The organism is Terrisporobacter othiniensis (genome assembly GCF_000808015.1).
In the GTDB taxonomy this organism is placed as follows: domain Bacteria; phylum Bacillota; class Clostridia; order Peptostreptococcales; family Peptostreptococcaceae; genus Terrisporobacter; species Terrisporobacter muris.
On record NZ_JWHR01000121.1, the window covers coordinates 1 to 56,519 of the forward strand.

Annotated in this window: 76 protein-coding genes (1 of these 76 running past the window's edge); 13 read left to right on the plus strand and 63 right to left on the minus strand. The window is 28.0% G+C overall.

Annotated features, from left to right (window positions below):
• Positions 1 to 16: 16 nt before the first annotated feature.
• Positions 17 to 289, plus strand: a complete 273-nt coding sequence (locus tag QX51_RS15065; RefSeq protein WP_039680723.1) for a hypothetical protein — start codon at positions 17 to 19, stop codon at positions 287 to 289.
• Positions 290 to 440: 151 nt separating this feature from the next.
• On the opposite strand, the gene QX51_RS15070 is transcribed toward QX51_RS15065, so the two are convergent.
• On the minus strand, positions 441 to 2,048 hold the full coding sequence (locus QX51_RS15070; RefSeq protein WP_039680724.1) for a Na/Pi cotransporter family protein: 1,608 nt from the start codon (positions 2,046 to 2,048) through the stop codon (positions 441 to 443).
• 327 nt (positions 2,049 to 2,375) lie between these two features.
• On the opposite strand from QX51_RS15070, the gene QX51_RS15075 reads away from it, so the two are divergent.
• Entirely contained in the window at positions 2,376 to 2,567 is a 192-nt protein-coding gene (locus tag QX51_RS15075) for an arginyl-tRNA synthetase (protein ID WP_039680725.1), read from the plus strand.
• Positions 2,568 to 2,657: 90 nt separating this feature from the next.
• Complete coding sequence (locus tag QX51_RS15080; RefSeq protein WP_039680827.1) at positions 2,658 to 2,849, plus strand: DUF2992 family protein; 192 nt, start codon at positions 2,658 to 2,660, stop codon at positions 2,847 to 2,849.
• 102 nt (positions 2,850 to 2,951) lie between these two features.
• On the opposite strand, the gene QX51_RS15085 is transcribed toward QX51_RS15080, so the two are convergent.
• The 4 genes from QX51_RS15085 to QX51_RS15095 all read right to left on the minus strand — a co-directional run bounded on the left by QX51_RS15085 (position 2,952) and on the right by QX51_RS15095 (position 5,908).
• Entirely contained in the window at positions 2,952 to 3,863 is a 912-nt protein-coding gene (locus QX51_RS15085) for a GTP 3',8-cyclase MoaA (RefSeq protein ID WP_039680726.1), read from the minus strand.
• Between the two features lie 130 nt (positions 3,864 to 3,993).
• Positions 3,994 to 4,134, minus strand: a complete 141-nt coding sequence (locus tag QX51_RS20940) for a hypothetical protein (protein ID WP_200886408.1) — start codon at positions 4,132 to 4,134, stop codon at positions 3,994 to 3,996.
• Positions 4,135 to 4,154: 20 nt separating this feature from the next.
• Positions 4,155 to 4,472, minus strand: a complete 318-nt coding sequence (locus QX51_RS15090) for a YbjQ family protein (protein WP_039680727.1) — start codon at positions 4,470 to 4,472, stop codon at positions 4,155 to 4,157.
• A gap of 95 nt (positions 4,473 to 4,567) precedes the next feature.
• Positions 4,568 to 5,908, minus strand: a complete 1,341-nt coding sequence (locus tag QX51_RS15095; RefSeq protein ID WP_039680728.1) for a sodium-dependent transporter — start codon at positions 5,906 to 5,908, stop codon at positions 4,568 to 4,570.
• Positions 5,909 to 6,073: 165 nt separating this feature from the next.
• Between QX51_RS15095 and QX51_RS15100 the strand changes: the two genes are divergently transcribed.
• A complete protein-coding gene (locus QX51_RS15100) occupies positions 6,074 to 7,039 on the plus strand; it encodes a DMT family transporter (protein ID WP_039680729.1) in 966 nt (321 codons plus the stop codon).
• A 108-nt stretch (positions 7,040 to 7,147) separates the two neighbouring features.
• Here QX51_RS15100 and QX51_RS15105 read toward each other — a convergent pair whose 3' ends face one another.
• The 4 genes from QX51_RS15105 to QX51_RS20415 all read right to left on the minus strand — a co-directional run bounded on the left by QX51_RS15105 (position 7,148) and on the right by QX51_RS20415 (position 9,874).
• On the minus strand, positions 7,148 to 7,726 hold the full coding sequence (locus QX51_RS15105) for an HDIG domain-containing metalloprotein (RefSeq protein WP_039680730.1): 579 nt from the start codon (positions 7,724 to 7,726) through the stop codon (positions 7,148 to 7,150).
• A 138-nt stretch (positions 7,727 to 7,864) separates the two neighbouring features.
• Positions 7,865 to 8,794: a peptidylprolyl isomerase gene (locus QX51_RS15110; protein ID WP_039680731.1), complete on the minus strand. Its 930-nt coding sequence runs from the start codon at positions 8,792 to 8,794 to the stop codon at positions 7,865 to 7,867.
• A gap of 14 nt (positions 8,795 to 8,808) precedes the next feature.
• Positions 8,809 to 9,705 (minus strand): polysaccharide deacetylase family protein, encoded by an 897-nt coding sequence (locus QX51_RS15115; RefSeq protein WP_079764755.1) that lies wholly within the window; start codon positions 9,703 to 9,705, stop codon positions 8,809 to 8,811.
• Positions 9,680 to 9,874 carry a hypothetical protein gene (locus tag QX51_RS20415; protein ID WP_139045025.1) on the minus strand — a complete coding sequence of 65 codons (195 nt, stop codon included), beginning with the start codon at positions 9,872 to 9,874 and terminating at the stop codon, positions 9,680 to 9,682. Before QX51_RS20415 ends, QX51_RS15115 begins: the two co-directional genes overlap by 26 nt.
• An 81-nt stretch (positions 9,875 to 9,955) precedes the next feature.
• Here QX51_RS20415 and QX51_RS20725 point away from each other — a divergent pair, with 81 nt between their 5' ends.
• The gene (locus tag QX51_RS20725) at positions 9,956 to 10,111 is read left to right on the plus strand and encodes a hypothetical protein (protein WP_161791932.1); all 156 of its coding nucleotides are present in this window, start codon (positions 9,956 to 9,958) and stop codon (positions 10,109 to 10,111) included.
• 82 nt (positions 10,112 to 10,193) lie between these two features.
• On the opposite strand, the gene hisIE is transcribed toward QX51_RS20725, so the two are convergent.
• The 11 genes from hisIE to QX51_RS15170 form a co-directional block, all read right to left on the minus strand.
• On the minus strand, positions 10,194 to 10,856 hold the full coding sequence (hisIE, locus tag QX51_RS15120; RefSeq protein WP_079764756.1) for a bifunctional phosphoribosyl-AMP cyclohydrolase/phosphoribosyl-ATP diphosphatase HisIE: 663 nt from the start codon (positions 10,854 to 10,856) through the stop codon (positions 10,194 to 10,196).
• Between the two features lie 16 nt (positions 10,857 to 10,872).
• On the minus strand, positions 10,873 to 11,631 hold the full coding sequence (gene hisF, locus QX51_RS15125) for an imidazole glycerol phosphate synthase subunit HisF (protein WP_039680732.1): 759 nt from the start codon (positions 11,629 to 11,631) through the stop codon (positions 10,873 to 10,875).
• Positions 11,625 to 12,335, minus strand: coding sequence for a 1-(5-phosphoribosyl)-5-[(5-phosphoribosylamino)methylideneamino]imidazole-4-carboxamide isomerase (gene hisA, locus QX51_RS15130; RefSeq protein WP_039680733.1), 711 nt, complete (start codon positions 12,333 to 12,335; stop codon positions 11,625 to 11,627). Before hisA ends, hisF begins: the two co-directional genes overlap by 7 nt.
• Positions 12,332 to 12,940, minus strand: coding sequence for an imidazole glycerol phosphate synthase subunit HisH (gene hisH / locus QX51_RS15135; protein WP_039680734.1), 609 nt, complete (start codon positions 12,938 to 12,940; stop codon positions 12,332 to 12,334). Before hisH ends, hisA begins: the two co-directional genes overlap by 4 nt.
• Entirely contained in the window at positions 12,940 to 13,518 is a 579-nt protein-coding gene (gene hisB / locus QX51_RS15140; RefSeq protein WP_039680735.1) for an imidazoleglycerol-phosphate dehydratase HisB, read from the minus strand. Before hisB ends, hisH begins: the two co-directional genes overlap by 1 nt.
• A gap of 8 nt (positions 13,519 to 13,526) precedes the next feature.
• Positions 13,527 to 14,552 carry a histidinol-phosphate transaminase gene (gene hisC / locus QX51_RS15145; protein WP_039680736.1) on the minus strand — a complete coding sequence of 342 codons (1,026 nt, stop codon included), beginning with the start codon at positions 14,550 to 14,552 and terminating at the stop codon, positions 13,527 to 13,529.
• 14 nt (positions 14,553 to 14,566) lie between these two features.
• On the minus strand, positions 14,567 to 15,211 hold the full coding sequence (hisG, locus tag QX51_RS15150) for an ATP phosphoribosyltransferase (RefSeq protein ID WP_039680737.1): 645 nt from the start codon (positions 15,209 to 15,211) through the stop codon (positions 14,567 to 14,569).
• A 12-nt stretch (positions 15,212 to 15,223) separates the two neighbouring features.
• Positions 15,224 to 16,168 (minus strand): ATP phosphoribosyltransferase regulatory subunit, encoded by a 945-nt coding sequence (locus QX51_RS15155; RefSeq protein WP_039680738.1) that lies wholly within the window; start codon positions 16,166 to 16,168, stop codon positions 15,224 to 15,226.
• A gap of 391 nt (positions 16,169 to 16,559) precedes the next feature.
• On the minus strand, positions 16,560 to 17,210 hold the full coding sequence (locus QX51_RS15160) for an FMN-dependent NADH-azoreductase (protein WP_039680739.1): 651 nt from the start codon (positions 17,208 to 17,210) through the stop codon (positions 16,560 to 16,562).
• Positions 17,211 to 17,320: 110 nt separating this feature from the next.
• On the minus strand, positions 17,321 to 18,373 hold the full coding sequence (locus QX51_RS15165; protein WP_039680740.1) for a Fic family protein: 1,053 nt from the start codon (positions 18,371 to 18,373) through the stop codon (positions 17,321 to 17,323).
• A gap of 228 nt (positions 18,374 to 18,601) precedes the next feature.
• The gene (locus QX51_RS15170) at positions 18,602 to 18,901 is read right to left on the minus strand and encodes a hypothetical protein (protein WP_039680741.1); all 300 of its coding nucleotides are present in this window, start codon (positions 18,899 to 18,901) and stop codon (positions 18,602 to 18,604) included.
• Positions 18,902 to 18,907: 6 nt separating this feature from the next.
• Here QX51_RS15170 and QX51_RS15175 point away from each other — a divergent pair, with 6 nt between their 5' ends.
• Complete coding sequence (locus tag QX51_RS15175) at positions 18,908 to 19,345, plus strand: helix-turn-helix transcriptional regulator (RefSeq protein ID WP_039680742.1); 438 nt, start codon at positions 18,908 to 18,910, stop codon at positions 19,343 to 19,345.
• 76 nt (positions 19,346 to 19,421) lie between these two features.
• Here QX51_RS15175 and QX51_RS15180 read toward each other — a convergent pair whose 3' ends face one another.
• Entirely contained in the window at positions 19,422 to 19,769 is a 348-nt protein-coding gene (locus QX51_RS15180) for a hypothetical protein (protein ID WP_039680743.1), read from the minus strand.
• 139 nt (positions 19,770 to 19,908) lie between these two features.
• On the opposite strand from QX51_RS15180, the gene QX51_RS15185 reads away from it, so the two are divergent.
• Positions 19,909 to 20,757, plus strand: coding sequence for a hypothetical protein (locus tag QX51_RS15185; RefSeq protein ID WP_039680744.1), 849 nt, complete (start codon positions 19,909 to 19,911; stop codon positions 20,755 to 20,757).
• Positions 20,758 to 20,834: 77 nt separating this feature from the next.
• Here QX51_RS15185 and QX51_RS15190 read toward each other — a convergent pair whose 3' ends face one another.
• The 39 genes from QX51_RS15190 to QX51_RS15360 form a co-directional block, all read right to left on the minus strand.
• Positions 20,835 to 21,725, minus strand: a complete 891-nt coding sequence (locus QX51_RS15190; RefSeq protein WP_052233090.1) for a GH25 family lysozyme — start codon at positions 21,723 to 21,725, stop codon at positions 20,835 to 20,837.
• 83 nt (positions 21,726 to 21,808) lie between these two features.
• The gene (locus QX51_RS15195) at positions 21,809 to 22,069 is read right to left on the minus strand and encodes a phage holin family protein (RefSeq protein WP_039680745.1); all 261 of its coding nucleotides are present in this window, start codon (positions 22,067 to 22,069) and stop codon (positions 21,809 to 21,811) included.
• A 20-nt stretch (positions 22,070 to 22,089) separates the two neighbouring features.
• Positions 22,090 to 22,317: a hemolysin XhlA family protein gene (locus tag QX51_RS15200; protein ID WP_039680746.1), complete on the minus strand. Its 228-nt coding sequence runs from the start codon at positions 22,315 to 22,317 to the stop codon at positions 22,090 to 22,092.
• Between the two features lie 20 nt (positions 22,318 to 22,337).
• Positions 22,338 to 22,532, minus strand: a complete 195-nt coding sequence (locus QX51_RS15205) for a hypothetical protein (RefSeq protein ID WP_039680747.1) — start codon at positions 22,530 to 22,532, stop codon at positions 22,338 to 22,340.
• Positions 22,516 to 27,138, minus strand: a complete 4,623-nt coding sequence (locus QX51_RS15210; protein WP_039680748.1) for a hypothetical protein — start codon at positions 27,136 to 27,138, stop codon at positions 22,516 to 22,518. Before QX51_RS15210 ends, QX51_RS15205 begins: the two co-directional genes overlap by 17 nt.
• 36 nt (positions 27,139 to 27,174) lie before the next feature.
• A complete protein-coding gene (locus QX51_RS15215) occupies positions 27,175 to 27,561 on the minus strand; it encodes a DUF1617 family protein (protein WP_039680749.1) in 387 nt (128 codons plus the stop codon).
• A gap of 2 nt (positions 27,562 to 27,563) precedes the next feature.
• Positions 27,564 to 27,794 carry a hypothetical protein gene (locus QX51_RS15220; protein ID WP_200886407.1) on the minus strand — a complete coding sequence of 77 codons (231 nt, stop codon included), beginning with the start codon at positions 27,792 to 27,794 and terminating at the stop codon, positions 27,564 to 27,566.
• Between the two features lie 82 nt (positions 27,795 to 27,876).
• Positions 27,877 to 28,254, minus strand: a complete 378-nt coding sequence (locus QX51_RS15225) for a hypothetical protein (protein WP_039680751.1) — start codon at positions 28,252 to 28,254, stop codon at positions 27,877 to 27,879.
• Positions 28,255 to 28,352: 98 nt separating this feature from the next.
• Entirely contained in the window at positions 28,353 to 28,700 is a 348-nt protein-coding gene (locus QX51_RS15230) for a DUF6711 family protein (protein ID WP_039680752.1), read from the minus strand.
• A gap of 17 nt (positions 28,701 to 28,717) precedes the next feature.
• Positions 28,718 to 31,690 carry a hypothetical protein gene (locus tag QX51_RS15235; RefSeq protein WP_052233092.1) on the minus strand — a complete coding sequence of 991 codons (2,973 nt, stop codon included), beginning with the start codon at positions 31,688 to 31,690 and terminating at the stop codon, positions 28,718 to 28,720.
• Between the two features lie 70 nt (positions 31,691 to 31,760).
• On the minus strand, positions 31,761 to 32,402 hold the full coding sequence (locus tag QX51_RS19620) for a hypothetical protein (protein WP_052233093.1): 642 nt from the start codon (positions 32,400 to 32,402) through the stop codon (positions 31,761 to 31,763).
• A gap of 63 nt (positions 32,403 to 32,465) precedes the next feature.
• The gene (locus tag QX51_RS15245) at positions 32,466 to 32,843 is read right to left on the minus strand and encodes a Gp15 family bacteriophage protein (protein WP_242842761.1); all 378 of its coding nucleotides are present in this window, start codon (positions 32,841 to 32,843) and stop codon (positions 32,466 to 32,468) included.
• The gene (locus QX51_RS15250; RefSeq protein ID WP_039680754.1) at positions 32,791 to 33,165 is read right to left on the minus strand and encodes a hypothetical protein; all 375 of its coding nucleotides are present in this window, start codon (positions 33,163 to 33,165) and stop codon (positions 32,791 to 32,793) included. The genes QX51_RS15245 and QX51_RS15250 overlap by 53 nt, the downstream gene beginning before the upstream one ends.
• 44 nt (positions 33,166 to 33,209) lie before the next feature.
• Positions 33,210 to 33,665, minus strand: a complete 456-nt coding sequence (locus QX51_RS15255; RefSeq protein WP_039680755.1) for a phage tail tube protein — start codon at positions 33,663 to 33,665, stop codon at positions 33,210 to 33,212.
• Positions 33,666 to 33,673: 8 nt separating this feature from the next.
• Positions 33,674 to 34,063, minus strand: coding sequence for a minor capsid protein (locus QX51_RS15260; RefSeq protein WP_039680756.1), 390 nt, complete (start codon positions 34,061 to 34,063; stop codon positions 33,674 to 33,676).
• Positions 34,063 to 34,446, minus strand: coding sequence for a hypothetical protein (locus QX51_RS15265; protein ID WP_039680757.1), 384 nt, complete (start codon positions 34,444 to 34,446; stop codon positions 34,063 to 34,065). Before QX51_RS15265 ends, QX51_RS15260 begins: the two co-directional genes overlap by 1 nt.
• The gene (locus tag QX51_RS15270) at positions 34,443 to 34,766 is read right to left on the minus strand and encodes a hypothetical protein (protein WP_039680758.1); all 324 of its coding nucleotides are present in this window, start codon (positions 34,764 to 34,766) and stop codon (positions 34,443 to 34,445) included. The genes QX51_RS15265 and QX51_RS15270 overlap by 4 nt, the downstream gene beginning before the upstream one ends.
• Position 34,767: 1 nt before the next feature.
• Entirely contained in the window at positions 34,768 to 35,130 is a 363-nt protein-coding gene (locus QX51_RS15275; protein ID WP_039680759.1) for a head-tail connector protein, read from the minus strand.
• 67 nt (positions 35,131 to 35,197) lie between these two features.
• Positions 35,198 to 35,440 (minus strand): hypothetical protein, encoded by a 243-nt coding sequence (locus QX51_RS15280; RefSeq protein WP_039680760.1) that lies wholly within the window; start codon positions 35,438 to 35,440, stop codon positions 35,198 to 35,200.
• Between the two features lie 21 nt (positions 35,441 to 35,461).
• On the minus strand, positions 35,462 to 36,367 hold the full coding sequence (locus QX51_RS15285) for a hypothetical protein (protein WP_039680761.1): 906 nt from the start codon (positions 36,365 to 36,367) through the stop codon (positions 35,462 to 35,464).
• Positions 36,368 to 36,391: 24 nt separating this feature from the next.
• Entirely contained in the window at positions 36,392 to 36,955 is a 564-nt protein-coding gene (locus QX51_RS15290) for a hypothetical protein (RefSeq protein WP_039680762.1), read from the minus strand.
• 101 nt (positions 36,956 to 37,056) lie between these two features.
• Positions 37,057 to 37,278, minus strand: a complete 222-nt coding sequence (locus tag QX51_RS15295) for a hypothetical protein (RefSeq protein ID WP_152607243.1) — start codon at positions 37,276 to 37,278, stop codon at positions 37,057 to 37,059.
• Positions 37,262 to 38,941: a phage minor capsid protein gene (locus QX51_RS15300; RefSeq protein WP_242842762.1), complete on the minus strand. Its 1,680-nt coding sequence runs from the start codon at positions 38,939 to 38,941 to the stop codon at positions 37,262 to 37,264. Before QX51_RS15300 ends, QX51_RS15295 begins: the two co-directional genes overlap by 17 nt.
• A complete protein-coding gene (locus QX51_RS15305) occupies positions 38,934 to 40,430 on the minus strand; it encodes a phage portal protein (protein WP_242842763.1) in 1,497 nt (498 codons plus the stop codon). Before QX51_RS15305 ends, QX51_RS15300 begins: the two co-directional genes overlap by 8 nt.
• A gap of 22 nt (positions 40,431 to 40,452) precedes the next feature.
• On the minus strand, positions 40,453 to 41,805 hold the full coding sequence (locus QX51_RS15310) for a terminase large subunit domain-containing protein (protein WP_039680765.1): 1,353 nt from the start codon (positions 41,803 to 41,805) through the stop codon (positions 40,453 to 40,455).
• A 252-nt stretch (positions 41,806 to 42,057) separates the two neighbouring features.
• Positions 42,058 to 42,441: an Acb2/Tad1 domain-containing protein gene (locus QX51_RS15315; protein ID WP_039680766.1), complete on the minus strand. Its 384-nt coding sequence runs from the start codon at positions 42,439 to 42,441 to the stop codon at positions 42,058 to 42,060.
• 44 nt (positions 42,442 to 42,485) lie between these two features.
• A complete protein-coding gene (gene terS / locus QX51_RS15320) occupies positions 42,486 to 43,211 on the minus strand; it encodes a phage terminase small subunit (protein ID WP_039680767.1) in 726 nt (241 codons plus the stop codon).
• A gap of 39 nt (positions 43,212 to 43,250) precedes the next feature.
• Positions 43,251 to 43,853: a recombinase family protein gene (locus QX51_RS15325; RefSeq protein WP_039680768.1), complete on the minus strand. Its 603-nt coding sequence runs from the start codon at positions 43,851 to 43,853 to the stop codon at positions 43,251 to 43,253.
• Between the two features lie 527 nt (positions 43,854 to 44,380).
• A complete protein-coding gene (locus QX51_RS15330; protein ID WP_039680769.1) occupies positions 44,381 to 45,052 on the minus strand; it encodes a tyrosine-type recombinase/integrase in 672 nt (223 codons plus the stop codon).
• Positions 45,053 to 45,350: 298 nt separating this feature from the next.
• Complete coding sequence (locus QX51_RS15335; protein ID WP_039680770.1) at positions 45,351 to 45,827, minus strand: sigma factor-like helix-turn-helix DNA-binding protein; 477 nt, start codon at positions 45,825 to 45,827, stop codon at positions 45,351 to 45,353.
• Between the two features lie 15 nt (positions 45,828 to 45,842).
• Positions 45,843 to 46,019 (minus strand): hypothetical protein, encoded by a 177-nt coding sequence (locus tag QX51_RS20730; protein WP_161791933.1) that lies wholly within the window; start codon positions 46,017 to 46,019, stop codon positions 45,843 to 45,845.
• A gap of 87 nt (positions 46,020 to 46,106) precedes the next feature.
• Entirely contained in the window at positions 46,107 to 46,280 is a 174-nt protein-coding gene (locus tag QX51_RS20735) for a hypothetical protein (RefSeq protein ID WP_161791934.1), read from the minus strand.
• A 42-nt stretch (positions 46,281 to 46,322) separates the two neighbouring features.
• Complete coding sequence (locus QX51_RS15340; protein WP_039680771.1) at positions 46,323 to 46,706, minus strand: single-stranded DNA-binding protein; 384 nt, start codon at positions 46,704 to 46,706, stop codon at positions 46,323 to 46,325.
• Between the two features lies 1 nt (position 46,707).
• On the minus strand, positions 46,708 to 46,830 hold the full coding sequence (locus QX51_RS20105; RefSeq protein ID WP_082007847.1) for a Spo0E family sporulation regulatory protein-aspartic acid phosphatase: 123 nt from the start codon (positions 46,828 to 46,830) through the stop codon (positions 46,708 to 46,710).
• The gene (locus QX51_RS20740; protein WP_161791935.1) at positions 46,823 to 46,990 is read right to left on the minus strand and encodes a hypothetical protein; all 168 of its coding nucleotides are present in this window, start codon (positions 46,988 to 46,990) and stop codon (positions 46,823 to 46,825) included. Before QX51_RS20740 ends, QX51_RS20105 begins: the two co-directional genes overlap by 8 nt.
• Positions 46,938 to 48,296: a replicative DNA helicase gene (locus QX51_RS15345; RefSeq protein ID WP_082007848.1), complete on the minus strand. Its 1,359-nt coding sequence runs from the start codon at positions 48,294 to 48,296 to the stop codon at positions 46,938 to 46,940. The genes QX51_RS20740 and QX51_RS15345 overlap by 53 nt, the downstream gene beginning before the upstream one ends.
• A gap of 18 nt (positions 48,297 to 48,314) precedes the next feature.
• Positions 48,315 to 49,058, minus strand: a complete 744-nt coding sequence (locus QX51_RS15350; protein ID WP_039680772.1) for a conserved phage C-terminal domain-containing protein — start codon at positions 49,056 to 49,058, stop codon at positions 48,315 to 48,317.
• A gap of 48 nt (positions 49,059 to 49,106) precedes the next feature.
• Positions 49,107 to 49,391: a hypothetical protein gene (locus QX51_RS15355; protein ID WP_039680773.1), complete on the minus strand. Its 285-nt coding sequence runs from the start codon at positions 49,389 to 49,391 to the stop codon at positions 49,107 to 49,109.
• 208 nt (positions 49,392 to 49,599) lie between these two features.
• Entirely contained in the window at positions 49,600 to 49,809 is a 210-nt protein-coding gene (locus QX51_RS15360) for a helix-turn-helix transcriptional regulator (protein ID WP_039680774.1), read from the minus strand.
• A 63-nt stretch (positions 49,810 to 49,872) separates the two neighbouring features.
• Here QX51_RS15360 and QX51_RS15365 point away from each other — a divergent pair, with 63 nt between their 5' ends.
• Positions 49,873 to 50,229 (plus strand): hypothetical protein, encoded by a 357-nt coding sequence (locus tag QX51_RS15365; RefSeq protein ID WP_052233094.1) that lies wholly within the window; start codon positions 49,873 to 49,875, stop codon positions 50,227 to 50,229.
• Between the two features lie 95 nt (positions 50,230 to 50,324).
• Here the strand turns inward: QX51_RS15365 and QX51_RS21475 are convergent, their stop codons facing one another.
• The 3 genes from QX51_RS21475 to QX51_RS15375 are packed head-to-tail and all read right to left on the minus strand — an operon-like array spanning position 50,325 to position 51,533.
• Positions 50,325 to 50,447 (minus strand): hypothetical protein, encoded by a 123-nt coding sequence (locus QX51_RS21475; RefSeq protein WP_278246235.1) that lies wholly within the window; start codon positions 50,445 to 50,447, stop codon positions 50,325 to 50,327.
• Between the two features lie 25 nt (positions 50,448 to 50,472).
• The gene (locus tag QX51_RS15370; RefSeq protein ID WP_052233095.1) at positions 50,473 to 51,303 is read right to left on the minus strand and encodes a phage antirepressor; all 831 of its coding nucleotides are present in this window, start codon (positions 51,301 to 51,303) and stop codon (positions 50,473 to 50,475) included.
• A gap of 35 nt (positions 51,304 to 51,338) precedes the next feature.
• Positions 51,339 to 51,533, minus strand: coding sequence for a helix-turn-helix transcriptional regulator (locus QX51_RS15375; RefSeq protein ID WP_039680775.1), 195 nt, complete (start codon positions 51,531 to 51,533; stop codon positions 51,339 to 51,341).
• A 188-nt stretch (positions 51,534 to 51,721) separates the two neighbouring features.
• Here QX51_RS15375 and QX51_RS20945 point away from each other — a divergent pair, with 188 nt between their 5' ends.
• From QX51_RS20945 to QX51_RS15400, 5 genes are all read left to right on the plus strand, one after another.
• Positions 51,722 to 52,123 (plus strand): helix-turn-helix domain-containing protein, encoded by a 402-nt coding sequence (locus tag QX51_RS20945; protein WP_039680837.1) that lies wholly within the window; start codon positions 51,722 to 51,724, stop codon positions 52,121 to 52,123.
• A 13-nt stretch (positions 52,124 to 52,136) separates the two neighbouring features.
• Entirely contained in the window at positions 52,137 to 52,583 is a 447-nt protein-coding gene (locus QX51_RS15385; RefSeq protein ID WP_039680776.1) for an ImmA/IrrE family metallo-endopeptidase, read from the plus strand.
• Positions 52,584 to 52,952: 369 nt separating this feature from the next.
• Positions 52,953 to 54,233 (plus strand): AAA family ATPase, encoded by a 1,281-nt coding sequence (locus QX51_RS15390; protein ID WP_039680777.1) that lies wholly within the window; start codon positions 52,953 to 52,955, stop codon positions 54,231 to 54,233.
• A complete protein-coding gene (locus tag QX51_RS19625; protein WP_152607244.1) occupies positions 54,223 to 54,852 on the plus strand; it encodes a hypothetical protein in 630 nt (209 codons plus the stop codon). The genes QX51_RS15390 and QX51_RS19625 overlap by 11 nt, the downstream gene beginning before the upstream one ends.
• Before the next feature lie 172 nt (positions 54,853 to 55,024).
• Positions 55,025 to 56,519, plus strand: the 5' portion of a protein-coding gene (locus QX51_RS15400) for a recombinase family protein (RefSeq protein WP_039680778.1). 92 nt of this gene lie beyond the right edge of the window; the window shows 1,495 of its 1,587 coding nt (coding positions 1–1,495); it begins with the start codon at positions 55,025 to 55,027; the stop codon falls past the right edge of the window.

Consider the following 56,519-nt stretch of genomic DNA (forward strand, 5'->3'; position numbering starts at 1 on the left):
GTAAAGGAGGATAAATATGGCTGCTACCATAAAAAACTATAATGATAGATTAGTTATCATAAATATAAACTCTCATACAGGCGATAAAATTAAATTAAATCTGCCTGTTGACTTTGTTAAAAAACTAATAAAAAATAATGCTTTGGATTTTTTCTTATTTGAAGAAGAAATCGTTGATACACAAAAAATGATAAAATCCCTTTTAGACTCATTTAATTATAATCTAACGGGCGAAATTGCTAATTTAGAAAGATATAATGGTGATTTAATAAAAATTAAAATTCAATAAAAATTTCACTTCATTTGAACAATATATCAGCAAATCATCTTAAGCTATTGTGTGGGAGGTCCACTTCATATTACCAAAGATATATCTTTTAGCAATCATATATATTCGTTACTCTATAAAAAAAGTTGTCTCATAAGAGACAACTTTTTTATTAGTTTGCTTTAACTTGATTAGCTATATTACATGAGTGATCTGATACTCTTTCTAAATTTGTTAGTAAATCTAAGAACAGTACTCCAGAATCAATTGTGCATTTTCCTTTATTTAATCTTTCCATGTGAGTTTTCTTATAAAGTTTATCAAGGGCATCTACTTCATCTTCTACTTTGTAAATTTTAGATACCATTTCTTTATTATCTTCTTCTAAACATTTTAATGCTGTTTTGAAGTTTTCTTGCGATTTAGTGTATATATTAGTCATTTCTTCAATAGCACTTTGAGAGAATTGTAAATCTTTTTCTATTGCTATTTTAGATAATTCAGATATATTTTCAGCATGGTCAGATACTCTTTCTATATCATTAACTGTGTTAAATAATAAGTCAACTTTATTTCTTTCTTCATCATTAAGTGGTGACTTAGAAAGTTTTAACAAATAATTTAATATGTCTTTTTGTAATATGTTTACTATTTCTTCATATTTTTCTGTTTTCTTAACAGATTCCATTGATTTATTTAATAAAGAGTCCATAGACGCTTCTAATGCATGGTTTGCTTTATCACCCATTCTTATAACTTCTTTCATTGTATTTCCAAGAGCTATAGATGGAGTTTGAAGTATTCTTTCATCTAAATATTTAGTTCTAACTGTTGCTTCACTTTCTTCTTCAGTTATTGGCATCATTTTTAATACTAATTTAACTATATATTTTGCAAATGGTAATAAAATTAATACGTTTACTACGTTGAATATAGTATGTGCATTTGCTATTTGTCTAGCTGCATCAGTTGGATCTAACCATGTTACAAACTTAGTTATTGGATAATTTAAAACTAAAACAAATATTAAAGTACCTATAACGTTAAAAGTTAAATGCATTGTAGCTGCACGTTTAGCATTTCTAGATGCACCTATACTTGATATTAATGAAGTTACACAAGTTCCTATGTTATCTCCGTATAATATTGGAAGTGCTGCACTAAGTGGTATTAACCCTTGTGAAGCAAGTGCTATAAGCATACCCATTGAAGCTGACGAACTTTGTATTATACCTGTTATAGCAAAACCTGCAAGAATTCCAAGTAATGGATGCTTACCAAAGTAAATTAATGATTGTCTAAATCCTTCATATTCAGCTAAAGGTTTAACTGCATCTTTCATAAATTCCATACCTGTAAATAAGATACCAAATCCTAAAAGTATTGTTGCAAATTCTTTTGTTCTTTGCTTTTTGCTAAATAAATATAATATTATACCAATACCTAGAGCAACTGGTGCTATTGCTTCTAATTTAAATGATACTATTTGAGCTGTAACAGTTGTTCCTATGTTAGCTCCCATTATAACACCTATTGCTTGAGTTAAATTCATTATTCCTGCATTTACAAAACCAACAACCATTACTGTTGCTGCAGATGAACTTTGTATAATTGCTGTTACTACTGTCCCTACTATAACACCCATAACTGTGTTACTAGTTAACTTTTCTACTATTCTTTTTAGTTTGTCTCCTGCTGCTTTTTGCAGGCCTTCTGCCATTAAATTCATTCCATATAGGAATAATCCCAGACCGCCTAACAGGCTTATTGCTATTTCCAAAACTCTTTCCTCCTTAAGTTATATCTAATGATTATCATCCCATTTTTTATATGTATATTTCATTTTGTAATACATATTTAACAATTATGTTTTTCATTTAACATATATTTAATATTTAAGCTACCATGCTATAATATTACATTTTTATAACCCTTTGGTTAAAGAAAGGTTAAATGATTGTTAAGAGAATGTTAAATATTTTTTTAATATTTTAAGCATTATTATATTATTTTACTCTTAATTATAACTTCCTATTCTTTTTTAATTTCAATCTCAAATTATTAAGAATGTAAAATATTGGGTATATATTTTTTAGGAGGTGATTTTGTGGAAGAAATAATGGAACTTATAAATAGAAAGTTTTTAAAAGATCATGAGTTATTATATTTAGAAGATAATGATTTAGTTAAATCTTGCAAGTATTTAAGACCACACAATGCCCATTATAAAGAATATCTAGTTGTAGTTGATAATAACGGTAAAGATGAAGAACATATTGTCTGTTGTAAATTTATATAATCTTCTAAAAATTCTTTCATTTAGTCATAGTCAAATTATAAGTTGAATAATTATATATAAATCAATTGATAAACTTTAGGAGGTATATTAATGAAGGAAGTATGTGCAGATTTGACTGTTTACTTTCAAGAGCCATATTGGGTAGGAGAATACAAACGAATTTCAGAAGAAAAAATTGAAACAAGTAAAGTGTTTTTTGACTATGAACCATTAATACATCAAGTTTATAATTATTATTTGAAAAATTGGAGCAAACTTAAGTTTACCATATCTTATGAATAAATATATGTATATAAAAATAGCTAGGTTTATTTTGCTTCAAATACTCTAGCTATTTTTATATTTAATTTTTTCATTAATAATATATGAATTACTTAATAAGTATCAAATTAATGTATGATTCCTTGGTTTTTCTTTTAATATTTCTTTTATTACTTCTTTAAACATTATTGGTTTGTGTAAAAATTCCCTTAAATCTATTTCTTCATCTGCATGAAGACAAAGTCTTATAAATCCATCATGAGTAATCATCATTTTATTACAGTTTTTACAAAAACAGTCACTAATTGGTGCTATTGTTCCTACTCTTCCTTTTAATTTTTCCATTTTATAATATTTCGCGTTAGACTCTACCTCAAATCCTAAAATATTAATATCTTCTAGATTTTCTATTAATTCTTTTGCATTTACATAACTTAAATCATAAAGTCTTTTATTTCCATTCCACGGTGTAAGTTCTACAAATCTTACATCCACATTATGATATTTTGTCAGCCTAATAAAGTCATACACCTCATCTGTGTTGAATTCATCTATAAGAACACAGTTTATTTTTACTGGTAGTTTTAGTCTTATGCATGTATTTAGAGCATTTAGTGCTTCTGTTAAACTACCACCTCTAGTTACTGCATTATATTTATACTCTTTTAGAGAGTCTATACTTAAATTTACTCTATCAAGACCGCTATTTTTCAATTCCAATGCTTTTTCACTGAAGTTCTGACCATTGGTTGTAATAGATACATCTTCTATATTACACTCATGTTTAGCAAAATAAATTAAGTCTTTTAAGTAAGGATATAAAATCGGCTCTCCTCCTACAAATTTTATTTTATTTACACCAAGCTCCTTAAAACTCTTTATTATAAACTTATAATCATCGAAACTTAGTATATTATTAACAGATTCTTCTTCAGCTATCTCGTCTTCCTCCTTACAATAAACACACCTTAAGTTACATTTATCTGTAAGAGAAATTCTAAGATAGTCTATTTCTCTTAAATAGCTGTCTTTCATTTAGTTACCCTCTTTGCTTATAAATTTCCTATAATTTTCTATTTAATTATATAATATTACTTAAAGTGAATTAATTCAAATATTTTCATAAAAAATAGCATAAAAACCTAAAATTTTTATGCTATAAACCTTAATATTTATCGTATTTATCTAAATTTTCTTCTTTTTTCTCTCTTTGTCTTTCAATAACTTTTACAATAAGTAAAATTATTGAGCCAATTATTATAGCTCCATAAAATAGCGTAAAGATACCAAAGATAATCATATTCATCAATATGCTCCCCTTATATACTACTCCTCTATTAAAACTGCTGTTCCATAAGCAATAACTTCACTTGCTCCAGCCATAACAGCAGAAGTACTTATTTGCATACCTATAATAGCATTTGCACCCATAGATTCAGCTTTGTCAACCATTCTTCCTACGGCAATTTTTCTAGCCTCTTCCATCATTTCTTGATAAGCTTTTATTTCTCCACCAACTAAAGTTTTAAAACTAGCGCCTATATCTTTTCCTATGTTTTTTGTTCTAACAGTACTTGCTGATACAAAACCATAGACTTCTTTTATTTCTTTTCCTGGTACATTGTTTATAGTAGTTATTATCATTATGTATCCTCCTAAAAATTCCATTTATTTTTATTATAACAAATTTTGATAATTTATTATATTTCAATATTGTTATATATTTTTATATAGTTGTATTAACCTATTCCTCCAAGTAATATGCCTGCAATAAATACTATTAAAGTTAAAAATACATATATATATTTGGCCATTGGTTCAAACCAAACTCCAAGTAGCTTTTTAGCACCAGTTTCAATTTCTGATTTTGCTTTGTTAATACCAATTACCCAAAAGAACATTATAGCTGCTATGAATGCTCCCAGTGGTATTATATAAATTGATACAAAGTCCATCCATTTTCCTAGTATATCTCCATTTTCCACAAATAAGCCTACTAAAAATGCCAACGAACAAACAAGTATTACAGACACTCTTCTCTTTAATTTCAAGTTACTTTGAACTGCTTCTATTGGTACTTCTAATAAGTTCATCAGAGATGTTATAGATGCAAATAAAACAGATATGAAAAATACTACGGCAAATATCCTTCCAAGAGGCATCAATTTAAATACAGATGGTAACGTTATAAATAGTAATGGTGGTCCTGCAGTAGGGTCCAAATTAAAAGCAAATACTGCTGGAATAATTACAAGACCTGCAGTTAAGGCTGCTAAAGTATCAAACACTACTGTGTTTTTTGCTGCATTTGGTATGTCTATATTCCTCTTTAAATAACTTCCATAAACGATCATACCAGAACCAGCTATGGATAATGAGAAAAATGCTTGACCCAGTGCATAAATCCAAGTCTTCGGTTGAGATAAATACTCCCATTTAGGAACAAATAAATAATTTAATCCATCCTTTGCTCCATCTAACATTAAAACTCTTACTAAAAGTATTAAAAATAATATATAAAATGCTGGCATCATAATTTTATTTACCTTTTCAATTCCATTTGAAACACCAAGTAATAAAATTGATGCTGTAATTAATAAAGCTAAGAAATGCCATATTATACTTCCAAAAGGTCCTGCGATAGACCCAAAGTAAGCTGCTGAATCAACAGCGTTTAAAGCTTCTCCAGAGATACTTCCCAGTAAGAATTTTATAAACCATCCTACCACAACTGCATATCCAACAGCTATTCCAAAAGCTCCAAGTACTGGTATAACGCCAAATATTCCTCCACCTTTTTTACCCTTAGTTTCTAAAGCTTTTTTAAAAGAACCTATTGGCCCCGTTTGAGTCATTCTCCCAAAGGCAAATTCCCCCATAAGTCCTGTACATCCTAACAATACTACAAATAAAATATAAGGTATTAAAAAAGCAGCTCCTCCAAATTGACCTACTCTATATGGAAACATCCATATATTGCCCATTCCCACTGCTGACCCTATACACGCTAAAATAAATCCTGCTTTTGAAGTAAAAAGATCTCTACTTTCTTTTTCAGTCTTCATATTGTTATTAGACATGACTATCCCCCCTTTTTATATTTTCTGATATAATTATATGAAATAATATAATTTAAATAATTCTATCATAAAAATAATTTGTTAACCATAATTTACCTTTTATTATTCATGCTCAGTTGAAGATTTCTTGTTAAAGTACTACCCTTATACTTGGAGGTGGTTAACATGAAAAAAGGCTATTTATATATAGCAATAACAACAATTTTATTTAGTTCTATGGAGATAATGTTAAAATTTATTTCTAATACTTTTAATCCTATACAACTAACTTTTGAAAGATTTTTTATTGGCGGTTTAATTTTATTACCATTCGCAATTAAATCACTTAAATCTAAAGAAGTATCAATTAATAAAGAAGATATAAAACAATTTTTATTTTTAGGTTTTATGTGCGTAGTTGTGAGTATGATTTTTTATCAACTTGCTGTAACTCATACAAAAGCTTCTGTTGTTGCAGTTATTTTCAGTTGTAATCCTGTTTTTGTAATGTTATTTGCTTATGTATTTTTAAAGGAAAAAATTCACTCCCACAATATTGTATCTCTCATTTTAGAAATTGTTGGAATTATAATTATTATTAATCCATTATCAATTAAACTATCACCTATTGGAGTGGCATTGACACTTCTTGCTGCTATTACTTTTGCTTTGTATGGAGTTTTAGGAAAGAAAAGTACAATAAAGTTTGGTGGAGAAGTTGTAACTTGCTTTAGTTTTATTTTTGGAAGCCTAGAAATGCTTATATTAATATTAATAGGACATATTCCTTCTATTTCATCACTTTTAAATTCATTTAATATAAGTGACTTTGCTAATGTCCCATTATTCACTGGGTATAACATGAATAATATTTGGGCAGTTATTTATGTCTATGTTTTTGTAACAGGCCTTGGATATGCTTCTTATTTTAAGGCTATGGAAGAAACTTCAGCTAATACTACATCTTTAGTATTTTTCTTTAAACCTGTTCTTTCACCTATTTTAGCTTTCATTTTTATAAATGAATTTATTCCTATTAATATGATTGCGGGAATTTTATTTATAGTTGTTGGTTCTATTTTTACAATTATTTGTAATATGTCTTTGGAGAAAAAATCAATAAATCGCCAGGAAGAAATAACTTCTAATTAAAAGATATGCTTTGCTCAAAAGTTATTTTTTACAATTCTACACAAGTTTAAGAAAATTATAATGTTTTGGAATGTGAAAAAGTATAAGCTTAATGCTTATACTTTTTTATTATGAGTTAACAACTTCACCTTTTAGTCCTATTTCCTCTGCCACACTTTTCATTCCTTCTATTGTTTGTTCTATAACTTCTTCTAAAGGTTTATCTAGCATTTCACATCCATTTTTTATGACATCTCTATTTACTCCTGCAGCAAAGCCGCTAGATTTAAATTTTTTCTTAACTGATTTTACACCTAAGTCTAATACGCTCTTAGATGGTCTCATAATTGCTGTTGCATTAACAAGGCCTGTTAGTTCATCAATAGTATATAAAACCTTCTCTAGGTTACTCTCTGGCTTCACATCACAAACTAATCCATATCCATGACTAACAACTGAGCGTATTAATTCTTCATCTAAATCTTTTTCTCTCATTATTTCTATTACTTTTTTACAATGCTCATCTGGATATTTTTCATAATCTAAATCATGTAATAGTCCTACAATTCCCCATTTTTCTGGATCTTCATTGTAAAGACTTGCAAAATGCCTCATAACACCTTCTACTGCTAATGCATGATTTATTAAATGTTCATCTTCATTATACTCTCTTAATATATTCCACGCTTCTTCTCTTGTTGGATACATAGATTACCCCTCCTATGATTAATCTTATCTTATATTATTGTATCACCAATTATTGTAAATTAACTTAAGATATTATAAATTATTCCAAATTTCAGAAGATTTTAAACAGTATTTTAACAAAGAAAAAACAACCACTTATTAAGTGATTGTTATTTTTCCTTTTTTATATAATGAATCTATATGTTTTGTATATTTTTCATTTAATATTTTAGCTTTTATATCATCCTTACTATCCTCTAAAGATTTTGTAACTGTGGTCTTATCAGTTACTTTTACAATATGATATCCATAAGGTGTTTCAATAAGGTTTGATACTTGATTTGTATCTAGTTTAAATACTTCTTTAGTAAATTCTATGTTTTTCTCATTCTTCGCGAAGTATCCCAGATCTCCACCATCTTTACCTGAATTTTTATCATCAGAGTATTTTTTTGCTAAACTTGCAAAGTCTTCATTATTATTAACTTTATCTAAAATACTTTGCGCTTTTTCTTTTAATTTTTCTTTTTGCTCTTTACTAACTTCTTTATTATCTTCATCTAAGGTAGAGATTAAAATTTGACTTGCTTTTACTTCTTTAACATTAAATTGATCTTTATTGTTATTATAATAAGCTTCCATTTCTTTGTCTGTAACTTTAATATCTTTTATAAAGTTTTCTTTATATTTGGCTACAGTTAAATCTTTTTTAACTTGTTCTTTCAAAAAATCCTCTGTAATACCAGCTGATTCTAGTTTTTCTTTATAAGAAGTATTATTTTCTAAAGTTTCTTTTAATTGCTCAACCTTTTCATTTACATCACTATCTTTTACTTTAATATTTTCTTTTTGTGCCTCTTGATAGGCTACTTCATTATCTATAATAAATGATAATATATCATTATTGACTTTATCACTATTTTTTTCATTTTTTTCCACATAACCTGTTGCATACAAAAACTCTTCTGTCTTTTTATATTCTTCTTTGCTTACATCCACATCGTTAATCTTTGCTACAGTTTTATTAGAGCATGCTACCATATTTGTAGAGATTAAAATTGTTAATCCCATAAGAACTATTTTTTTCAATTTCTTACCCCCATTTATTTCTTCTCACTAAATAATTTTCCATTCCAATAATTTCTTTGTTCATCATTTTGTTTTATTGGTAATATTTCAAAACCTTCTTTTTTAAAGTGTTTAATCATTTGATCTAATACTGCCACAGTTTGCTTTCTTTCGTGCATTAATAAAACTGCATCATCAGTGTCATCTGTATGCTTTATAACAGATTGCATTATTTGAGCAGAAGTTGATCTCCAGTCTTCTGTATCAAGTGTCCAGTCCCATAGCTTATATCCTGCATCCATAAGCGCATTATATGAGCTTCTAGGTGTATATGGTTTACTACCAAAAGGAAGTCTAATTACCTTAGTTGTTTCCCCAGTTATTTTCTTAAATGTTTCTTGGTTTGTATCAAATTCTTTTTTTGCTGCTGTTGGTGATGAATATAATTTATGAATATCATGACTTACACTGTGAAATCCTGCTGTATTTCCACTTTTAACTATATTTTTGACTTGCTGCGGATAAGCTTCCATATTTGAATTTATCATAAAAAACGTGGCTTTTACGTTGTTTTCATTTAGTATCTTAATAATTTCATCTGTATATGCTGATGGACCATCATCAATTGTAAGATATATTACTTTTCCATAACTCTTAGATGGACCCTTTTCGATCTCACTTGAACCATTAAAAGCAATATTTGTTATTGTTTGGCCTTCAAGTGCGGTATTTCTGCTCTTTGCACATGCCAATACTTCTTTGCTATTTAACTTCACAATAGAGACTACTCCTACACATAAGACAATAGCAGCAACACCTGCTATAACTTTTGTTTTATTTTTATTGTGCTTGATATAATTCAAAACTTGTTCTTTTGTTTTCAAAATTTTTTCTTTTGACTTTTCCTTAAACGTTAAATCCTTCTCTTTCATTTTTTAACTCCCCCAAAATTCTTCCATTTTTACAATACAAATTACTACATTTTTTCATAAATTCTAATCCAAATAATACCACAGCATCAATATTATTGTCTTTCAATGAGGCCGTATAAGTCAATAGAAAAATTGAATCAAAATTGTTACATATATTTTGTAATGCCATTTTTTGTATATAATTTTAACGTATATTTTTTCTTATAAAGTGCATCCTATTAGTGAAATTAATAAAAAAGGAGATTTGAAAATGAGTAAAAAATCAAGCGAAAAAAGTAAAATGGTAGACAAAAAGAACAACAAAATGGTTGACAAAAAAGCGAATAAAATGACTGATAAAGTTGAAAGTAAAGCTAACATGAATGATGAATGTAACTCTAACATGGATGATGAATGTAACTGCTAGAAAATAATTTAAAACAAAATATAAGTAACAAAAGTAAGCACACATATACTTTACATAATTGTGTGCTTACTTTTTTTGTATTTTAATGCTGTCTACCCTTCAACTCATCTTTTATATCCTCTATAGTTATATTTGAGTTCACCATAAGAACCAGTACATGATAAATCAAGTCACTTATTTCATATATTATTTCATTCTTATTTTCATTTTTTGCTCCAATAATAACTTCTGCGCTTTCTTCACCAACTTTTTTAAGGATTTTGTCTAAACCTTTATCAAATAGATAATTTGTATAAGAACCTTCCTTTGGATTGTTTTTTCTATCTTTTATTAGTTCATATAGTCTATCTATTAATTCACCTTTTAATACTTCTTCATCACAAAGGACCTCATTAAAAAAGCAAGAATACTCTCCTGTATGACAAGCTACTCCTTTTTGTTTAACCAGTAAAAGAATTGTATCTTTATCACAGTCAAAATAAAATTCCACCACTTCTTGGGTATTTCCTGAGGTTTCTCCTTTAGTCCAAAGTTTTTCTCTACTTCTGCTAAAATAGCAGGCCCTTTTCTCAATTAAAGTTTTTTTCATAGACTCTTTATTCATATATGCAAGCATTAGTACTTCTTTAGTATCCACATCTTGAACAACTGCTGGAATTAATCCTTTTTCATCAAATTTTAGAGTATCTATAAAATCTAAATCTATTTCTTTTTTCATATTTTCCCCAATTAAATTTTCTCTCATTACTTCATCTCCCAATTTAAAGTCTCACTTCTATTCCTTCTTTTTTCATATATTCTTTTAAGTCTTTAATTTTTATTTCTCCAAAATGGAAAACTGAGGCTGCTAGTATTCCATCACAGTTGGCTTCTTTTGCTGCTTTGCAAAAATCCTCCATTGTCCCTGCTCCTCCCGAAGCTATGACAGGAACACTTACTGCTTGTGTAATTTTTGATAAAAGCTCTATATCATAACCATTTTTCATTCCATCTTCATCTATACTATTTACTACTATTTCTCCTGCTCCAAGTTTTACTCCTTTTTTTGCCCATTCTATGGCGTCCAAATCTGTTTTTTCTCTTCCACCTTTTACATACACATCCCAAGAACCTTTATCATTTTTTTTCACATCCATGGACAAAACAACACATTGGTCACCAAACTTTTGGGCAGCTTCTTTTATAAGATTTGGATTTTTTACAGCAGATGAGTTAATGGAAACCTTGTCTGCTCCTTGTCTTAATATATTTGTGAAATCATCTAAGCATGAAACTCCACCACCTACACTAAATGGTATGGACAAATTTTCTGCCACCTTTGATACAAATTCTAAAGAAGTCTTTCTTTCTTCGTTTGAAGCTGTTATATCATAAAATACCAGTTCATCGGCTCCACTATCACAATAAAATTTTCCTAAAACTTCTGGAGAGTCCACGTCCTCTATATCTTTAAATTTTTTCCCCTTAACTACTCTTCCATTTCTCACATCAAGACAAGGTATAATTCTTTTTGTTAACATAAACTTAATACCTCCTTTAGTTCTATTTTATTTTCGTATAGAGCCTTCCCTATTATTGCTCCATATAAGTTCATAGAATTTAATTTTTTTACATCATCTATGGTAGTTACCCCACCAGATGCTATAATATCTAAGTTTGTTTCTTTTGATAATTTTTCGTAAATATCAAAATTTGGACCAATCATCATACCGTCTTTTGATATATCCGTATAAACTATAGTTTTTACTCCTATTTCTTCTAATTCTTTGCAAAGTTGAAGAGAGTCAACAATGCTCACTTCTTCCCAGCCTTCAGTGGCAACTTTTCCATTTTTAGAATCAATAGATACCACGATTTTTTCTTTATATTTTTTAACTAATTCTTTTAACAATTCTTTATTTTTTACTGCCATACTTCCAAAAATCACTCTATTTACTCCCAAATCTAAAAGTTCTTTTACTCTTTTTTCTTCTCTAATTCCTCCACCTATTTGGATGGGAATATTTACAGTTTGAAGTATTTTTTTAATGCTTTCATCATTCACATTACCTTCTCCCCTTGCTCCATTTAAAGAAACAATATGAATAAACTGAGAACCTTTATCTTCCCATTTTTTAGCCATCTCACTTGGGTCATCACCGTAAATATTTACTTTGTCAAAATCCCCTTGTAAAAGTCTTACACATTTATTATCTTTTATATCTATAGCTGGAAAGATTATCATTTTTCAATCAACTCCTTATAAGCTTTCAAGATATTTTCTCCCACTTGACCACTTTTTTCTGGATGAAATTGAAGTCCATAAACATTCTCTTTTCTAACTATACCTGGAATTTTCTTCTCATACTCTGCAAAAGCTACAAGCTCTTTATTTGAAGAACTTGCATAATAAGAGTGAACAAAGTAAACATAAGAGTCCTCTTTTATGAATTTTAGTATTTCATCATTATTTTTTTCAAACTTTAAATTATTCCATCCCATATGAGGAACTTTTAAGTCTATATCTAAAAAATCCACATTTCCTTCAATTAAACCCAAACCATCATATTCACCATATTCAAAACTTTTTTCATAAAGCAGTTGCATTCCTAAACATATACCTATCATATATTTTCCACTTTTTACAAAGTCTTTAATTGGCTGAACTAATTCTAAATCATTTAAAGCATTTATGGCATCTCTAAAAGCCCCAACACCTGGAAGAATAAGAGAATCTGCATTTTTTATTTCTTTCAAATCCCTAGATATTTTTGTTTCTATTCCTGCCCTAGCAAAACCCCTGCTAACTGAGCCTAAATTGCCAAGTCCATAGTCAACTATAATATTCATTATAAAACCCCCTTAGAAGAAGAAACATCTTTTGATATAACTTCTGAACCTTCTTTTAACGCTCTTGCAAATGACTTAAACACAGCTTCAATTTTGTGGTGGTCATTTTCTCCATAAAGTAAATTTATGTGAAGAGTAATTCTACTTTCATTTACAAAGGCTCTAAAAAATTCTTTAAACATCCCCGTAGACATACTTCCTATTTTTTCAGTTTCAAAATCCACATTAAAAACTAAATAAGGTCTATTACTTATATCCAAACTTGTATAAGCTAAGGCTTCATCCATAGGTATATAAACAGTTGAATATCTTCTAATTCCCACTCTATCTCCTATGGCATCTTTAAATGCCTGACCCATGCTAATTCCCAAATCTTCAATAGTATGATGATCATCTACATAAAGGTCTCCATCACACTTTACATTTAAATCAAATTTTCCATGAAAAGCCATAAGAGTTAACATATGATCTAAAAAGCCTATACCCGTATATATATCAGCTTTTCCAATACCATCAAGGTTGATTTTTACCTTAATTTTTGTTTCTAAAGTATTTCTTTCCACAAGACCCTTTCTCATATTGCCTCCTAAACAAGCTTTTTCATAGCTTCAACAAATGCATTATTTTCCTTATTTGTACCAATTGTAACTCTGTAGTGATTATCTAATTTCCCTCCAAATTTTCTAATTAGCACATCTTCTTTTACTAATTTATCTTCTAAATCTTTGTCATCGCAGTAGAAAAAAACAAAGTTTGCTCCTGATGGGAATGCTTTTATACCCATATCTAAAAGAGATTTGTATACTTTTTCCCTTTCTTTCTTAACCTGATTTACATAAACTAGCATTTTATCTTTTTGCTGTAATGCTTTAGTTGCTAAGAAAGCTGATATGGAATTTAAGTTATAAGGTGGTCTTACTTTTTCTACTGTTTTTACCAGTTCTTCATTTGCAAGTAAATAACCTGTTCTAATTCCCGCCATGGAAAATGCCTTAGATAAAGTTTTTACTACTATAAGATTTTTGTAGTTTTCTATTTCACCTACTATACTTTCTTCACAAAATTCCATATAAGCTTCATCTACTATAACTATTTCATCTGTCGATTTAACTATTTCCAAAACTTTCTCTCTTTTGATAACTGTTCCTGTTGGATTATTAGGATTACAAACTATTGTAAGTTTTGGATTATTTTCTTTTATTGATTTTATAACATCATCCACATCTACAATAAAATCATTACCTTCTCCAGCACCTATATATCTACTGTTAACTATTTTTGCATATATGGAATACATAGAAAATGTTGGGTCTAAACTTAATATTAATTCATTAGTATCTACAAATGTTTTTACACATAAGTCTAATAACTCACTTGAACCATTTCCCACAGAAATATTTTTGGTTTTGCAACCAATATAATCAGCTATAGCTTTTTTAAGATCTGTATAATTATCATCTGGATATACATTTAAATAAAAGTTATCTCCCAATTCTTTTACTAAATCTTTAAATAAATTCTTGTCCCCCTCATTAGCGTCTAATTTTACTGAGCATACTGTTGGATTAACCACATAAGGTTGTAATTCTTTTACACTTTGTTTTTCTTTCATATTCTTCCACCCCTTTAATAATTTTCAATATTTAATGTTGATTCAAATTTTGCTATGATATTTTCTATTTTTACTTTTTTAAATTTATAACTTACTCTATTGGCTATAATCCTAGAACTTATATTACACATATCTTCCACAATTTCTAGACCATTTGCTTTTAATGTGTTTCCTGTTTCTACTAAATCCACAATAACATCTGACAGTCCTACTATGGGAGCCAGCTCCACAGAACCATTAAGTTTTATTATTTCTATTTTTTGTCCCCTAGATTTAAAATAGCTTTTTGCTATTGTTGGATATTTTGTCGCAACTTTTAAAGTTTCTTCTTTTGAATAATTATTTTTTCCTTTTACTCCTGCCACAGAAAACTTACATTTACCAAACCCCAAATCTAGTAATTCGTATACTTCATTATCGTTTTCATTTTCCAAAATAGTATCCTTTCCCACTATACCTAAATCCGCCACTCCCTTTTCCACGTAGGTTACCACATCTGATGGCTTTACATGAATATAAGTAATATTATTTTCTTCATCCGTAAAAATTAATTTTCTACTATCTGTTTCTATGCAGTCTTCCATATTTAGAATTTTCAGTCTTCTGTAAACGTCTTTTTCTATTCTTCCCTTAGCTATGGCTATTACAATATTATCCACCTTTATCAACCCCTATCTTTTCGATGCTTCCATGAGCCCATCCACATCTATACAAAATCCAATGGCAGGAACTCTTCTTCCAAACTCTTCTGTAAGAGAGTCATATCTTCCCCCACTTAAAATTTCTTTGTACACATTTGCATAATAGCCTTTGATCATTATGCCTTCATAATAATCAAACTTTCCAACCATGGATAAATCACAATTAGTGTATTTTTTACATTCACTCTCCTTAAGTAGTTCACTTATTTCCTCCAGTTGTTCTATACCCTTTTTCATTAAATCATTGGTATAAAGTTTTTTAGCCTTTGATATTACTTCTTCTATACATCCATTTAGTTCAAATATGTTGTATAGGGTTTCTTTTATTTCTTCTTTTAACTTAATTTTTTCCATATAATCTTTTATTTCTATTTTGTTTTTTCTAAGTATCAAGGACTTAAATTTATTTTCTTGATGCTCCTTAAGATTTAATTCACTAAGTAATCCATTAATATAGTTGCTATTTCCAATTTCTAAAATAAATTTTTCACCAAATTTTTTCAAAATATCTAAAGACATATTTACTATTTCCCTATCAGCTTCCATTGATATTTCACCTAGATACTCACATCCAAATTGTCTAATTTCCTTAATACCTTCTTTACCTTCGTTTTTATAAACTGTTGAGTGATAAAATAACTTAAGCACCAAATTATCTTCCCATCTTGGTATTAAGCTTTTTATGATACTTGTTGTAATATCTGGTCTTAATACTAAAATCTTGTCGCTTACTATTTTTACCATGGATTTTGTTGGCGTTCTTTTATTTATAGCTATAAAGTTCTCATAATCCTCAAATATACTTGGTTTTATCTGTATATAATTATTTTTTATAAATATGGATTCTATTTCCTTTGTGAATTCATATCTTTTCTTTGAGTAATTTAATTCATTTTCAATACTTAAATACTTCATATTTCCACCTTATAATCCTTTCTTCTTTCTTTTACAACTAAAAAAACCATACAGGCTAGACCTATATGGTTTGATAATTTCATATACCATCATAGATACAAGCCCTTTTGTGTACTTAAAATAGGGCTTGTATCTTATGAAAAAATTCATAATTACAATCCCTTGGACCTATGATGATAATATAATGTTGTAGTTAAATTGTTATTAAGTTTTTCATTTATAATATACATCATACTTACCCTCCAAAGAATTTATTTTTAATTTATTAACAATAATAATAATCTACTTTGTATACATTATCAATAATTATTTTAATTTTCTTAATATTTTTATTATTACTATTATTTTTCTTATTTTTGCATTTGTTTTTTGTTAAATTTTTAAATTTTAATTAATATTTTAAAGATTTCATTACTTTGTCAATTTCTTTACTTGCTTTATCTATAGAAGCTAATCTTTCTTCTTCTGTAGTTCCAGTCCCATCAACTAATATTTCCTTTGTTTTCTTTATACCTATAAACTTTGATATATATTTTATGTAACTAACTCCACGATTTAGAATCAGTTTTGTATATGGAAGTATTTTACCACCACTTGATTGAATATATACTAAACTTCTATCAAAGTCATTTAGTTTTCCTTTTGGTTTTTTATTTTCAAATTTTATCGTCTTTTTGTCTTGAATTACACAGTCAAAATATTCTTTAAGTTGTGGTGGAAAGGATGAATTCCACATTGGTGCTGAAATAACATATACTCTAGCGTTAATAAACTGCTCGCACAAATCATTTATTCTTTGTATTTCTTTTTGATCATGGTCGTCTAATTGTTTTAGAGCTTCTTTTTCAACTAAAGCACTACGACCTGCAAAATATTCATATTCCATTCTTGGTATATGATCTTTGTATAAATCCACTTCCTCCACATCAAAATCAGGATTTTTTTCAATGAACTTCTGTATAAAAAGTCTAGCTACAGTTTTACTTGATGATAGCTTTTCTGGTTTTGAATTACAGCTAATATATAATAATGTTTTTTTCATGTTTCACCTCAAATAAATAATTGATAATATTATATTATTTGTAAAAAATTTGAATTTATTCCTTTTATATAATAAAAAGAAGTACACATTTTTGTGTACCCCTTTGAAATCTATTTTTTCTTCCACTTAGCACTTCTACCTTTTGCCACAACTTCTATTTTACCGCTTTTTCTCAAGTTATTAAAAACTCGGTTAATAGTTGGCTCTGGAATATCAGGACACTGATTTCTCACATCGTCCTTTGTAAAATATCCCAAAGTGGAGTTAATAATCTTTTCTATTCTTCTAGTTTTAGTTTCTTTTTTATTTCCTGTTAAATTCATCTCTTCAGTTAAATCTTCATACGCTATTAGTATAAACTCTAAGAAATAGTCTAGCCATTTATTCATATTATAAGAATCTCTTTCAAAATCTCCTTGTTTAGTAAATAAGGTTTTGAAATATATGTAGTTTTCATCATAATATAATTTTCCCAAGCTAGTAAATCTACCTATCTCATATCCGCTTTTGTTTAAAAGTAATAAAGTTAAAATTTTTGCCATGGCTAAGTTATCTTCCTTAAATGGTGATATTAAGATAAAGTCCATTACAAAAGAAGCAATTATTATAAGATCTTGAACTTTATCTTCTTTCAAAAGCTCATAATATTTTTTACATAAGTTTTCCACTTTATTTTCTATATTTTTTTCTACATTAAATTCATTATCTAAGTCCTTATTAAATTCATCAAATTTTTCATATTCTAAATTCAAATAACCTAGTGCTTCATTTCTATACCTTCCACCTCTTACAAGTGAATATCTATGCAAATATCCATGAAGTTCTAGTATGGTTTGAGAGCATATTTGAATATCTTCATAAGCACTATTTACCGTTTTTACTACATCTCTAAACTCTACAACGCCAATATCCTCCCTAGAATGTGGTGTAATTTCATTATTGATTAACTTAATAAGGTTTTCCTTTCCCCCATTAAAGCTATCAATATAAGTATCATAAACAAATTTAGTAATAGCATCATCAGTCATATCTATTATCACACTCTTAGGTTGTTTTTTATAGATGATTTGCTCTCCTTTATATTCATTTATCTTGCATAACTTTTTTACAATGTTCATATCAACTGATATATTAGTCAATTTTGTCCCCATAGTGTATTCCATAATATTCACTCCAAACCCCATTAATATACATTATTTAAAAAATAATCGTCGTAATACTTAGATTCTACCATAATTTGTTACCATTCACAATTATTTATGTACTATTTCTTGCCAATTTACAGAATATTTTTATTATTCACTTGTGTTTCATAAATTTACAACTTTATTTATTTTGTATTATAACAGAAAAACCTTACTTAAATATTGTTTAAGTAAGGTTTTTCATTATTAAATTAAGTTGTTATTGTAAACGCCTAATAAATCTACATCTTTTACTTTCTTTTTTATTTTTTCTTTATCTATTGTATAAAAACCGAGTTGTTTCATTCTATTTAAATAAATACTTCCTGCAAAAGTGAACCTCTTCTTAGATCCACCTTCTTTATGCATCTCTTCATTGGAGTAAGATATGAAGTCTCCTATTACTAAACTGCTTGGCAATTGCAAATAATCCATATTAGCCAAATATCTTACTGCATTATGTCCAGCTAAAGATCCCGTACAAATTGCTTCTGCAACAGCAACCAAAATACAATGTTTTCTTTTAACTTTTATGAAACTTTATATAAATGTTCCTCTGATAAAACTTTTGGGGATAGGCTTAAAAATGAAAGACTTAAAAAAGGCTTATCTCAATACGATTTAAGTAATTTAACAAATATAACTAGAGCTGCTCTTTCAGAATATGAATTAAATAATATTATTCCGACTAAAAAAACAATCTTAAAAATAGGTTCTGTATTGGATATTGATTATATTTGTAATGAGGGTTATAGTAAGTTAATTATATCTAATTTTAATGAAAAATTAAAGTTGTGGAGATTAAAAAATAACTTTTCTATTACAAAAGCAAGTACTTATTTTAATACTGATAGAAGTACTTATTACAAGTGGGAAAAAGGCATTTTTAATATAAGTAAAGATAAATATTATCACAATAAAAATTTAATAGATTCTATATTAGATTTATAAAAGAAATGGGTATAGACAAAGCTAGAGTAAAATTAATTACTCTAGCTTTTTAAAACTATTGTGATTTTACAATTTTTTAAATATCATTTAATGTATTTATCAATTTATCATATAATCTATTATTTATTTTTATTAAACTTTTTTTACCATCTTTAAACTCTAGACTAACAATATGATAACATATATGCATATTTGAGGTAAATATTGCAAGAACTCCTAATGGTCCAATTAAATATACACCTATAACTAATCTAGCTATTATATCCAGAATATTCTTTTTATAATTTGTATGTATTAATTTATAGTTATCTACTACATCTTTAGAAATATTTAGATTTAAATTTTCACTTTCTAATCTCAATATATCTTTACTATGTTTAATTATACAATTTTTATAGTCTCCTCTAATAACAGTATTTATCATAATTTTTTCTCCCTTCAAAACTATATTTATATTATATATTTTTTATGGAATAAAATAAAGGTTTTTGGTATTTTTTGTAATATTATATGATATATTGTATAATATATCAGTAAAATTTAACCAAAAAGGAGATAAGATTATGAAAAACTTAAAAAAAATATTAATGTCTTGTATGATATTTACATTAGTCTTAGGAGGTAGTTCTTTTGCCTCGGAAAATGAAAATCCAAATAGTGAATATTCAATAAGCGAGTATGAATTAGTAAAACAATTAGAGTCAAAAAGCAATTCTGAATTAAAACGTATGGGATATGATAATGAGGATATAGATCAAATAAGAAATTATGATGAACTATTTAAAGAAAATATTGAAGAAATTAAAGGTATAAATGAAGATGTCCTAAAAAATGATTTTGAATATACAGATGAACAAATTGATATAATACAAAATTTTAATGGTTCTGAATCCCAAATGGCAAAGGCATCTGCTTCTGTAAGTGTTAAAGCAACAAAAAATAGTTCTAGTTCGACAAGTAAAATATCGCGATTGAATGTAAAAATAAGATTTGTATGGTCTGGAATTCCAGCAACTCAATTTATAGATTCTTTTGCTATGGTAAATAGCGAAAATATGTTTTATGACAATAAATCTACATTATTTACTTGTACATATGTTGCAGGAAATGGATATCAAAGAACTTATCGTTTTAGTTTAAGAAGTAATGATGCAGGAACTACTGGAGCTGATGTTAGTTTTCCTGTGTATAAAAATCATGGAACTAAATATTATTTAAAATCAGGAAGTGCAAATGTTCCTCTTCATAGAGAGCATACAAGCGCAAATAAAATAATATCGTGTGGTATAGGTGTTGCATATGGTCATGCATTACTTCCATCTACACCAATAAGTGTATCATATAAAAATTTAAGTATAAGTTTCTCTGGTAAAGTAAGTAAAACATATGATACTTTTAAATTCAAGCTATAAGCATTTTAAAATTTATTGAATATTTTTCCAAAATAGAAAAAGCCTTGCTAGTAGTATAATACTAACAAGGCTTTTTTCTATTTTTCTACAGATATATATTTTTTATTTAAAGATAACCATCCTTTTCTGTATGGAGCATACCCCCATTTTCCATTTTTAGATATTTTAGTTATTTTATACCTCACACCTTTTGGAGCTGTATGTAATATATCAGCTTCAGTTGTTGGTGACTTTCTTATATTAAGTTTTCCTTTTGTAATTACATAATAAGGAACTTTATTTGTTATATACTCACTAGTTGCTGGTTTAGTAAATCCATTTAATCCTTTTGATTTTATAAGAGATGGATAATCTACATAACAATAGTTTTGGTCAGTACTTGCAGAAGGTATCCCATTTATTTTTTTATTTCTAAGCAGATTTGTCTCTCCTCCAAACTGCCACATCATTAGATCCTTTTCTTTGTAACCACATTCTTTTGCATAATGAGCTATCCATTTATCATACTTAGAAAGTTCACTTTCAATAAGATGATCTCTTAATATATATTTGCCTGAATAAATTGCAACGTAGTATCCTGCATCCTCTACAACCTTAGCCATAGCTTTTACTGCATCTGTTAGTTGTCTTTTTGAGGTTTTCTTTAATACTTCTGTATCTTCTATATCCAAGAATATTGGATATTCAAACTTCTTTCCTTTAAGTAAATCTACTATAAATTTACCCTCTGCTTTACCTTCTGCAACAGTAGCACATCTACTATAGTAATAAGCTCCTACAGGCATTCCTATAGCTTTTGCCTGTTTATAATATTCTTCAAACTTAACATCCTTTGCCATTGTTTTACTAGAAGATAAACTAGTTCTTCCAGCTCTTAATATTGCATATTTTACACCTTCAGATTTTACTTTACTCCAGTTAATAGTTCCATTGTGATAACTAACATCAATTCCAAATATTTTTTCCATTTTATTTACCTTCCTTTATTTATATTTTTATAAAATAAAAAGTAACTTCACATGATCTAGCAAAGTTACTTTAATAAATTAAGTTACTTACCTTGTATTAAATTTTTAAATATTTGATGTAAACCTGTACTTGATAAACCACTAAATAATCCACCTAAAAGTATTTCAGGATTTATATTCCATTTATTTAACCAAATATTTAATATTACACCCAATATAGCCATTATCAATGGGATATGCTTATTATCTATTGAAGGAAAACTTGTCTTAACAACATATCCTACACATACACATATCCCTACTACCAACACAACTAAATAATTAGTTAAAAAGTTTAAATCCATTATCTTTACCTCCTAATTTTTTATTTCAATAAAAAAGCAATAACCGAACTTATCAAAGCTCCAGCTATTGCTCGCCATATCCACGTATTTGAATTTTCTAAATCTGTTATTCTGTTATTTGCTACTTTTATTTTTTCTTCTATTAATTCAGTCTTTAGATTATTATTTGTATTTATATTTTCTAATAATACTTCAATCCGTACTAGCTTTTCTCTAACCTCTTGGATTGCATCCTCTTTTTCTGGCATAAATTAATCCTTTCCTTTAATTATTTTAAAAAGTTATTTTCAATATAAGTCATTATATTGTTTGAGCTATTCTTTAACTCGTCTTGAACAATAAATCTACTTTCTTGAACATTGTTATTTATAGCAACACCATCTTCGTTTATTTCTGTGTATGTATAACTTAACCTTAAACCTTCAGACATTTTTATTACACTAAAACTAGTTAATATTTTCATAATTCAAATCCTCCTCTATAATTTCCATTAAGTCCTTATTTTCAATTGATCTTTCAACATAATTAATTATAAATTCTTCTAGTGGTTTATTTTGAATATCTTTTGTAATTTCTTCATTTATAGATTTTTCTATTTTTCCATCGAAATTTACTCTTTCTTGAATATATTCTTCATCTAAACCATGGCTCTCACCTATTCTAAATGGATTTTCTTCCCTTTCAAATCTATAATCTTCGTATCCTTTTCTTTTTGCTTTTATTTCATATCCAACTTCTAAGTTAGGTGTTCCTTTTATAATAAAATGAGTTGGATATCTTTCTATTACATTTGCTATACCTTCTCCATAAACACTTAAAAAAACCTGATATTTTCTAGAAGTATTTGCAGTTTCAGTAAATATAGAATCTATATAGACATAGGAGTAACCATCATTATCTAATATTGTTTCACCTATATCACCGAAATAATAATCTGCTGTTTCATAAGCATTTATATCTACATATCCAACAGACGTTTGTACACAAGCATTTTTAGTTCCATAGGCTTTAAAATCTTGACATGTTAATTTACCTCTTGTACCATCATTATTACCATTACATACTTTAACTTCTACACTTGAAGTAACATTATAACCTTTCCAATAATTTAAATTTAAATTTCCACTATCATGATTACTATTAACTTGACTAGAACGAATAACAATTCTTTCTACGAAAGTACTTTGAATAGTATCTTCATTTATACTGTTAACTTCTTTTAATTTATAGTTATTAAAATTAGTATTTTTATATATATTTAAGGTAGATGAAGATCCTTCCAATACCTTAGTACCTGAACCTGGTTCTCCAACACCAAGGGAAAATACATCTTTGCCTACTACATCAGCAGAGCGTTTATTAGCACTTGTTTTTCCTCCATAAAAGTAAGCAATTGATTCATTGGTATCACTCCACCAATTATAAAAAGTAACCTGATTTTCTCCAAAATAGCCTGATTTACGATCTCCATTACGAGTTCTAAATATTCCATATAGTTCTAATCTTCCACTACTATTTACCTTAAATACTTCTTCATTGGTATCAGTTTTTATTATCTTAAATCCATTAGCACTTATTGTAGTTTTTGATTTTACATTACTTGATGTTACTGTTATACCATCTTTATCTATTGTTGTTATTCCATCATAAACTTCCGAAGGATGCGGACTCCAAGGTTCTACCAACTCTCCTTCTGTTAACAATACTCCTGTATAGTAATACGTTCCACTTGTGCCACTACCTAATGTACCTAGTCGTATAGATGCTGTAGTTGTTGTAGCTTTAAATGTTATAGATAAGACTTGATATTTTTCTTCCGGACTAGTGTATGAATGAAGATATTTATCATCATGATAAACTTGTATACCTGTTTTACCACTAGTTGCTTTAACTAAAGCACTTAGAGTATATTGCTTCCCTACTACTAAGTTATCTACTATTTGATATACTCCTTGTGATGCTCCATCAGCTACTATTTTCAGACATTTAGCAAACCCCGAGGTTGTAGAGCTAGTTACTGTTCTTGTACAAGTCCCCAAGTTGCTCCAATTCCTTATGTCTCCAGTTAAAAAAGCACTATTATAAAGCTTATTATAACCACCATTAGCAGTAAATTTAGCTTGCAACTTGTCCACTGTCTGTTGTACTTGAGAGTGTGTCTGATAACCTTTAGAAGTTACAATTCCATTAACATCATTTGAAGTTGTATAATGATTACTTATTATTGTCGTTAGCCCTTCTTTAGTTAATTTTTGTTCTGCACTTTGCATTCTAGTTTGTAGGCTAGTAACTTTCCCATCAACAGTAGTTTGAGTTTTCTCTACTTCAGATACTCTACTTGTAATACTAGATAGATTAGTTTCTATCGATGATACTTTTGACTTGGTAGAAGATATTTCTGTTTTATTTGTATCTATCTGTGTTTGCACATCTTCAGGAGCGGGTGTCCATCCTATGTCTTTAGTTCCAAAATAAACTCTAAGATTAGATATAGTGAATGTTCCCACCATGTTATCTGTTCTTATATATACTGATTTTGTATCCCTCTCCATAGCTGGTTTCCATATATTTTTAACAGTCCCCTTAGTATTAGTTGGACTTATTGTTTGTGTACCCGTCACTAACCCATACTGTGGTTCTCCAGTTTGCATGTAGAATGTTCCACTAGGATTTTCACCCTCATATTTCCAATCAAAGACTACTATTAATTCCTTACCCTTTATATCAGTAAGGTATGGTACAGTAAAATGATAAGTACATCCAGTTCTATTAGTTGTACCTGTTCCAATAATAGATTTAGATGTGCCAGTATCTTTAACAATATTTCTTCCACCGATTTCTAGTCCATCAATTTTACTATTTGCACTATTTGCTATATTTAATGCATTTGTAGCATTTGAGTTAGCAGCATTGGCAGTATTAGTAACTGTAGTCACATTTTTTTCAGTACTAGATACTCTCGCAGTTATACCATCTAAGTCTCTCTCTACTGTATTTACTCTAGTTTCAACACCTGTGATTTTTCCTGTATGCTCATTTATTTTAGTCGTATGACTTACAATAGTGCTATTCATAGAGTTTACGGTTTGAACGGTTCTATTGTAATCATCTTTTAATAATATAGTCTGACCATCTTTAACTATTTGAGTATTGTTAATAGCTGTAGTTATTTGACCTTGCATTACTCCTATAGTAGTTGAATGGCTCTCTGTTAAAGATTTAGTATCATCTGCTTGTGTTTTTAATTGATTAAATGCAACATCTAAAGTTTGATTCTGATTATTTAACATAATCTTAGTTGATTTAATTGTATTTGTATTTGTGTCTTTATTAAATCCAGTTATAAAGCTACTATAATTTATTTGTTTTTCACCAACAGCATCACTTGCTATCATGTCACTTATAATTAAATCGTCAGCTATAGCTCCTTCTTTAATTCCTGTATGATCTATCAATACACCTGTTCCAGTTTCATCAAATAAAGAAAAAGTAAAATTATTATTTTTATCTCTCCCTATCTGAACTCTGACTTTATTGTTTTTATCCTTGAATTGTTGTGTTGCTCCAACAATCTCTATTCCACCATCATCAGATTTAATTCTAAATTTGTTGGTAGAAATATCTCCTGCATTAATCTTAGAAACATCTAAATTTGCTATCATGGCATTAGTGATAAATCCATTTGCTATTGTTAACTTATCTGATGTTATTCCTCCAGCTTGAATATTTTCACTAGATAAATTCCCATTTACAAGTGTTTGAATTTTACCAACTTCAGCTTCTACTGTGCCTATTTTAGCGGATACAGCTTCTAGTTGAGTTATACTTGCTTTATTTGCTTCAAGTTCATTTATTTGTGCAGTGTGGGTTACTGTAAGTTTATCTATAACTCCTACATTAGCTTTTAATGTTCCAAACTCACCTTCTATAGCTGTTAACTTTCCAGTTATAGTTACATTTTCTGCAATTAAATTTTCAATTGTGGCGTTAACTGCTTTAAGATCTTCTATATCCGCCTTATTAATTAATGCTTCATTTACAATTAACAATTCAGTTACAACTCTATTAACTTTATTACTTAGATTACCAGTTGAATTAAATTCATTTTTATTTTTACTTTCACCCTTTGCACCTATTTCAGATGTAAGTCCCCCATTATAGTTGAACTTTTGAGATAGTATAGGAATATTTCTTTTTACACCTTTATGATCTGTAAGAGATATAATATCTCCAACATCTAGAGATAAATCCCCCTGCCACTTCATCGAATATCCTACATACTCAATACTTTTTAACTTATTATATATATCTGTAAGAATAGAATCATTAACCCAAGGATTTTCAAAAGTAACTTCCATAGAAGAATTACTTAAAGTACCTTTAGTTAACTCTTTTTCATTTACCTTGCAAGTAACTGCACCTATCCTATAAACATTTTCTTCAGTTTTTAAGTCTATATAATTTTCATCTGTTATTGAGTAATCTATAGTTTTAAGTGTATTTATAGTAAATTTTCCATCTCTAGTTATGTATGCATTACCAGCACATAAACTAGATATAAAACCAAGTGCTTCTCTACAAGTAAAGCCTTCCAACTTATTTAAATTATAAGAAGGAAGGCTTCCTGTAAATTCTACTCCAGTAATTTGAGATAATTCATTAACTATATTTTTTAATGATGCAGTTTTGCCTAATTTACTAAAATAAGGTTTTTCAAACTTCATCATATTATCAAAACATGTAAGTTTTATAGAGTAATCAGTTTTTTCAATATCATCTATATTAAAATAACCCATTAATACATATTCAATTTTTGAACCTACATTTAAACCTATTTCAACTTTAACTATAGAGTTACTGTAAATAGTATTATTTGTAGATAATGTTAGTTCTAATGACTTTGAAACTGCTGACCCTATACTAAAACCATCTGAAGGTTGAACATCTTCTATAGTTATATTGATTATATCAGCATTGGTATATATATTATCTCTTATGGTTACTTTACATTCAAAAGATCTAGAAGGCTTTTTTATTTCTAATAAATATGATGAACTTACATTTTGCATTTTAATATCACCTTCTTTCTTTATTAGCTAAATTAACTATTCTTCTATCATATAGTCTATTAAAGCCATTTCTGAAGGAGACATCTCATAGTTACCATACATTAAATCATCTAGCTTAAACTTATGTATGTTTACTTCTATTTCAATATCTAATAGTTCATTTAATTCTTTATTACAAACATCTATATTTTCATCTTCAATATGATATTGATTATTTTCATCTATAACTAAATTTCCCTCTTCATCTTTTTTACAATATTTATTTATAATTTTCTGTCTTTCCGAGTTGTATATTTTTAATTCACGCTCTAATTTAGACACATTCTTGGATATAGCATAACTAACTTTTACAGGGAATTGTCTATGTATTAAAGACTCTAAAAAATTTGCATCATTTACTATTCTTCTATTTGTTAATTTCATAATTATTTTCCTACCTTTCTTGATGATATTGATGGAGTATTTATTTCATCTTCTATTTTATATACTTCATCTTCAAATTGCTTCATATCTGCTCTTACAGATGTCTTATTAGAATTGTATAGCTCTTGATTAGCTATACTCTTATTTATATTTGCATTTTTATTTCCATCAGTTCCTATACTCGTACTCATATATACGGCAACTTGACCTTCTATTTCACTTGTAGCATTCAAAGTAATATTTTTATTAATTTTTTTATCATCCTTTAAATTTTGAGTATAAAAAAAGAGCCCTCACTTTGGCCCTTAATGTAGTCTACATATTTTCTATAAATTTAGAAATAGAAAGTATAATTTTTGCTAAACTTCCAGATTTATCAATAAAGTTATATATTTTTTCTATAGAATCTATAAATTTAGATACTTTATTACTCTCCTTGTTACCCTTTTTTATCTCTAATGCAACTTCGTTAGCCTGTATAATAATTTCAGAATCAAATGGTGATTCTTTTATAAGTTCATTAAAGCTACATATTAATTCATCGAAGTTATTACTGTCTTTAGTAGCATTTATGTTTGTTGCACTTAACTCTTTTGTATCTGTAGCATAAATTGCATTATCAAATCCAGTAGTTTTTACATTATCTATTTGTACATTTACACACTTATCAATTCTAATTGCTGAATTTTTCATTTATATCACCTCCCTATTTATTAACTTAAGTATAATATAAATTCATAATTTATACAAATACTACCATATTTAATTATATTTTACTGTTACCACTCCAATTACTTCTCTATAAAATTCATTTTTAAACCTTTCCAAAGTACTTTCCCATTTTTTATATACAATGCTGGTACGGATCTATCACCAACATACATCGCTTTGGTTTCAAATCGTCCTGTCATTGGATCAGGATAATAAACATTAAAAAAGACACCTGATACAGCATTCAATAAAGTTGAACACTCTTCAGCTGTCAACGGTGGCCATTCACAGTTTAATTTTCGCTTTACAGCAATTCTATCTCTTAACAATTCCCCTCTAGCATTCCTATTACTTTCACCATCTATATCCTGAATATCTACCTGAAATACTGAAGGGACTGATATACTTACACTATTTATTTTTAACATTTATATCACCTAATTTACTAAACTTTTATAATTGCTTCTCCAGTTTGTCTTTGCATTTTCTTTAGTTCACTTAATAGTATTTTAACAAGAGTATCATTTCCTATTTGTATTATTAAATCTCCTGTAGGATTATTATTTGAGCCACTTCCTTCCATTCTAGAACGTAATTTTTCTGCTAATATATCTAAACCACCAGTATTATTTTCTAAAGGGACTACGGCTTCTTTTCCAGCTTCACCGACCATGGCTAATGTAGGAGAATCTATAATACCACCTTTTGCAAGATACGGTATTTTGGGAATATTAATTCCAAACTTTTTACCTCCAAAACCAGGTACAAAATCAGGTATACTTACAGATATTCGGTTTAATCCACCTATAGCTGCATTAACTAAGGATATAACTCCATTTAGAGGTTGTTTTATTACAGATTTTAAACCACTCATAATGCCACCAAATATATTCTTAACTCCACTCCAAGCTCTCTTCCAGTTGGCTGTGAATGTTCCTGCAATAAAATCTATTATACCTTTGAAGATTTGTTTTACACTCTTGAATATATTACGTACATTTGCTAAAAAACCATTTAAGATATCACCAAATCCTCCAAACTTTTTAGACCAGTCTCTTGCAAATACATTGCCTAACCAATCTTTGAAATTATTAAATTTTTCTTTTATTTTATTCCAAACCTCAATACATTTTGCTTTTAACTCATCCCAATGTGTAATAAGATAAATCCCTATACTAATAATTGCAAAAATAGCTATACAAACTAGTCCCATTGGACTTTTCAAAAATGTAAAAGCAGCACTTAATAAACCTGCAGAACCTTTAAGTAAATCAAATGCACCCTTAGCTATAAGTACAATATCTTTAAGCTTGTTAAATATAGATATCCCTTTACTTACGATAAGGAATGTACCTCCAAGTCCCATTACAGTAGTAATTATAATATCTAAGACTGGTTTACCATCATTAAGTAACCAATCTATCATTTCACTAAATTTATCAAATAGTTTCCCAATAGCATCCATTAATGGTGCTATTGCAGGAGCCATTATGTTTACAAACCAATTTACAAACGGAGTAACAAAATTAGTATAAATATATCCTGCTAGTTCAAAGATCTTAGCTCCTAATTTTATAAATCCTTGGAATAAATGACTTCCACCATTGTCCCAAACATAAATAAGTTTTTCAGATAAATTTTCTAAAACACCAATAGTTGCATCAATTACTGACATTAATGTATTTGCAAGTGGTAGACCTATAATTTCCCAAGATTCTCTGAATGAATCTCCTATTTTCTTTATTAAAGTCAGTAGATTATTTATTGTATTAGCTACCCCTTGTATAATTTTAGTACCTATTTTATTCTTATCCCATGCAATAGAAAATGTATTGGCAATATCTCCAACTATATTAAATATATTTTGTAATATTTGAAGTATCGTTACAAGCATTTGCTCACCAGTACCATTAGTCCATACTTCTAGTAAACTACGTCCAATTGATTTTACTAAAGACCATATACCGTTAAACGCATACTTGATACTATTTATTGTGTTTTGTCCTTCTCTTTCCCATGCATTAGCAAATGGTTCAAATATCTTAGACATTAGTGCCTTTATTTTATTAACTAATGCCTGCATCTTTGCATCAACAGCAGATGTATTTAATTGTGGTGTTGTAAGCATTGGAGCACCACTTCCACCACCACCTCCACCTGTGCCTGGGCTTCCTGTATCTGCATCTTTATTCATATTTAACTTGTTAATTTCATCAAATCCCATTAAGTCCCCTAATGCCTTTTTAGCTTTTTTACCAGCTTTTTCAGCACTATTTCCTGCTTTTTCAGTAGCACCACCATAAGCTCCCATAGCATTTTTAGCACTAATCAAACCTTTAGTTGCTTGAAAACTTTGATTATATGTTTTTCCGAATAATGCTGAAATAAATGATGCTATATACTGTGTTACAGTTGCTAGGGCACTCATTAGTGCATTTATTGCAGGTAATATGGCTTGATATATAGGCATAAATGCAACCATTAAATTAGTCTTTATTTGATTTAATGAATTAACAAATTGTGCATTGGTATTTAACGATGCAAATAAAGAACTAGACATAGCATAAATACCATTTACAATCATAGGAAAGAATATCATCCATTTGGCCATTTGACCAATAGATCCAATAATTCCATTGTTAAAACTTCTTGTACTATTACTACCTGAATTTAATCCATTAGTTAAACTTTTTAAACCATTACTCATTCTATTAAATAAACCACTAGATTTATTTGAGTTAGAATTTAATTTGCTAAATAAAGAATTTAATCTATTAAACTTATTTCCAGTTATAGAAGACTCTTTTCCTAGAGCTGCTAACTTAGCATCTAAATCACTTAATTTAAATCCTAACTTATCAGACTTTGATGTTAATCTAATAATTGACTCTTCTGTTTTTAGTATTTGGTCATTAATCTTATTCTTTCTTTTTGGATTTAATGCTAAATCGTATGCTTCTCTAAGTTCCTTTAACTTATTTTGTTGAGATTCTATTTTAGCATTTATTGTATCTAACATCCTTGATGTTGTGTCTATATCTGTTGTAAGGGCTTCTCTACTAACTGGTGGCCCCCTAGTAACTTTTTTATTATTTGCATGATTTGAACCTGTATTTTGGCTTTCTAAGGCATTGAATTTAACATTTGGTAATTTTATATTACTCAACATGGATAAAGCCTTAGAAAGCGAATTTTTTAGATTATTTGTTACATTAGACATCATGTTTTTCATGTTAGAGTTAACTTTATTAAGTGAACCCTTCATAGTCTTATCCATGTTATCAAATACTTTATTTGTAGACGTGTTTAAATTTGATTTTAATGTATTTGCAATAATAGAACTAACTTTATTTACTTGACCTGCTATATCACTTGTAACTTCTAAATCTAAGGTTATCTTTCCTACACTATCACTCATAACTCTCACTCCTTTCATAAGCATATTTTTATATAAGAAAAGCACCTAGTATTAAACTAAGTGCTTTCATCTAAACTTTCCATTTATGACCACAATTCATACAAACATTATATCTTTTTTTACTTGTTACAGCTCCTACCACTCCACCAGCTATACCTGCTACTGGATTTAAGACCGATAGTAATGCTGCTCCACCAACAGCTCTACCTGCACTAAGTTTTTTATTTGTATTAGTTAATTGTGTACTTTTACATTTTGGACAGTATGGTATTTTTTCTTTTTTAAGATTTTTTATTCTTTCTTTTTCTTCTTTTCTTTTAGATACTTTAACTTCTTCATTTGCTTTAGCTTCAATAGAGTATTCTTTATATCCTAAGTTGCAATGCTGTCTTAATGCTAAATATACCTTTTCTAATATATCTGCTTTTTCAATCTTAAAAACTATATCTTTAAGTTTATCTTCCTCAAATATTTTTAAAATTAATTTTTCACCCTCAATAGATAAATCTTTAATATCGTTATATGCAATATATATCTTAGGTTTAAATATAAAATCACCTAATACTCCACCCTTCACTAAAGTTAAATTAAATGATTCTCCATGCTTAAATTCTGAGTATCCAAATTCAAATCTAGCTAAAGCTGATACTGTATTAAAAACCCCAAAAGTATCTTTTTTTAACTCATTAAATCTTTCTTTATCGATAATCAAATATATCTCCCCCTTATATATATTTTTTACAACATTATATAAGAATTAAGAAAATTATTCAATTTATCCAAACATACTCGCCATCATTTGTTCGAATTCTTTTACTTTTTGTGCCTTTTCTTCATCTGTCATTTCTATTGTTTTATTATTTCTATTTCTCCACTCATTTCTTATTTTGTGTTGCTCTTCAGTAAAGTTATTAAGAATATCTTTATCTTCTTCAGCTCTTATACTGACTATTTGACCAAGTGGAGTTTCAGTCATAATACCACTTAATAGAGTACAAAATTCATTCCAACTCATATCATCTACAAGTCGTAGTCTTATGCCATATTGAGTTAAAAAACTTGCTTCGATTAACTCCCAATCTTCAAATAAATCATACCATTTATTTTCTTCTTTTCTTTTTACGAAAATTATTATTTTTATTTGTACTTTCAACTTCCATTTCTTCTATTTCTTCTATTTCTTCTAAAGATACATCATTAATAGCAGCCATTATAACATTTACTATAACTACATAAGATGCGATAGGTAAATCTAAGCTATCTATGTATTCTAATGCCTCTTTACCTATACCTGCCTCTATTATTTTATCTATCTTTTCAAAGTCATCCATTTTAGAATCTTCAGTTAATCCCTTTAAGAATATCCCTACATTCTTAGATATATTTATCTCATATATATGTGTTTCATCTATTTTAACAGTTGGCTTTTTACTTCCATTTTTTAATTTTTCAGCTATATCGTATGCTCTTGACATTGACCTATCTCCTTATATTTATTTTTTATCTATATTTATTCATTTTAACTCTCTAGAACAGGAGCTGGTGTAAATGTAGGTTTTCCATGTGCTTTTGCTTCAAACTCTAATGGAGCAACATTCACTGAGTCCCCACCACCTAAATTTGTTACATTTATTACACAATTAAATTCTAATTTTGCACCTTCAGGGAACTCTATTTCTAACTTAGAGTCACAATCTCTTCCATTTTTCCAAGCAAGTCCAGATACATAGTCATTTCCCTCATCACCAACACATCTTTTTCCTTTTAAAGATATACTTAATGATTTTCCAGTCATTAAAGCACTTGCCCATCCTTCTTGATCCATCGCATTCCATTCTTCTATTTTCCCATCTATTGATATTGAAAAAGTTTCTAACTCTGCAATAGGTTTCATTTTAGCTGACTCACTACTTCTGCCATCAACTCCAATCTTAAATTTTAAATTATATACTGGGTATACTCCTGTAAAACTCATTCTTATCACTACCTTTCATAATAAATTGTCATCTCTATAACATATTCAATAACGCCTTCTGAATCAGTTCCTAAAAATATTGGTTCAGAACTTCTCATTTTACATTGAATAACCTTTTTATTTCCTATAGTAAAATTATCTTGGCCAAAGAATAAATTATAAACTTCCATTGCTTTTTTCTCTGCTTCATCACTGTTTTTTCCCCAGTGAATTAAAAAACTTATACTTTTAGTAGTATAAGTTGTGTTTTCCAGTCCACCAATAGCTATATGTGGTAGTTGTCCTGGTACATTATATATTGTTATACTCTTTTCTTGATTGCCACCTATCTTATTTAAATAATATTGAGGGCAGTCTATTTGAGATTTTAAATAGCCTCTTATATAACTTAATAACATTACTTAATTACTCCTTTTGAATTCATTTTTAAAAACCTAGAGTAGGCATTTTTTATAAAATCATCTTTCTCACCATTTATATAAGCATCCATCCACTTACCTTGTGCATTTACATTTTTATCAGTTCTAAAGTTATACTCTGGATGCCAATATAATCTTCTTGCATAAGGAGTATCAAAACTTATATTAGTTATTCCATTATTTACATTTTCAAGATTAATAAAACAACTTCTTTCAAGTTCTCCTGTATCTTTAGGAATAACCGCTGATGTGACTATATCACTCTTCAAAGCTTCTGTAGCCATTTCCAAGGATTTTATATGAGCCTTAGTAATATTATTTAATTTCTCACTATCTAATTTTATAGTAACTTTTACATTCATATTAAATTCAACTCTGTACTAAAAATACTACCATCTGGGTTCAAGGGTCTTTCAATAGAATAAATCTTTTTCTTTAATCCATTTATATTTACATAGCCTTGAAATGCTCCATCATAAATAGAACCTTCTATAACTACTTTACCACTAAGAGTAATTAATTGCCTTTCAGCATTAAGAACTTGCTTAGATTTATCTGTATAGATACATTTCCCATTAAAGATTATATTTTCTTCACAATCACCATCTGTATTAATTCCCTCAAACCACACTTCTATAGGTGTATTAGCTAACCACTTTGGAAAAGGTAATTTTAATCCCATATTATATTCTCCTACAAGTTAACCCAGTTTGATTAAGGTAATTTAATACTTCTTGTGTGGTAGTTATTCCATTAACCTTATTTGTTTTAAAACTAACAGATGTACTCCCTGCACTGAAACCACTTAAAGGTGTATCTATATAATCTCCATACTGTTCAATAAACTCTGCATGTATGCATGTTGCTTTTTTTATTCTATCTTTCTGAAATTCAGTTAAGTTATCAAATCCTTTTGCCATTATTCTATTAAAAGTTAATGAATCAACTTGATCACTTGCTCTTTCTAATCTTTGTTTAGAATTATATTCCTCTAGTACAGTTCCATTAAATTCATCTTTATAATATTGATAATCTACATAAGCCAAAATATCACCTTCTTAAAATAGGGAGTATTTAAACTCCCCTATTTATATTTTTACATAAAAATAAGGCTTACTTAGAGCCTTCTATTTCTTTCTTTAGCTTTTTATTTTCTTTTTCTAAAGTATTATAATTTTTTTCTAATTCTTCATACTTTGTTTTTAATTCTTCATATTCTTTATATGATACAGACTTTCCAGCTCCATATTCTATTATATTGCCTTCATCATTTAAGATATCGTAACCTTGTGCAATATAATAATCCTTTTGAGTTTTATCTATTGTATATACTTTATTATCTTTACTTGCTTTCATAATTAATCCTCGCTCTCTATTTTAATCTTCTGCTTCAGCATTTATTGCTATACCACATGCTTTATTCTTTATTAAGAAAGTATCTCCATAAGCTCTATTTTGATATAAATAGTTATCTCCTGTTCTTGAATCATGTCCTGGTGTAAATATCTTTATGTATGCATATTTACTTCTTGTGACTTGGCAAGAAGGGTGTATTAATATAATATTTATTTGTTTTGCTCCACCTGCAGGTACACAACCATTAGAAAATTCATATTTTGTTTTCATTCTAGAACTTGGAACAACCTTTATATTTACATCATCTAATGAATATACATTTCTATCAACATTTCCTGTATTTTTATCTACACTTACTGTTCTTGATAATCCTTCAGCATTCTTTAATAGCTTATTCATTGCAGGAGTAACATATAGTATTCTGCCTTCACTTGGAACACCTTCATCATCCATTTTAGACATTTGGTTATCAAACCACTCTAAAATATTTGCTGTCGTAAGAGAAGTATTATCTACAACAGCACCACTTGATGTATATGTCTTAGCTTCTGCATATAATTTTGAATATCTATAACTATCTTTTTCAGGAATTGCTTGTTCAGTTTCAAAAGTATTGTGAACATTAGCTATCTCTACAGTTAAATTAGTTTCATCCACATCCATTGGATCTATAAAGAATTCTATATCTCTATCATGTGCTAATTTTTTAGCTTCCCAGTCATTTGACATTGTTCCAGCATTAAATCCTAATGTACCTCTATTATGGTCTTTGTACCCACTAACTGTTATTGTAGGTAATTTTATAGTTTGAGCATTTATAAACTTAACTTGTGGGTTAGAGTTTTCTAAATCATAAGAAGTTAATTCCCTTGAATATTTTTGTTGTAATTCCCTCATAAATTGTTCTGCATAATTGTATGCTGCCATTTTAAATCATCTCCTTAATTTTTATTACTTATTTCCAAATGCCATAGCAAGGGCATCTTTTATATTATCTTGTGGCTTTCCATTGTCTCCACTACCACCAATTTTAAATCTTGGTGTTTCTGTTCCACTTGTTTTGAAACTTGGATATTTTTCTAATACTTTATCTATTGCTTTATCTATAGTTAAAGTATCATTAGTCATACTTCTAGCTAGTGTTATTACATCATCTACAGAGTCAGCTAATACACCTTTAGATAAGCATGATACTTTTGCTTCTAGTGTACTAACTTTATCTTCTGCATCTTTTCTAGCTTTAGTTTCAGCTTCTAACTTTTCATCTTTCTTTTGAGCTTCTGTCTTTTGATTTTCTTGCCATTCTTTAAACTTTGTAAGCTCTTCATCACTTGGCAAATCCTTTTTAGCATCATTTAATAATGCATCTAGTTCTTCTTGCGTATAAGTTTTAACTTCTTCACCGCCACCATCTGAACCATTATCACCAGGATCTTGTTCATTCCCTTCATCACCTTCTCCTGCAAGTAACTGCAGGTTCATTTTGATAACATTATCTAAATCACCTATTAGCATTTCATGCCCTCCTTTATATTTTTATATACATAGTTTTTGGCCATAAGTATATTTTGGGCATAATAAAAGCACCTACTATTTAAATTAATTAGCAAGTGCTTTTATGATTGATAACTTATTTTTTCTTTTATGTCATTATTTTTTATTGCTTTTTGTAATTTTGATATAGCTCTTAAAGTCCCTATTTTTCCTATTTTAGATTCTTTTAAGATTTCATATTTACTAGGATCTTTTAACGATAATTTTATTTGTCCATCTAAATCATCTTCATCTTTTCCATATAAATAAACTACATATTCACTTGTTTTACTTAGTAATTTCATCAAGACAATCATCTTCGCCAAACTCTCCTTTTTCTTTTAACAGATACCCATACCAATCATACTTTTTAGTTGTTATGTCATGAGCATCTTTATTAGTTAAATTATACCTTTTCTCTAATCCACTTTCAAGATATTCATGTTTTAGTAGTAAAATGTCCCTATCTTCATAATTACCATTTATTAACCTTTGCCATGCTACAGCCATATCGTAGTCTGCATCTAATAGTCCTAATGTACCATCAAATCGTATATGTTTATTATTAAATACATGATTTTTTATTGTATCTATTTTTTTCATACTAAAACCTGTGTTTTTAGATATCTTTTCTATATCTGAATTATCTAACCTTACTTTTTCATAATACGTATCAGCCTCAGATTCTCTTCTTAGCATCCATTCAATATCACCTTTGGTATACTTTCCACCTGTTTGCTTTATGCCATATATTTTCTCTTTTTGCCTATTTCGTCTTAAATAAGGATGCTCTTCTAAATGAGTTTTTAATTGCATTGAATACTCTAGCAATTTATTACTAGCAAATTCTCTATTTGCTTCATCTTGAGAACCTATAGAAATTCTTTTCCATTTTCTTATATATCTTTCTAATCTTCTTTGTTCCTGCTCTGCCTTATATCTTTCTAAAGCTTTTTTTTCATCTGGAACGGTGGGAAGATTAGTTATACCTGGAAAGTAAGTTGTTAATGTATGCCTGCAGTTTACATGCAAAAGGCCCGCATCTATTGCTTCACTTAACAATTTATACTTTCCTTTATTCTCCTGTAAATACTCTTCAGTTGGATTACTAAATACATCATCAATTAGTATTTCACCTTGCCATGCTGCACACATAGGGCAAGTATTAGCATGAGCTGATACAACTACAGTATATATACCATACTCATCTCTCTTTTTACCTTCACCAAGTAATGTAGCTCTATGGCTTGCAGTTCTTAAGCACATCTCAACATATGATGCTATATTCACCTGCTTACCATCTTTATAAGTAATACTATTTATACCCGTATTTAAGAAATCCTTTGTAGCCATATCTATTGCTTGATTTAAAGATACTGCTCCTGATTGCAAATATACATGAGTTTTATATATAGTCTGTCTATATACATCATCCATCTTTCTTAATATAGTTGCATTAGCCTTCTTTATATCATTATTTACACTTTCCTGTAATGCCTTTAACTTCTTGTCATTCATATTGAAGAATTGATTTTCTTTAGGCTCATTAATATATCCTTTTTCAGATATATATTCAGGAAATTCAATAGATAAGTTTTTAACTACATTTGGACTAATCTTTTTAGTATGATTTTTAAAGTCCTGAACCTTATTTTTAGGCTTATTTTTAATAAATAAAGATTTTAATTTATTAATTACATTAGATATTCTATTTAATCCTTTATTGTAATTAGATTCTAATTCTTTATTTACATCTTCTTCAATAGAATCTATATGATTATTCAATATTAACTTATTTTCTTGCCTATATTTATTCAATGATCTTAACTTGCTTCTCTGCCATTGTTCCCACTTAAACCCTTCTTTATCTTCTTCACTTTCATGATATTTAAGATTTCTATGCATGGAGGATATAAGATCTAGTTCCATTTTTTCAAATATAGCTCTGATATCATACTTACTACTCATCTATATCTACATCCAAATTATCTAAATTATCCTCATCCTCACCTGCAGTTGAAGGTTCATCTGTTGTATACATTCCAGACTCTTCTTTTATTCTTGCTATTTCAAGAGCCTTTTCTTCTTCTGTCATTGTATCTCCATATAATTCATCAATACATTTTTGTAATGACATTATACCTAATGTTTTAGCCTTTCCTACAGTTTCAACCACTGAATCAAAGCTTGGTGTAGAGTATTCACCAAAAGATATAGATACTTCATATTCACCTGCAGACTTATTATTCAATACATCATAAGTTTTTAGTATTATATTTACTAATTCTGGTATAACTTCTGTTAGAGTGTCTATCATTTTATTTCTAGTATATAAAGTAGTCTTTTCTTTTTCTCTTTGTGCTTCTGCATTATCTGTCTTTTTCAAGTCAATTCCTAGAGTACTTGGAGATATAATTCCTTGTAAGCACATATCTATTGCATTTGAATAGCTTTCTACGTATGCTTCATATTTTATATCTGCTTGTGTCATATCAATTTGTTTTTTAGCATCTTCACTTGCATTTGAAGAAGTAGCAATAAAGCTATTATCAAAAGGATTTGGTTTTAATATCTCGCCTGTATTAGGGTTTACTGGTAATAAATCCTCTGGAATATATCTTTGAACTCTTCCGGCTCTTATTGCATCTATCCACTGTGATATTACTTCATCTAATGCATCAAAAGAATCACTCTTATTATCTATAATACTTTTTCCTCTACCTTCCCATTTTGATGACTTGAAAAACATTAATGGTATGGCCATAATGAACTTATCTTTATATTCTACATCTTCAAGCTCTTTAGTTTCATCCAATGTATCTAATGAAACCTCATTGTCTCTACCATCAAGTAACTTATATTTTATATATCCTAGTCCATACATTTCTACCAAAGTATACTTCTTACTTTTCTTTGTATAGTTAGTCTTAAAATGTAGTTCACTTAATCTACCCCTATTATGTATATATTCAACTCTGTCACCATCAAAGAATTCTATAATTGGGTATTTACTAATATCTGTATCTATAGATAATTTAAATGCACCATCACCACTTACTAGAGCTTTCTGTATAGAATCTGATAATATTTCATTGAACTTATTATCTTCCGATATATCTTTCCAAATAGAATTTAATGTTTCACTATCTTCAACTTGAATTTGATCTATATCAGAAACTACTATATCAGTTAACTTATCTATTAACATGCCCGGTAGTCCACTGTGAATTTTTCTTATACTTAAATTCTCACTCGGTGTAGCACACCAAAACCTAGATTGATTGACTGGATCACTACTTATATTTTTAAAAAATTGTTCTATCTCGTATGCCTCTCCTCTATACCAAAGCTTGTTCCTAATTAGATTAGTTTCATATGTATATGCTTCTTGTATTGTAATAGAGCCTTGCATAGCAGGTTGAACATTTAAAAACTTAATTGCTACTTTAGTTAACATACTTTTAAACCACCCCACTTTCTCACTCTCCTTTATAGTCATGTATATGATGTCTAAAAGGTATCCAAGCATATTGAGATGCATTTATAGTATGATCATTTGCATCTTCAGGCTCATATTTATCTTCTTTCCAAGAATAAACTTCATGTTCCATAATATGATTTACACAAGTATCTACAATTTCATAGTATACAGAACCAGTTTCATAATTAAGCCATCCTAACTGTAAATGTATTCTGTCTATTATAGTAACTTTCTTATATGAGTTGTTAATAGTATAAACATTTGGATTAGCTCTCTTATATTTCTTAAGTTCTGTTATAGTTGCTTGATCTGCACAATCTACAAATACATTTCTTGCAAGACCCCATTCTTTTCTATTTCTTTCTAAGAACGTAAAAAATCTAGGTGCTATGTCTGAAGGAGCAAGTGGTACACTTAAATTTGTATTATTGTATACTTCTTCATTTAAGATAACTACTTTCCCTTTATCTGTTATTCCTAAAAATATCATTGCAAATGTATCTGGACTATTAGCACTATATGAAGTATCTAATCCTGCAGAATAATACTTAAATTTATATTCTTTAGCTTTGGCTTTACTAGTAACATGGTGTTTTCTCTCAAAATTACTAAATATAAGTCCTGTTGCTCTTCCTCTTAGGCCAAGAATTTTATTCTTATATAACTTAGTGCCTTTTGGAGCACTCATCTTTTTCTTTTTTATATCTTCTTCACTTAATGATGCATTATCATAAAATGAAAAAAACCAATATGTCCAGCCTTCCTTTTCTTCGCTAGTCAATTGGTTTAATATTTCTTTTGGTACATCTTGTTTATATTTTTCAAGTGGCCTACTACAGTTTATAAACTCTTTATATACTGGGAGATTAGGATCATCAGGGTTAAGTGTTGCCATAAGATAATCATTTCTAGTACATATCTCTCTTACAAAATCTATACTCGCAGTATTTACCTCATCTATAAATACGCATCCAAACTGAGAACCTAGAGCCATTTTCCACTTATCTACATTATCATAACCTAGAATATATATTACTTTAGTTCCATTAGGTGTATTAAATAAAATATGTGGCAATTTATTATCTTTATCTCCATTACCTTTGTACTGGACTAATTCTCCAAATATATCTATTACACCAAATTCTTTATTGATTATATTCTTTTCAGCTACCCCTGTAGTTTTAGCTGATATAACATGTTGCCTTCTATTTGATTCAGCAACCTTTAACATAAATTTTAGTATACCTACTGTAGTTTTACCTGCTGCTGTAGTACCTTCTAAAAGTTCTGCATGAGCTTCATGCTTTAAAAAATCTTTATATTTCTCTGATAATTTATATTCATTTTCCATTAGTTCACCATCATATCTCTAACTATTCCCTAAATAGTGTTTTTCGAACTAGTTGCCTTATCAATTTATGAAAGTTAGTGTTTTCAATAGTTTCAAAAATTATATTAATATACATCTTCATGTTACTTTTAAAATTTAAATTATTAAAGTCTCTCCTAATTCTATACATTTAAACTATATAACTTACTAACTTTATTTTTTTAATCAAATTAATAAAATTAAATATTATTACTTAACTTTATTAATTCGGTATTATTTATTATAAGTACCTAATACATTACGTTCTATTCTATCCTCAACTCTTCTATTCATATACATTAATGCTATTTCTATATGTTCTAAAGCCTTAGAATTATATTCACTAGCAAATGGTCCAGCCTGAAAACATTGTAATCTATGCCTTACTATCTCTAATAAATCTGCATCTATAACTCCATGTATTGAGTTTTCTTCTTTCCTAGCACCACATTGTAATTGAATTTCAGACATAGGTTGATAAGTTGTTATTAATCGTACTTCTTCCTCACCTTTAGGTACTATTGCATATCTATGATTAGCTCCTCCTGGTCCTACTTCATCTATTGCATATACATCATTTAACTTTTCTCTTTTTTGAATTGTAGTTAATTTTTTCATTTGTTTTACTCCTATTTACAAATAATCCTTGTAATCTAGAACTATTATTTTTTTATTTCAGCTAGTATGCTCTCTAACTTAGAAATAGATTTATTATTATTGTCTTTAACTCCTAGTTTAGACTTTAATACTTCTATTCTTAGTTTCTGTTCCTCTGTAACTAAATCCCAATTAGCATGGATCATCTTATCATACTTCTCTATCATCTTGGCCAAAGTATCCATAGCTTTAGATTGAGCAGTAATATTATTATTTTCTTTGTCCCATGCGAATTGAATCTCATACTCTTCAGTATAGTTATTACCTTCTGATACTTTTTTAAGCTCTTTTGTAATATCCTTTTTGTTCTTTACATGAGATATCTTTTGCATACGAATAATTCTGGCCTCTTGTAGCAATATACTTCTCCATAGCTTATCTACTGGAGATTCTTCTTCTAGTTCTCCCATAAGATTTAATACATCTGTTGGAAGCATTCTCTTTAAGTTCTTCTTAGTGTACCTATCTTCACTTGTATATAAGCCATGTTTATAGTTATGAACATTCCCTGGTGAGCCTTTACTACCTTTTGCATTTTGATTTCCTTTAGGTGCTCCTGCTCTAGTATCTTCTCTAAGTTGTTCATCCCACTTATCACTACTTTTCCAGTTTCTGATGTTATTAACATTCTCGCCTATTAATTCAGAAATCTTCTTAGGAGATATTTCACCGTTATGATCCTTGTATATCTCATATGCTTTATCTCTATTTGGATTTCTACTTCTTGCCATATTAATTACTCCATTAAAAAAAGGACTCTACAGCCCTTCTTATTCATTATTTAATAATTTTATATATTTATATATTGTTGTTCTACTCATATTGCATAGTCTTGAAAACTCTGATATGTTTATATTCTTGTTTATATAACTTGGATAATGCTTTAAAAATATACCTGGTATGTTTTCACTTGTTACTTTAGGTCTACCTACAATTTTTCCTTTAGCCTTTGCATGTGCCATTCCTGATTTAACTCTTTGACTTATCATGTTTCTTTCCATTTCTGAAAAAACACCCATCATCTTTAACATACCTTCTGTCATTGGATCTAATTGTCCTTTAGTACAATCAACAATAAATGCACCTATAACAAGTTTTAGATGCTTTTGCTGCACTAATTCTATTATTTCACAAAGTTGTTTTGTACTTCTAGTTATACGAGATACCTCTGTTGTAACTATTGTGTCACCTTGTTTAATAGTATTAAGCAGTTTATTTAATTCTACTCTATCTGTTTTAGTACCACTTTCATATTCCAAGTATATATTTTCTTTACTTGCTCCAAGTTCTTTAAGTTCTCTTATTTGTCTTGTAATATCTTGTTTAGTTTCATCTGTAGAACATCTAGCATAACCATAAACAATATTGTTCATTTTATTATTACCCCTTTTCGTATACATTTTATAGTTAGACTATAATATAAAATATTAAAGTTGTCAACGAAAAGGTATATTTAATTTCGTGAACACTTTTAAAGTATTTTTTATTGAAATACCTATATCCAATATATGAATTTATGCTTTTTCAAACTGTTCACGAAAACAATTGTTTTTTTGAACACTTATTTTTTATATGCATTAACTCTTGGCCCTAATATTGATTAACAAACGCAAATCTTATTCAAGCTATTGAAATCAAGCCATTTATATATAATAATTGTTTGAACTTGACCTCTAGCGTTTGTTTCAATTATTTTTAGAATTCTATACTTATTACTAAAAATAGACTGTATCCTTTGATATTACTTATTTTCATATACTTTTTTTATGTATTTTCATATGCTCAATAACTATATAGATTAAACATATATTTTTTTAATGCATATATATAGAAGAAACTTTTATTTTTTACCCTAAATACTTAGGTACTCTTTTTTTGAACATATCAAGGCTAAAAAAAATTAGAAGTCTAGAAGATCATCAAATAACGAAGCATCTTCTCTCATCTCTTCATCATACAATCCTATGTATTCTTTTGTTGTTTCTACACTCTTATGACCTAATCTTTGCCTTACTCTTTCTATGTTTCCAGTTCTATCATAAATTCTTCTAGCATAAGTTTTTCTTAAACTATGTCCTGTTATTGCATTTAAACCTAATGTTTTGGCAACTTCTCTAAGAATTCTGCTAAATGACTGACTGCTTATATGTTTACCTTTTTTAGATTCAAATGCATATTGAGATTTACGCTTACCTTTAACATATTCTGTTAAGGCTGTACTTAATGATGAACTTATTATAGCTTTCCTTTTTTTAGGAGGTTTTCTTTTAGAGTTCGGATTCTTTTTTATATATGTAAGCCAACTTTTATATTGTTTTTTCTCTTGTATTTCGAAATATCCAAGTTCCAAAGCTTCTTTTATTTCTCCTATAGTTAGATCTACTACATCTTGCATTCTATAACCAGTGCCTATACCAATCATATATAGCATCATATTTCGCTTTTCAAAATCTTTACTCTTCTCTTCCAATCGATATGCAAATCGTTTGATATAATTTTCAGGAATAGGCTTGGCTGGAACTTTTTTATCTTGTTTATCTATAATTTCATCTAAATACAATTCTTCATTCATACCATGTCATATCACCCCAATACAAATTGATTTACTAAATTAAAAAATGCAATAAAAAAGAGCATTAATTAAACTTAATGCTCTTTTTATTTATAATCCAAAATAGTTTAGGAGGTATCGTTTTAAAAATGACCTTTAACATATCTATATATTAAATTTTCAAGGTTCTAAGAATGTATACTCATATACAGAGTATTTTTCACATCCTGTCACAATATCATATTAACATGTTTTTCATAACATCAGTATTACATCTTTATTACTCTTTCATTACATTTTTATTACACATTCATAACATTTAAGTTATATCAATGTTTCCATACTTATAATTAACCATCTTTTTTATTGCTGAATCATGCCATCTTTTCACAGTTACATTTGAATAATGCATATCTTCTCCTATTTTTTCATAAGATACTCTTTTATTTTCATAATCTAAATATCTTCTGTTTATAACTTCATGCTCATTATCATCTAATACTTCTAAATATGCTTTATATTCATTTAATTTATAAATAGTATAATCAATATTACTTTCTAGTGTATTAGCTCTTGTTTCATCTCTTGCAAGTATATCCTCTATAGTTATAGTTGCATTGCTTTTAGATCCTAGACTAAATCCACCACTTTTATATGCACTCATTTTATTTTCAATAACATACAATTCCATTTTCCATGCAGCCATTGATTTCAAGTTTTTTCTTAACTTTATAAGATCTTTTCGAACTTTATCAAAGCGTATTTTACCTATATTTTCTTTATTATCTTGCTTCATATTTTATCACCTTTATTATTTTAATTCTATTTTTAACTCTGCTCTGCTCGGAATGCAATCATATCCTGTGCATATATTTATTAAGTCACATTCATTACACATTTTCATTTTTGAACATGTCTCTTTCATTATTTTTGTAATGTTAAAATATTCATAGCTAACTTCTTTGCCATTAACAATAAATTTGAACATATTATTCACCTCTTCTTAAATGAAAATCATTTGATAATTCAGTTATAAAACTATATAATAACTTAACCCTATATTTGCTTGTTTTACCTACAAATTATTTATATACTTAACTTCTCTTTTGTTCATATCATTTAGATACTCTTCAAGTTTTTTCTTACTCAATTTCATTTTTTTAACTGGATACTCTCTTCTTGAAGTTCCATCGAGCTCCGTTTTAGTTTCATATATACTTTTTGCTTTAGCATATTTTTTTCTTGCCATAATTCTTTCCCCCCCTATTAAATAAAAATTATATTTCATCATCTAAAATGGTATCTCATCATCATCTATAGCTTGAAACTCTTGTGGTACTTCAGTTTGTGGTTTATTCTTATTACTATCTAATGCTTGTACACTTTTAGCACTTACTTTTGTAAAAGTTCTATTTTCATCATCTTTTATATATCTATCAATCCTAATAGATCCCTTAATAGCTACCAATCTACCTTTAGTTATATAATTCATAACAAAATCTGCAACTTTTCCCATAACCTCAACTGGTATAAAATCAGCCTGTACATTTCCTTCTTTATCCTTATAATCTCTATTTACAGCTAGTGTAAATGTCGCTACAGGTGTTCCTGTATTAGGTAAATATCTTAATTCAGGGTCTCTTGTCAATCTTCCTATAAGTATAATTTCATTCATATTATTTCCTTCTTTTCTGCTCCTCTACTATGTATTTATCAAGCTCTTGACTTAACTCTAGAGCTTTCTTTGTTAAGCCATTTCTTATGTATTCTTCTTCTAATAATTCCTTTAATCTATCCAAGGTCTATACCTCCCTTGAATAATTTTTCAGCTGCTAAGTGAAAAGCTTCTTGCTCTGTTATCTCTATACCGTCTTTCTTTATCTCAATGAACAACAATTTTATTAAACTAGCTTTTTCTAAAATTGTTAAACTGTCTATTATATCTTTGTTGCTTATCATATTTTTCTTTTAAACCTCCGCCCATTACTTCTTGAAAATATAATCTGTCTCCTGCGAACCAATGTTGCTTTATTCCTTTAGAACCATCTCTATTTTTTGCTACTATTAAATCTACAAGTATACAACTTCTCTCTTTAGCAGCTTTTACAGATTCAACATTCAGTCCATTCTCTTCACAAGCATCTTCTAAATCTGCGCCCACTGGTTCATGTATGTAAATTACATTATTACTATCATGATAAATTGCTTTAGAATCTCTCATTGGTCTTTCTCCCCAAGGCCTTGAGTCTTTCATTTCATCATTTAACTGAGATAGTTGAATAATTGGTATTTTAAAATCTAACGTCATATTCTTAATTTCTCTACTAAGTGTTGCAACTTCCCTCTCCCTGCTACCTTCATTTTTTTCTACTGTCAAAAGTTGCAAATAATCTATTATCACAACATCAGGCTTAACTTGTCTTATTCTTGTTTTAATCTTGCTAATTCTGTCTACATTATCATTTATAAATAAATTATTATTATCAGTTAATACTCCTATAGCTTTGATAATCTGTTCTAGTTGTTCCTCAGTAAAAACTTTATTTTTTATAGTTTTAGAATCTATTCCAGTAAGAGAGACTATGTTTCTTACAAACATCTGGACATCCGACATTTCTCTTGATATAAGTAAAACTTTTTTATTTTGTTTTAAACAACTTCTAAGTATTTGAAGTGCTAAAGCAGTTTTTCCAACTCCTGATTTAGCAGCTATAGTTGTAAGTTCTCCCTTATATAGTCCACCTATCATTTCATCCAGGAACTTTACACCAAAACTAATCTTTTCATCTGTTTTATTTTCTATATAATCTAAGAATTTTGTTGCAATATTCATCACATCATCTTCAACAGTTGAATTATTATTAACTATCTTCTTAGCATTAACTTCAAAATTATATATAAGTTGCTCTAGATCATCATCTTTTCTAATTGCCTCTATAAGCTTGTAAGATTGATTTACAATTTTTCTTTTTCTTGCTTTGCCCCTTAGTATGGAAATATGATTTTCTATACTGTACGGGCTAGATAATACTGTTAAATTAGAAATATAACTCATTGAAATATCATTGTCTTTTATTTTTTCACTTAAAGTAACTAAATCTAGCATTTTATTATTGCATAAATTCTTGATTTCTTTAAAAATTATTTTGTGACCTTCAACAGAAAAATCACTTTCATTTAATAAATCTAAGTGTTGAAGAGTATTGTTGTCTACTAGGAAAGAACCGAGTACACTTTTCTCTATCTCTATTGCATCTAAACTCATTTAAATCCCCCTAAATACTTATATTGTTTCAAAATTTATATTTGGATAAAAATCTATCTCCTCTTTAGTTGTTTTTTCTTGTTTAAATTTAACTCTTTGATTTAAATAATTTTCAAACTTAGTTCCGAATAAAGTTTCTGGTCTAAGATATTTTTCATATTCAGTTCCTTGCCACTCTGAAACCTTATTTTCTATTACCTTATAAAAGTCTTCTAATGTGAATCCATCTTCTACTCTTGCTCTAATTAGTGATTGAGTTTTCTTAGTAGTTGATTTATAAGATGTATTAGCTAAATTGTTTAATTTTTCTATAACAAGACTATATATATTATTATTTAGTTTAAGTTTATTATTTAATAGTTTCGGATTTTCCGGAATAGGATTTTTTCCGATTTCGGTTTTATCCGATTTCGGATTTTCCGTAACCCGGTTAATTTCTCTACTTTCATTTACTTCTATAGGCATTTCATAGACCTCATAATCATAACCACCTTTAAACTTACCTGTTTTTTCATCTTTTGAAGGAGTTCTTTTTATATATCCTAGGGCAATAAGTTCATTAACTGCTGTTGTGGTTGAATCTCTACCGTCTTTACTTCTATTCTTTAAATCTTCTATATAAATTTGCCAATCATCTGGAAGGCTTAACAAATAAGAATGTAAACCTTTAGCCTTCCATGATAATTTTTCATCACATAAGCATGTTTTATTTAGCATCACATAAGGATTACTTTTGTCTTTTATTACTCTTACGATTGCCATTCCTACTCTCCTTTGACTTCTACTATTTTTATCTAAAACTCAAAATATTTAGTTATTTTGAGTTATGTAAGGATTTTTATTTTGATAATATTCTTCTATAGCTTGTTGCTTACTCTCTTCATAACTATTACCTAACCCCTCTAAATCTAATATTCTTTGATATACAGGAATAGCTATATCTAATACTTCTTCTGGATACATTTTTCTAAATTGATTTACGTAAAATCCTGCAAGTATATCTCTAATTTTATTCATATCTTTAGGATCATCTGGAAAATGTTCTGTAATCGTTACATCCATTTTTCCCATTTTCGTTTTTGTAACTTTTTTCATTTCCCCCACCTCATTATATTTTTTATGAAGTTAAAATACAGACTCATTAACTTGTCACTTCTACTGTCTATTAATTAACTTTAAAAATTCAAGTATAGTCATATTAGGAAATAAGCTACTTATAAATTTCAATTGTTCAGCTGTCATCTTTATACTCATTTATCTATCCCCCTATATTATTTTATGATTTAAAAATTTTGTCCTATTACTACTCTTCTTTTAATAATTCTTCTATGCTTGTCCCAAAGTATTTAGCAAGTTTATATACTATTGAAACTGTTGGATTAACTTGTTTTCCGTTAAAAATATTATTTATATATGTTTCTAATATTCCAGTTGCTTTTGAAACTCTGTATCTAGAAACTTTTCTTTCTTCAGATAATTGTATTAATTTATTTTTATTTATCATTTTTTCCATCCTCTTTATTTGCTCCTTAATGAAGTTGTATAATATGTTTATTATTACGAAAGGAGATCATTTATGGAAACTAAAAAACTAATAGAAATTTTAGTTAAATACCTAAAAAAAGCTTTATATTCTTCTAGGGAATTCCACACGTTAATATTTGATGATAATGAAAATACATATAAAGTAAATTCTGCTATAGCACATTTAAATCAAGCACATACTTATATCCATATAGCAAATTCTTTATATATTCAGCATTCTGAACCTGGCGAGTGTTCAGAATTTGAAACAGCAATACATCAATTTGATGTTTTTAATAAAGAGTTCTTATCATCTTATTCTACAAATCACAGCCTTCAATGGACTGATATTGAATTCCGTAAGTTTGAAGAAGATTGTAATAACTTTTTAGAAATCTTTAAATTTTAATCATATTAACAACTAATCTTTTATAGGTTAGTTGTTTTCTTTTAGAATCAACTCTTTTTTTATTCCTTTTATAGCTATCTCTAAAGACTTTTCTGCTACTGCATAACAAGTATTGTTTCTAGTTTTATATAGGCTAATATACTTTCACCTATTCTCTGAGCTTCTTTATGCTCTTTCTCACTTAATATACATTCTACTAATATTTTATTTTCTTCCACTCTATATCCTCCTAATCCTTACTCTCTATATACAAATCTGTTCTTCCATTTCTTCAAGTAATCTTTTTATTATGTAATCTTGACCTTTTCCAGTAACCCTAGTGGTTCTATGAGTAAATGTACCTCTTGAACCTCTCGATATACTTTCACTTACTTCAAATAAACCTCTTTCTACTGCTCTTTGACTTGGCTCTGTTTTTCCTTTTAATATAAGTCCCCAGGCTCTTAACTTATCCCATAATCTTCTTTCACCTATTATGAAATTTTCCTTAGATATAACTTTGGCTAATTCTCTTACTAAAATAGTATTTTTTGATTGAGCTATTTGGTTTAAATATCTATCCTTTGACTCTACTTCATAAGACAAATACTGTACTTGCTTTTCTTTTTGAGCAAGTAGTGCATCTTTTTCCTCAATAGTCCTTTGTGAAATCATCAATGCTTTTGCCATTATTGTTTTTTCATCATCTTCTTGACTTATCGGTATATATCCACCAGTTCTTCTTATTTGCGGTAAAACTTCACTTGTAACCCAACGTTTGAATTTTTTCGCATTTGGTAGTTTACTTGATAGTATCAAGCTATAAAGTCCACTTTCATTTATAACTGTCATATCTTGCTTACCTTTAAGGGTGTCACATTTCGTTACCCCCTTATCTTCACTATCTATATGATCTATTAATGCTTTTCTAGTATTTGAGTAACCTAATACTGTGGCTACATCTTTTCCTACAAACCAAGGTTCGTTGTCAATGTTTAATGTTCTTATTTCTCCAAACTCTTGATTATTAAATACTGATAATGTATTTTGATTATTTTCTATTGTTTTGTAACTTTCATATAAACTACTTTGCATTTCTATCCCTCCTCATCAAAGAACATTTTGTTCTTTTAATTTCCAAAAAAAATTTCATCTAAAGTTGCATCTAATATTACAGCTATTTTTTTGGCTAAAAATATGCCAGGGTTTCTTTTTCCTCTTTCTATCATTGATATATAATCTTTTGTAACCCCAGTCTTTTCAGCTAATTCTAATTGCGTTATATTCTTCTTAGTTCTATATAACTTTAGGTTGCTCTTGAACATCTGTCGCCTCCTTTTTAGAACTATTTGTTCTGTTTATATTTATAATAATATAGAACCATTTGTTCTTTGTCAACACTTTTTAGGAACTTTTTATTCTTTTTTATTTTATTAGTTTCTCTTTATCGAACAATATGTTATATTTAACTTGTAAAAAAGAACAATTTGTGTACTTTATGAGGAGGTAAAATATGTTTGGAGATAGATTAAAATTATTAAGAAAAAATGGTAACTATACACAAAAAGAACTTGGAGAAAAATTAAATGTATCTGGTAGGGTTATTGGATACTATGAGTCAAATGAGAGATTTCCAGATAAAGAAACTCTTACAAGACTAGCTGATTTTTTTGAGGTATCTGTCGATTATCTTCTTGGTAGAACTGATATAAGAAACAATATTAAAGATAATAAAATTGATATAAATAAAAATGAAAAAGATAATGACATAGAAAAGATTATAGATGAACTAATGGAACAAAAAGGTCTTATGTTATGTGGTGAGCCTATGAGTGAAGAAGATATGTTTTTACTTAGAAACTCTATAAGAAGTACAATTGAACTGGCTAAGACAATGAAGAGTAATAAGAAGTAAATAGGTGATTATTGTGGGAAGAATTAAGGGAATAGTTATTAACTTAATAAAAAAATATAACACATCAAATGTATATGAACTCTGCGACCATTTAAATATAACTATAAAAAGAGATAAATTAGGAAGTATAAAAGGGTACTTTTTAAATGTTTATAATGATATGTTTATTATTTTAAATGAAAATATTAAAGAATGGGAAGAGCCTATAGTCATTGCACATGAACTTGGGCATATTCTACTACATAAGCATTCTAATATCTGTTTCTTAAAAAATTATACATTTTGTATTACAGATAAATATGAGAATGAAGCAAATGAATTTGCTGCTCATCTATTAATAGACGATAAAGATCTAGATACTTTTTCTTCTGGCTATGAATACGTAACTATAGAACAATTAAGCAAACACTTTTGTGTTCCTCAAGAATTTATTATGTATAAGATGAGAGAGTTGTTTTAGTAAATACTTAATTACTTATACATCAAACAATAAAATTAAAAAGAGAAGGATAAATCCCTCTCTTTAATATCTGTTAATTAGACTTGGTAGGACGGCGTATCCTGTCATCTCTGGTTACTATCTATAAAATAGCTCGTTGGTTGCGATTTCCAACTTCAAATCTAATCACTAGATTTTATATATTTAAATTATATCACATACATATTATAAAAAAAGAATCAAACATATAAATTTTATATGTTTCAACTTGAATATGATATAATACATATGTCAAATATAATAGGATTTAAATTTAAATATATTATTGTATATTAACTAAATAGTATTATATAATATAAATTAATTTTTATATTATATGGGGAGGTAAAAATGCTTTTAAAAATAAAAAACTTTGCTAAAATACAGAATGCAGAAGTGAAAATAGATGGCATAACTGTTATTGCAGGTGAAAATAATACAGGTAAAAGCACAATAGGAAAAATATTGTATTCTATGTATGCTAGTTATTACAATATTGAAGAAAAAATTTATTCAGAAAAAAAAGATCTTATAATATCTAAGCTATTCAAATATGTTGTTAATTTGGATGAAGATCTTAATAGTTTAAATAATAATATAACTTTATGTAGATCTATTGCTGAAAAAATAATAAATAATTATGAAAATATATCTAATATTAATAAATTTGTTTCTGATCTTATGTCTAAAGATTTTAAAATAAATTTAGATGACTCAGATTTTGATAAAATAATCCTTGATATACAAGAAGTGTTAGATATAAAAAATGATATCGTTGAGTTTACTATAGTTGAAGATATTTTTAATTCTGAATTTAATTCTCAGATTAATCATACAAACTTTAAGGATAAAAAAGCTACTGTAGAATTAAATATAAAAGATAAATCTTTATATTTTGTATTTAAAAATAATGAAATTGAAAACATTAAAAGAACAATAAACTTATTTGTGAACCCTATTTATATTGATAATCCTTTTATGTTAGATGAATTATCTAATAAAAAAATAAATCCTTTTAAAGCCGTTCATCATAAAGAAGATTTTTCTAATAAATTAGAAAACCGTAATTCAAATAATAATTTGATAAACCAAACATTAACTAAATCAAGGCTTTCTAAAATTATTAGTAAGTTAAATAGCGTTACAAATGGATCTTTTTCTGATATAGATGGTGAATTAAAATTTAATATTACAGGATTAAATGAACCTTTAAGTCTTACAAATTTATCAAATGGTTTAAAAACTTTTGTTATAATAAAAAGATTACTGGAAAATGGTTATTTGGAAGAAAATGGACTTTTAATACTTGATGAGCCTGAAATACACTTACATCCAGATTGGCAACTTATTTTAGCTGAAATAATTGTTTTATTAAATGAAGAATTTAGCATCAATATTATTGTAAATACACATAGTCCGTATTTTTTAAATGCAATTGAAGTATTTTCAACTAAGTATAAAGTATCAAATAAGTGTAATTACTATTTAGCAGAATTAGACAAAGATGATAATACTGTTTCTCATATAGCTGATGTTACAAATGAAACTAGTTATATTTATGATAAACTAGCTTCTCCATTACAAAAATTAGAGAAATTATTTTATGAAATTGGTGAAAATAATGAGTTCTAATTATTTAATAAGTTCTGGATGTCAATTTAGAGAAACTTTATCTGAAACTTCTAAAGATACTGCTAATAATGAATATATGACTAACTCTAATATGAATGTTATCAACTTTGATAGCTACAAAGAATTTTATATAAACAAATTAAATTTACCTATAATTTATGATTCTAGAAATACCCCTCAAAAAAGAGGTATTAAATCTAATGATGCATTATTTATTAATAATGATGAAATTTATTTTATAGAATTTAAAAATGGTTCAATCAATGATTCTAATAATGGCCCATTTAGTTTACATACTAAGTTATATGATAGTTTACTTATTCTATTAGATACGATAGATGAAAATATTTCATTTTCAAGAAAAAATATTAAATATATATTAGTATTCAATGAAACTAAAAAACATAAAGCAAAATCTTTTCGTAGTAACTCTTTGAACGCAATTTCTAGTAGATTAGCTGATTTATCCAATAAAGAGATTATTCATTTTGATTTACATAAATTTAAAGATATATATTTAAATGAAGTACATACATATACAAAATCTCAATTTGAAAGGAATTTTGTAAGAAGATTCCAAAATATAGATATGTTTAATCAGTTAGCTGTAGAAGTATAAGATATCAATTTATATTTACTATTTTATACTCATTCAAACACTATTTTAAATAATTTATATCTAAATCACTACTTTTAATTATTTAAAGTAGTGATTTTTATTTTATAAAGTATAACTTTTATTTTAACTATATTTTATAAATGATATAATTATCTTGAAAGGTGGTTTTATAATGATTGCTGCAATATACTCAAGAAAAAGTAAATTCACTGGAAAAGGTGAGTCAATAGAAAATCAAATTCAACTTTGTATGGACTATGCTAAAAATATAGGCATTACTGAATTTTTAGTATATGAAGATGAAGGTTTTAGTGGAGGATCTACAGATAGACCTAAGTTTCAAGATATGTTAGCTGATGCTAAAGATAAGAAGTTCGATTGTTTAATCTGTTATAGATTAGATAGAATTTCAAGAAATGTATCTGACTTCTCTGCTCTTATAGAAGAGTTAAATAAATTAGGTGTATCTTTTATATCAATAAAAGAACAGTTTGACACGTCTACTCCAATGGGACGTGCTATGATGTATATTTCTTCTGTCTTTGCACAATTAGAAAGAGAAACTATAGCTGAACGTGTCAAAGATAATATGTATGAATTAGCACGTACAGGAAGATGGCTTGGAGGAAATACTCCTACTGGATTTACATCAGAAAAAATAACTTATTTTGATGAAAGTATGAACCAAAGGTCAATGTGGAAGTTAAAGGTTGATAAAGAAGAAATGAAGTTAGTAGAACTTATATACTCTAAATATGAGGAATTAAAGTCACTATCTCAAGTTGAAAAATACTTCTTATCTTCTAATCATAAAGGTAAAAATAATGGTAATTTAGATAAATCAACACTTCAATCTATACTTAGAAATCCTTGCTATGCTAAGTCTAGTGAAGAGGTTATAAAATACTTATCAAATAATGGTATGGATGTAGTTGGTAGTCCTGATAACTCTCATGGATTTTTAACTTATGCAAAACAATCAAATACTCCTATAGTTTCAGTTGCAAAACATAAAGGAATTATAGATTCTGATAGATGGTTTTACATTCAAAAAATATTAGACTCAAACAAATCTAAAGCTCCAAGAGTAGTTTCTGGAAGTAATGTTGCTCTTTTAACTGGACTATTAAAATGTAGATGTGGAAGTACAATGAGAGTAAATTATGGATCTAAAAGAAAAGATGGTACAAGAGGTCATTATTATATATGCGCTAAGAAAAACACAAAAGGTTTAGTAGCATGTGATAATAAAAATATAAATGGTGAACAATTAGAAGAAGTAGTAATTGAACAAATAAAGAATGTAAATGAAAATAATATTTTTAATAAATTTGAAGAATCTAAAAAAGCAACATTAGAAAAAAATAAAAATATTAAATCTGAGAAAAAAATAATTAATAAGAAAATAGAAGATGCTAATTCAGCTATAGAAAATTTAGTTAAACAGCTGTCACTAAATACAGATAGTGTTGCATCTAAATATATAATCTCTGAAATTGAAAAATTAAATCAAGAACTTGAAAGTTTAAATAATAAACTTATTAAATTAGATAATTTAAGCAAGGAAATTGATTCTATTGATATAAACTTAAATATAATATCAGATGCTTTTATTAAATTTAGAAATGAATTTGATAACGCTGATTTAAATACTAAAAGATTTTTAC

Coding starts and splice junctions, on each gene's coding strand:
- QX51_RS15250 (WP_039680754.1), bottom strand. CDS start 33,165: ATGTCAAGAGCATACGATATAGCTGAAAAATTAAAAAATGGAAGTAAA.
- terS (WP_039680767.1), bottom strand. CDS start 43,211: ATGGCAAGAAGTAGAAATCCAAATAGAGATAAAGCATATGAGATATAC.
- QX51_RS15085 (WP_039680726.1), bottom strand. CDS start 3,863: ATGAAAGACAGCTATTTAAGAGAAATAGACTATCTTAGAATTTCTCTT.
- QX51_RS15165 (WP_039680740.1), bottom strand. CDS start 18,373: ATGGAATACACTATGGGGACAAAATTGACTAATATATCAGTTGATATG.
- QX51_RS15265 (WP_039680757.1), bottom strand. CDS start 34,446: ATGAATGTAAAAGTTACTATAAAATTAGATAGTGAGAAATTAAATAAT.
- QX51_RS20735 (WP_161791934.1), bottom strand. CDS start 46,280: ATGGCAAGAAAAAAATATGCTAAAGCAAAAAGTATATATGAAACTAAA.
- QX51_RS15290 (WP_039680762.1), bottom strand. CDS start 36,955: ATGCTAATAGGTGATTTAGATAATGTTATCAAAATGAACCTGCAGTTA.
- QX51_RS15100 (WP_039680729.1), top strand. CDS start 6,074: ATGAAAAAAGGCTATTTATATATAGCAATAACAACAATTTTATTTAGT.
- QX51_RS15090 (WP_039680727.1), bottom strand. CDS start 4,472: ATGATAATAACTACTATAAACAATGTACCAGGAAAAGAAATAAAAGAA.
- hisB (WP_039680735.1), bottom strand. CDS start 13,518: ATGAGAAAGGGTCTTGTGGAAAGAAATACTTTAGAAACAAAAATTAAG.
- hisF (WP_039680732.1), bottom strand. CDS start 11,631: ATGTTAACAAAAAGAATTATACCTTGTCTTGATGTGAGAAATGGAAGA.
- QX51_RS15370 (WP_052233095.1), bottom strand. CDS start 51,303: ATGCAAAGTAGTTTATATGAAAGTTACAAAACAATAGAAAATAATCAA.
- QX51_RS20415 (WP_139045025.1), bottom strand. CDS start 9,874: ATGGCATTACAAAATATATGTAACAATTTTGATTCAATTTTTCTATTG.
- QX51_RS20725 (WP_161791932.1), top strand. CDS start 9,956: ATGAGTAAAAAATCAAGCGAAAAAAGTAAAATGGTAGACAAAAAGAAC.
- QX51_RS15115 (WP_079764755.1), bottom strand. CDS start 9,705: ATGAAAGAGAAGGATTTAACGTTTAAGGAAAAGTCAAAAGAAAAAATT.
- QX51_RS15335 (WP_039680770.1), bottom strand. CDS start 45,827: ATGAAGCAAGATAATAAAGAAAATATAGGTAAAATACGCTTTGATAAA.
- hisIE (WP_079764756.1), bottom strand. CDS start 10,856: ATGAGAGAAAATTTAATTGGGGAAAATATGAAAAAAGAAATAGATTTA.
- QX51_RS15080 (WP_039680827.1), top strand. CDS start 2,658: ATGAAGGAAGTATGTGCAGATTTGACTGTTTACTTTCAAGAGCCATAT.
- QX51_RS15155 (WP_039680738.1), bottom strand. CDS start 16,168: ATGAAGTATTTAAGTATTGAAAATGAATTAAATTACTCAAAGAAAAGA.
- hisC (WP_039680736.1), bottom strand. CDS start 14,552: ATGAAAGAAAAACAAAGTGTAAAAGAATTACAACCTTATGTGGTTAAT.
- QX51_RS15185 (WP_039680744.1), top strand. CDS start 19,909: ATGAAAAACTTAAAAAAAATATTAATGTCTTGTATGATATTTACATTA.
- QX51_RS15255 (WP_039680755.1), bottom strand. CDS start 33,665: ATGAGTTTTACAGGAGTATACCCAGTATATAATTTAAAATTTAAGATT.
- QX51_RS15350 (WP_039680772.1), bottom strand. CDS start 49,058: ATGGCAATCGTAAGAGTAATAAAAGACAAAAGTAATCCTTATGTGATG.
- QX51_RS20940 (WP_200886408.1), bottom strand. CDS start 4,134: ATGAATATGATTATCTTTGGTATCTTTACGCTATTTTATGGAGCTATA.
- QX51_RS15390 (WP_039680777.1), top strand. CDS start 52,953: ATGCTTTTAAAAATAAAAAACTTTGCTAAAATACAGAATGCAGAAGTG.
- QX51_RS20945 (WP_039680837.1), top strand. CDS start 51,722: ATGTTTGGAGATAGATTAAAATTATTAAGAAAAAATGGTAACTATACA.
- QX51_RS15325 (WP_039680768.1), bottom strand. CDS start 43,853: ATGAACAATATTGTTTATGGTTATGCTAGATGTTCTACAGATGAAACT.
- QX51_RS20730 (WP_161791933.1), bottom strand. CDS start 46,019: ATGTTCAAATTTATTGTTAATGGCAAAGAAGTTAGCTATGAATATTTT.
- QX51_RS15280 (WP_039680760.1), bottom strand. CDS start 35,440: ATGAAAGCAAGTAAAGATAATAAAGTATATACAATAGATAAAACTCAA.
- QX51_RS15175 (WP_039680742.1), top strand. CDS start 18,908: ATGTTTTCTTTTAACTTTTATGAAACTTTATATAAATGTTCCTCTGAT.
- QX51_RS20740 (WP_161791935.1), bottom strand. CDS start 46,990: ATGATAAGCAACAAAGATATAATAGACAGTTTAACAATTTTAGAAAAA.
- QX51_RS15375 (WP_039680775.1), bottom strand. CDS start 51,533: ATGTTCAAGAGCAACCTAAAGTTATATAGAACTAAGAAGAATATAACG.
- QX51_RS15365 (WP_052233094.1), top strand. CDS start 49,873: ATGGAAACTAAAAAACTAATAGAAATTTTAGTTAAATACCTAAAAAAA.
- QX51_RS15230 (WP_039680752.1), bottom strand. CDS start 28,700: ATGTTAAAAATAAATAGTGTAAGTATATCAGTCCCTTCAGTATTTCAG.
- QX51_RS15105 (WP_039680730.1), bottom strand. CDS start 7,726: ATGTATCCAACAAGAGAAGAAGCGTGGAATATATTAAGAGAGTATAAT.
- QX51_RS15360 (WP_039680774.1), bottom strand. CDS start 49,809: ATGGAAAAAATGATAAATAAAAATAAATTAATACAATTATCTGAAGAA.
- QX51_RS15315 (WP_039680766.1), bottom strand. CDS start 42,441: ATGAAAAAATTAACTACAATTCAAAAAAGAGAAAAGTTAAATGATGTA.
- QX51_RS19625 (WP_152607244.1), top strand. CDS start 54,223: ATGAGTTCTAATTATTTAATAAGTTCTGGATGTCAATTTAGAGAAACT.
- QX51_RS15065 (WP_039680723.1), top strand. CDS start 17: ATGGCTGCTACCATAAAAAACTATAATGATAGATTAGTTATCATAAAT.
- QX51_RS15310 (WP_039680765.1), bottom strand. CDS start 41,805: ATGGAAAATGAATATAAATTATCAGAGAAATATAAAGATTTTTTAAAG.
- QX51_RS15190 (WP_052233090.1), bottom strand. CDS start 21,725: ATGGAAAAAATATTTGGAATTGATGTTAGTTATCACAATGGAACTATT.
- QX51_RS15345 (WP_082007848.1), bottom strand. CDS start 48,296: ATGAGTTTAGATGCAATAGAGATAGAGAAAAGTGTACTCGGTTCTTTC.
- QX51_RS15160 (WP_039680739.1), bottom strand. CDS start 17,210: ATGAAAAAAACATTATTATATATTAGCTGTAATTCAAAACCAGAAAAG.
- QX51_RS15300 (WP_242842762.1), bottom strand. CDS start 38,941: ATGAGTAGTAAGTATGATATCAGAGCTATATTTGAAAAAATGGAACTA.
- QX51_RS15195 (WP_039680745.1), bottom strand. CDS start 22,069: ATGGATTTAAACTTTTTAACTAATTATTTAGTTGTGTTGGTAGTAGGG.
- QX51_RS15340 (WP_039680771.1), bottom strand. CDS start 46,706: ATGAATGAAATTATACTTATAGGAAGATTGACAAGAGACCCTGAATTA.
- QX51_RS15235 (WP_052233092.1), bottom strand. CDS start 31,690: ATGAGTGATAGTGTAGGAAAGATAACCTTAGATTTAGAAGTTACAAGT.
- QX51_RS15330 (WP_039680769.1), bottom strand. CDS start 45,052: ATGAATGAAGAATTGTATTTAGATGAAATTATAGATAAACAAGATAAA.
- QX51_RS15225 (WP_039680751.1), bottom strand. CDS start 28,254: ATGAAAAATTCAGCAATTAGAATTGATAAGTGTGTAAATGTACAAATA.
- hisA (WP_039680733.1), bottom strand. CDS start 12,335: ATGATAATCTTTCCAGCTATAGATATAAAAGATAATAAATGTGTAAGA.
- hisH (WP_039680734.1), bottom strand. CDS start 12,940: ATGAATATTATAGTTGACTATGGACTTGGCAATTTAGGCTCAGTTAGC.
- QX51_RS15200 (WP_039680746.1), bottom strand. CDS start 22,317: ATGCCAGAAAAAGAGGATGCAATCCAAGAGGTTAGAGAAAAGCTAGTA.
- QX51_RS15210 (WP_039680748.1), bottom strand. CDS start 27,138: ATGCAAAATGTAAGTTCATCATATTTATTAGAAATAAAAAAGCCTTCT.
- QX51_RS15270 (WP_039680758.1), bottom strand. CDS start 34,766: ATGGGATTAAAATTACCTTTTCCAAAGTGGTTAGCTAATACACCTATA.
- QX51_RS15260 (WP_039680756.1), bottom strand. CDS start 34,063: ATGTTATTAAGTTATATAAGAGGCTATTTAAAATCTCAAATAGACTGC.
- QX51_RS15095 (WP_039680728.1), bottom strand. CDS start 5,908: ATGTCTAATAACAATATGAAGACTGAAAAAGAAAGTAGAGATCTTTTT.
- QX51_RS15285 (WP_039680761.1), bottom strand. CDS start 36,367: ATGGCAGCATACAATTATGCAGAACAATTTATGAGGGAATTACAACAA.
- QX51_RS15305 (WP_242842763.1), bottom strand. CDS start 40,430: ATGTTAACTAAAGTAGCAATTAAGTTTTTAAATGTTCAACCTGCTATG.
- QX51_RS15180 (WP_039680743.1), bottom strand. CDS start 19,769: ATGATAAATACTGTTATTAGAGGAGACTATAAAAATTGTATAATTAAA.
- QX51_RS15205 (WP_039680747.1), bottom strand. CDS start 22,532: ATGAAAATATTAACTAGTTTTAGTGTAATAAAAATGTCTGAAGGTTTA.
- QX51_RS15355 (WP_039680773.1), bottom strand. CDS start 49,391: ATGAAAAAAGTTACAAAAACGAAAATGGGAAAAATGGATGTAACGATT.
- QX51_RS15295 (WP_152607243.1), bottom strand. CDS start 37,278: ATGAAATTACTAAGTAAAACAAGTGAATATGTAGTTTATTTATATGGA.
- QX51_RS15215 (WP_039680749.1), bottom strand. CDS start 27,561: ATGAAATTAACAAATAGAAGAATAGTAAATGATGCAAATTTTTTAGAG.